Origin of the sequence: Chitinophaga skermanii (assembly GCF_003259335.1) — a bacterium.
In the GTDB taxonomy this organism is placed as follows: Bacteria; Bacteroidota; Bacteroidia; order Chitinophagales; family Chitinophagaceae; genus Chitinophaga; species Chitinophaga skermanii.
The window spans coordinates 816,570-874,240 of the sequence record NZ_QLLL01000002.1; the positions used below are offsets into that span (position 1 = coordinate 816,570).

Consider the following 57,671-nt stretch of genomic DNA (forward strand, 5'->3'; position numbering starts at 1 on the left):
GCATTACATATATAGAATCTTTCCATTCAAATAAACCATCTTTCACAGCGCTTCTATTCGAGAAAAATGTTGCCTCTGCGGCTACTTCATCACCCATTATCATGGGCTCGTGCCAACCACCGGTATAATTATAGAAGTAATAACCGGGATCATTCATTAACTTATCATAATCGTCGGTTGTAGTAGCCACTAATTGGCCAAGGGGTACAATTTCCAACCAGCTTTTTTTACATGCAGCTAGGCTGAAAAGAAGTATGCTAGATAAAAGAATTTTCTTCATTGTTCAAAATTACCGGTTGATTAAAAGTTTACGTTTACACCCAATGCATAGCCATGCTTTCCTTGTCCAATTCTTAGATCGGGATCTATTTTACCATTTGCCGTCCATATGAGGAAATTAGAAGCTTGGCAGTAAATACTGAGTGATTGTAGTTTTAAAAATTGTACTGCTGTAGCCGGTAATGTATAAGAAAGTGTTACATCGCGCAGCTTTAAGTAATCGGCTTTTACAACATTCACATCACCCCTAATAAAATAATCTACATCTCTACGCGTATAGGATAGACTTTCGTTGGTAACAAAAGCTGGAATATTGGTGATTTGTTCGTCGCCTGGCTTCTTCCAGCGATCTAAAAAGTATACGGGGTAATTGGCGTTTTGAAAATTTGGTCGCGATGCTAACACGCCTGTATAAAATGTGTTGGTTGGCATTCGCATAACGTTACCGCCGCTAAACACGAAGTTTGTCATTAAGCTCAATCCTTTGTAAGCTACATTACTACTAATGCTACCCGTGTATTTGGGTTGTGTAGTGCCCATGTATATTACATCGTTTATTTTAGCAACGCTACGTTGTTTTGTGATGGTTGATTTATCGTTCACATAAATTTGAGGATCGCCCATATTGTCTAAGCCAGCGTATTGGTATGCAAATAATGGCTTCATGGTGTACCCCGCTAAAATGTTACCACCGAGTCGATAACTGGCTGTATTCAGTATGGGATTCATAGCCGTGAACGACACTAGCTTATTGTTATTGTAGCTAAAGATAAAGGCGGTTGACCATTGTACTTTTTCAGTTTGTATATTCACCGTTCTAAGGCTCAATTCAATACCCCTATTGGTCATTTTACCGATATTACCAGTAGCGCTACTTAAACCAGTAAAAGGATTCACCGGAATAGTACCAATCATATCGGTAGTTGTACGGCTGTACCAGTTTGCGCTACCACCTATTCTTCCTTTTAACAGTAAGAAATCGGCCCCGATATTTAGGTTGGTGGTGTTTTCCCACGTTAGCTTACCATTTGCAGGGGAGTTTAGTGTATAGGCATCCCCGGCAATCATACTTCCTTGTGTAGCGCCACTGGTGGAAGCGGAGATGATTTGCAATTTATCCACCGTAGTTGCAGCACCTAAATAAGGCGAGTTACCGGTTATACCATAGGTTGCACGTAGCCCCAAATCGTTTAGCCATTTAATTGACTTCATAAATTCTTCGCGGCCCAATTGCCACTTGGCACCTACACTCCAAATAGGCTTGTTTTGGGTAGATACATCGTTCCCAAATTGGTTGCTTTGATCACGGCGCCAGCTTGCGTCGACACTATACTTCTGATCAAAAGTATAACTAGCTAAAGCAAAAGAGGATTTAAAACGAGCAGTAGTACTTTGGATAGAAAGTGGGCTTGAAAACAAGTATCCATAACCGGTTACTGTACCTGGTATCCCATTTTGCAAAGCAGCATAATCCAGTACTGCATAGGTGCCCATTTTTTCATTATATCCCAATACTGTTGTGCTGCTCGAATAATTGTATTGTTCATTAGCTTCTAAGCCAAACTGTACAGCCAAATTATCCTTTCCTTGTCGTGGTTTTGCTTCGTAAATAAGTTGATTACGAACCGTCCAGCTGCGCTGTTCGTTATTTGCCGTTGTATAAGCACCACCCGTTGTAGGATAATAATATTTGGGAATATCTGCAGTAGTAGGTGCTACTGTTAAACCCACAATTGATTTGCGAATATCAATCGTTTTATTATCGGAATAGCTTTTAACAGTGCCTGGGCTTTTTTGATATCCATACGATCCAGCAAAGCTTAACCCTTTCCAGATTTTCAAAGAAGCATTTGCTGTGATGTTAATATGCATGAGGTTGGAAGTACCATGTCCATAATTAAATTCATCTAAAGGCACGTAATCCAGGTTGATTTTACTACGAGAAGCATAGTCGTTCCGAATAGAATCGGTATAGCCGGTTAGATAGTTCATGGAAAGGTTATTCCCTTCTGCATCACGAAACAATTGGTAGGGTAAAAAATCGTTGCCGATTGTAATGGCATTTTTGCGGGAGGAAACGGTATTTATGAGTGAAGTATTTAAACTAATTCTTAAACGCTGGCCAATGTTGGCATTTTGCGAGAAATTGAGTTTATATGAATTATTGGTTTCGCCGGGAATGGCGCTAGTTACGCCTGTGTACCCCAGTGAGCCATAGAATGAATACGCATTATTGCCGCCGGAAATAGAAGCAGTATGATTTGTTGTATATGCTCCACGCATCCAAAGATCGCGTATTTGTCCTTCGTTGTTAATAGACGCTAGGCTATCGAGACTTCTTGTTGCTTGATCGTGGGTAATCTTACCTAAATATTCGTCGTATAATATTTGGTCATGCGGTGCAATGGTTCCCCAAATTCTGCTTGCATATGATTGAGAAATGGGATCAAATATTTCTTTGGCAGATTGGATATATTCGGCACTATTCATCATGCGTACGGGACCATAATAAGGTTTACCTGCATAATTTATGAAGCCGCTATAACTTACACTTAACCGTTGGTTTTTATTGCCCGATTTAGTGGTTACCACAATTACACCGTTCGCTGCACGTGCACCCCAAATAGCAGCGGCGGCGGCGTCTTTCAACACAGTAATATCTTCTATATCATCAGGATTAATGGAAGCGAAATCGGTTACAATAACACCATTCACTACGTATAAAGGGTCTGAAGTAAGGTTTACAGAACCAATACCCCGGATAACGCTTTTTTGTGTAGATACGCCATTCCCGTTACGGTTAGTAGAAGTTTGCCCACCTTGGATTTGAATACCTGGCACTAAACCTTCCAAGCGCGTAATAATATCCATGGTGGCTGTTCTTTTCTTTACAACTTCCATATCTGGTTTACCAAAAGCACCCGTGGCCCTTTCTTTTGACAGCACTTGGTAACCTGTATTGTAGTTGCCGATTACTACAGCACTTAATTGCTGCACTTTCACTTTAAGTGCCACTGTATTCAAAGCTACGCCGGGGTTAAAACGCAACTCTTGCGATTCGAAACCAATGGCAGAAAAAACGAGCGTAACCTCTTCGCTTTTACTGGGAATGTTAAAATAGCCCGCCTCGTTTGTTATTGCAATCGCTGTAGTTCCTTTTACATTCACGGTTACACCTGGAATAGCCGCTCCTTTTTCGTCGAGCACGCGGCCGGGTAATAGCACACCGGGAGTCGAAACCGGTGTAACATTTGTGGTGGTGATGGGCTTTTTAGCAATGAAAATATTCTTATTGCTTATTTCCCAAGTAAGTGGTTGGTCGCGAAATATAAGCTCAAGAAAGCTTCTCAGCCCCATATTTTTCACATCTACCGTAATAGGCTTCGCCATTTTTAATACATCCTTGTTACCGGCAATGTGATAACCGGTTTGCTTTTTTACGGATGCAAATACTTGTTCAATAGATAAGTTAGCACCTTTTAAGGTAACTGTTTGCGTGATGCTTTGTGCATTCATTTGCAAGCATAGCAAGAGCATCCATAAAACTAGTGTTGTTCGTTGCCTGAACTGCTTGGTTGGTAGAGAGAAGCCTCGTCGAAATCGGCTTTTACAAATAGCATTTGTTTGCATACATTTGCAATGATTTGGTTGATTAATATGTAGTCTTAGCGGACCTACGTTTATGTCGTAACCGAATTGATACCGGGAATGGTTCGAAGCAGTCCCGGTTTTTTTATGTGGTTACTTGAACAATCTTTATATGTTGGCGATTCAACTGTATGTGTTTATATTTTAAAATACTGTCAATTCTTTCCGCTGTGCATCGAGTTTGAATTTTACCCCTGATTTTTCGAGAAAATGTAATAGTTCTTGCAAGCTTACTTCGCGGCCTAATTCGCCGAAGAATTCAATATTCGGAATACTGTTAGCATATTTTACATCGATATCATACCACCGGCTTACTTGTTTCATAATTTGTTCGAGTGATTGGTTTTCGAAATTGAAAATGCCGTTTTTCCAAGCCATAATTTGGTGGATTTTCTCCTCGCTAACTGTTACTACGTTTAACGAATGGGCTTGTAGGATCGCTTGTTGATTTGGTAATAACAAGGTCGAATTTCCACCTCCTTTCACCCTTACTTTACCCTCTAAAAGGGTTGTTTGAATAGTTGGTTCATCTTTATAGGCATTGATATTGAAATGTGTTCCCAACACTTCCACTTCACCCAAGGTATTGGCATTTACTATAAAAGGCATAGTAGCATTCTTAGCCACTTCGAAGTACACTTCACCTGTAACTTTTACCCTTCGCTCTTTTCCTGCAAAAGCAGTAGGATAGGTAATAGAACTCGCGGCATTTAACCAAGCTTGTGATCCATCAGGCAATTGCACACGAAATTGCCCTCCTCGTGGCGTTGATAAGGTATTGAAGGCGATACTCGAAGCATCTGCTTGTGAATTATATGCTAATTGGCCTCCCTGTTGTTGAATGGTGGTATTGCCTTGTTTTAATTGGCGATTCCCATTACTATCTAATTCTATTGTAGAGCCATCGGCCAAAGTGAGCGTGGCTTTGTTAGTTGCAGGGTGAATACCTGTTGTTACTATTGATGGTGAAGTGCTTGTTCTTTCTTGTAGTAATAGCAGGCTTGGTATCGACAATACGAGAACAATTGCGGCCGCCACTATCCACTTGTATTTCTTCAAGTAAACAACTTTACCTGTTTGTTTCTTATGCTGTTGAATTCTTTCAAATACCCGTTCACGAGCGTTTTCGGCCACAAAACCAGCACGCATACCTTCTTGTAGGTGATGTTGTTCAATCACTTCATCGAATAATTGCTTATGTAAGGGATCAGCCGCCTGCCATTCGGCAAGTTCTTCTAGCTCAGATTCGCTTATTTCTTCATTTAAAAAGCGGTATACTAATTCAGTGATCCTATTTGAAACATCTATCATCCACCTAAAAGTTGTGCGTATATTATATAAACACGAAACATGTACGAGCGTACAAGTCGATTTTAAAAATTATTTTGAAAAATGCGACATAAAGGTCGACACTAGCCCTGTAAACAGCCACAGTTCTTCATCTTTAAAGGTTTTGCGTAAAACTTTCAAAGCTGTTACTTTTTGGTTTTTAACGGCTTGTACAGAAATATTTAACTGTTGGGCGATGTCGGCATTGCTCATTTCCTCTACGAAAAACAACTTGAGAATAGTTTGTTGTTGTTTCGGCATTTTTTCTATTTCTTGGATTATACGGGTGTGGAGGTTGGCGTAGAGGTGAGCTGTTGAGAATTGGTAATCGATCGCTTCGTCACTTAAATAAAGCAGTTCTTGTTGCCGTTCGGAAGCATTTTTATCTTGCCGGATGTGGTTTAGGCAAGCATTGCGTAGCGTAATCCGTAGCCATTGATGGAGTTGCCCAAGGCTTTGGAACTCGTTTTTAGTTTGCCAGAGCTTTATAAATGTTTCTGCTATAATATCTTCTGCCGTGGTACTTTCTACGAAACGCAAAGCAAAGACCATCAAACCCTTATAAAACCGTTGATAAATCACGGAAAAGGCTTGCTCATCTCCTGCTGCAAAAGATTGCAAAAGTGCTGATTCTTCCTGTAAATTATTATGCATTTCTTAGTTCACTGACTCCCGATACTTGGCATTCGGCGTGATGGGGTAAAGATATAAAAATGTTTTATAAAAGTTATTGGGGTAAGATTTGGCAGAAATTTCAACTAAACTATCCGAAGGATTGTTTCCTACTACATTATCAACTTCATTCAATGCATACACTCAACAATCGTTCAGTCCAAGATACCCTACAGCGCTTGCACCAGCTTTTCCGTGAGCAATTTGAAAAGCGTAGCAAAGAGTCATCTACAAATTTAGATGCGTATACGTCGGTGAGTGAAGATGAAGGCAAACTCTTGTACTTTTTGGCTGATTATGCGCAAGCCCAAAATATTGTAGAGTTTGGAGGATCATTTGGGATTTCTACAATTTATTTAGCGGCGGCGGCACAGAATAATGGAGGTATGGTAACTACTACCGAGATGGAGCCTAATAAAGTAGCTGCAGCGCAAGGCAACCTAATGGATGCCGGTTTATTAGAGTATGTTAATATCCTAATGGGCGATGCGTTGAATACGCTCCATTCCGCAAAAAGTCCTATTGACTTCGTTTTCCTCGATGGAGCCAAGGAACTTTATATGCCTGTATTTAATATCCTACGTAAGAAACTCTCCCATCGAGCTGTTATCACGGCCTATAATGCAGATGCTGAATTCTCTGGCTATTTCATGAATGCGAAAGACAATTTCACCGCTGTAAAGCTTATGGAAGGAAGGTTGCTGGTAGCATATTATTATGAATAATTTGAGCCCATTTTCAAACTAGCTCCACAATTTCTTTCTCCATACCATTATGTCGCGTAAATAATTATGATGGGTTGTAAAAACAAAAAACCTGCGCATTGCGCAGGTTTTGTTCCTAATTGCATGCCTACTCTCGAAGCATTCTACTGTGATTTATTGTTTATTCTTCTACGGTATAAACACTTATTAAAAGTAAATCGCTAACAAGCCTCCCGCAACATTACTACGACACACTCCTTGTTAGCGATTCGTACTATCCAACTTACTCGTTTCTCTGCACGGGTTCCAAATTCTTCAGTTCATCTTCTGTAAAAAGCCGGTAATGCACTTTAAATGTTTTGCCTAAAGGCGTTTCCAATGAAAAGCCGCCGGGTCCGAAGCCCTCCAGTACATCCAACGTAAAATGCGAATATTGCCAATACTCGAACAAATCCCTATCCACCCAAAACTCGAAACCACGGATGGTGCCTATGCAAGCATCGTTTGTTCTTGGAAAGAACCCGCCTTTTTCGAAGCATTGGGGCTGTGTACCTTCACAACAACCACCGGCTTGGTAAAACATTAAATCACCGTGCTCCGTCAATAGCTGGTCGATTACCGCTAACGCAGCTTCTGTGGCATCCAATCTTTTTACAGCTATCATTATTATCAATTAATACCTTCTATAAAACTATCCTTTCTTATAAGTAAAAAACCGCAAAATTCCAGGATACCTGCATTATCAATACATCATCTGTGGGTTTGCGGTTAATACGTTTACAACTAGAAAAATCCTAGCTTTTGTTTGCTATAAGAAATGAGCATGTTTTTCGTTTGACGATAATGTCCTAACATCATTTTATGGTTCTCTCTACCAATACCAGATTGTTTATAACCACCAAATGGCGCACCGGCAGGATAAGCATGGTAATTATTTACCCAAACCCTTCCCGCTTGTACAGCACGTGGTACACGGTATAATTCATGGGCATCCCTCGTCCATACACCGGCACCTAAACCATACATGGTATCATTGGCAATTTCAATAGCTTCCTCTACTGTTTTGAAAGTGGTAACGGCTACCACGGGGCCAAATATTTCCTCTTGGAAAATGCGCATCTTGTTATGTCCTTTAAACAAGGTAGGTTGGATATAATACCCTGATTCCAGGTCACCACCAAGATGGTTTTCGTCTCCTCCTATCAATACTTCTGCACCTTCTTCTTTACCCAGTTTCAAGTACGACATGATCTTATCTTTCTGAATTTTGGAAGCTTGCGCCCCCATCATTACAGTTGGATCAAGCGGGTTACCGGTTTTAATTTTCTTCACACGGTCGATCACGCGGGCAATAAACTTATCGTAGATGTCTTCTTGGATCAATAAACGGGAAGGACAAGTACAAATTTCGCCTTGGTTAAGGGCAAAAAGTACGGCCCCTTCAATGGCCTTATCTAAATACTCATCATCCGCATCCATTACAGAATTGAAAAATATGTTTGGTGATTTACCTCCTAATTCTAAGGTAACTGGGATGATATTCTCCGTAGCGTATTGCATTACTAAGCGACCGGTAGCTGTAGAACCTGTAAAGGCAGCCTTTGCCACTTTAGGGTTGGTAACTAGTGGTCGGCCTACTTCGGCACCAAAACCATTGACAATGTTAATTACGCCAGCCGGGATCAAATCTTCAATCAATTCCATCAGCACCATTATCGATACCGGGGTACTTTCAGCAGGCTTCAACACCACCGTGTTCCCGGCTGCCAAAGCAGGTGCTAGTTTCCAAACGGCCATGAGAATCGGGAAGTTCCACGGTATAATTTGCGCTACCACGCCCAGGGGCTCTTGTATAATCAAGGAAACAGTGTCTTGATCCAACTCGGTTGCAGCACCTTCTTCTGCCCTAATTACGCCTGCGAAATAGCGGAAATGGTCGATTGCCAATGGCAAATCGGCATTCAGCGTTTCGCGGATGGCTTTACCATTATCGATTGTTTCTACGGTAGCAAGCTTTTCTAAGTTTTGTTCTAACCTATCTGCTATTTTATTTGATATGATACTTCTTTCTGTGGCGGAAGTATTTTTCCATGTTTTAAAGGCCGCTTCAGCTGCATCTACTGCCAAGTTGATATCATCTTTGTTAGAATGAGCCACTTGGGTGAAAACTTGTCCATCAATTGGAGAAATAACATCAAAATACTTCCCTCCTACCGGCTTCGTCCATTTACCTCCAATGTAATTTTCATACCTATCTTTGAAAGACGGGCGTACAAAACCATCATTTTTGGCTTCTATTTTGTCCCTTTTTTCGGAACCTGTTGCTATTTCTGCCATAATTTTATGTTTTATTTCACATAAAGCTATCGTAAATTAGAATGGTGGAATAGCAGAATAGTGTAGAAAAATAGCAGAATAATCTCATTTAAATTGGTCACATTTGCTTATTGCAATCCAGCTTTTTATATTAGTTCTACGTTAGGATAGGCCTCCAGTTAAAAGCAGCGTAATACAGTACATGATGCAAAAGCAGGAACCACGCAACATTCCACACTCACCAAAACATGATTAACTTTAAATAGGTGGTTATGAAAAGAAAATCTCTCTTAGATCCTTTGAAACTTAGAACGATCAAGGATTTAAATTCATTGGTTGAAAATAAAAAGAGCTATACATATAATAATTGCGAACTGGACATCTATGAAACACATACGTCCGTGGAAAACGTATCGTTAAAGTTCGACAATTTTGCCTTTACGGGTATGATTCGTGGCAAGAAGGAATTAAGGATTGCTAACAAAACAGATAAATTCGAATATCTGCCCGGCGAAAGCCTCATTATGCTACCAGGCGAAGAAATGATTATCGATTTCCCAGAAGCGGATACAAGTCCTTCCCAATGTATCGCCCTTTCCATTGATAATGATTTCATTAAAAGTACGGTCGATTACTTGAATGGCAACTTCCCGAAAATAGACGCCGAATCGCAATGGAAGTTTTCCGGGGAATGTTTCTATTTATTTAATAGCCAATCACTTTCTGCGGCTACGAATAATATTATGCGTATTGCGATTGAAAATAATAGCGCCAAGGATTTTATGACAGACCTTGCGCTAAAAGAGTTGTTGATTCGTATCATGCAAACCCAAGCAAGGCAATACTTCGAAACAAACTTCGCTCATCTCAAAAGTGCCAACCGTTTTGCAGCTATTGTAGATTATATCAAAAACAATATCCGGGAAAAGATTTCCATAGATGGGCTGGCAAAGCTGGCTTATATGAGTAAATCCACCTTCTTCCGTGCCTTTAAGCAGGAATTTGGCATTTCTCCCAATCACTTTATCCTCCAAGAACGAATCGGGCAGGCTAAATCGCTTTTAAAGCACCAATTACCTGTTGCAGAAGCGGCTTACCAAACCGGGTTCTCAGATGCCAATTACTTCATTAAAGCTTTTAAAGAGGTGGAAGGTGTTACACCCAAGAACTTCCAAAAAGAGCTATTAGCAAAAGAGAATTAAGTACTTTGCTTATATATAAAAAAACACCGGCATGATACCGGTGTTTTTTTTATGTTATTACTGTATGTCAGCAAATGCTTTCCACAACTGCTTTTTCATATAGCACTTTCCCTGTTCGCATTACACAATTTGCAAAGGAGTATCGCTGGTTGCGATCTGCCTGTACTTCTGCGGGTGTAAAAACATGTGCATCTATTTTTACATAGTAATGCTGTAACATCGGCAGTATTTGCATGGTGCGTTGCCTCATCGGTACGCGCGTTTGTTGAATGATATAAAGATCCAAGTCGCTCGTAGCTTTTGCTGTACCTTTTGCATACGAGCCAAATACAATGATCTTTTCTGGGTTCAATTCCTCCACTAAACGGGCCACTATTTTTTCGATGTCTATGGTTGATAACATGGTTAAGCAATTGAATAGTTAATGATTAAGTATACATCCATGACTGCATCTGCCGGCAAGCTTGTAAAATCACTGGCATTGGCTTCTTTTATCTTCATGGTCCAATCGTTGATGTTTATGGCTGTGCCTTGCGGTAAAGTTTTGCTGGCAAAATGAAGTCCTCCATAGCTTTCCGTTGGTGCCATGGTTAAGAAGTCGGCTTCCTGCGTACCCAATGGCGATAAACATACTTGGTAATTCTTACTGCTGTTTTTCATCCTAGCGACAACCGTTATTTGCGAGGCTTTCTTCTGGTTGAATGCCCGGGTGAAATAAGGTAAACGGGTAGCTAACTGGCTTAATTGTAGGGTTTGTTCACCTCCATTTGCCGGGAGTATAAACTGTGACCATGCAGTTGAAAATTCTTGCTTGATGTCGAACACGCGGAACAATCCTTTTTTATTGGCTGCTAGTACTTGTTCATTCAATTGTTGTTTCAGTTCTGCATTTACTTTGGCGGCCAGTGCCTCGCCTCCTTCCCTTGCAGTATAACTGAGGTGTAACACTACATCAGCTATACTGTCGAAATCAAACTGCCTGATTTGCTTATTGAGTTTCAGATGCCATGTGCTAATTGCTCCTGCGCCTTCAAATGGTAAATAACGTTCATCACCGAAGTTCAACTCAAATAAACCATTGTCATTTTGCGCACTGCTCGTAGCAATTGATTGAATACCGGCAATTTCATCTCTAAAACGGGGATCGTCTATATTGTAATCGCGTGCATACTTACCATTGCTGGTAAACGTGGCATCCTTCCGTAACTTATTACTGGTGAGTGTTAAGGTACAAGCGATCGTTGTGTATGGACCGGCAATACAAGGAATAGTAAGCCCTACCGTTTTCAGCCTTCTAAAATAATGCCCCGGGTAATCCATGTCGAATAGCGACTCTGGTATATCAATAAAGCATTCGCCGTTGGTTTTTAATTGTAATAAAGCCACCGGGTCGAGTAAAGATAGGGACACGTGTTTTGTTAATTCGTAAGTACGGCGGTGTTGTTCGTAATAGGCCGACTCCAATCTTCTCAAATCCTGGTACAGTTTCTCACCGCACAATAATCCTTTCTTCAAGCTATCCCAATACCCAAACTGGATGTAATTCGATGTACTAATGCCCATCTCGTAGCGGAAACATTTCTCGGCACGTTTTGCCAAATCAAAAGCGTGTTGGTAGCATTGGAAATAAACGGTGGCAAGTTGACTGCTCATCCAATCGTACAATTCGCGGTTTGTGAATTTCGATTGCATATATTCGAACTCTTTTGCGAGGTTATCCACTTGTTTATCGTGCTGTTGCAAATCTTTATTGGCAATACTTTGACGAATTTCCGCGGCCAAAATTTGAAGATCGACTTGCGGGATTTCCTTCTCTGCCAACTTTTGTTGAAATGCCCACTCTTCCTTCCTACGTTCATAGTTGGCGGCTGTTAAAGCCACGCCAGCTTGTTTATCCAAAGCCGCAGCAATACTCTTCAATGTTGCTACTGCCAGCTCTGCACTTCCACCCAATTGATCACCACCCAACGAAGCATTTACGGTAGGACTACCACCCACACCCGCTACACCGGCTAAGAAATCGGGGATCAACTTCACACCGGCAGCCAAAGTATAGCCTAAAGCAATCGCATTCTCAATCTCTGAAGAAGCGCGTGACTTATCACCGGCTTTCTTCTCCCCGGCACTCAAGCCATTTGCACCTAACTTTTTATAGTACTCTAGGCGTTCTTGGATAATCTTCTTCGCTTCCAATAAACCTTCGTAGGATCGTTTTGCCTCTTCAATTTGCAGTCCTTTAATACTCCGCATATTTGCCAGCAAATTCATTTCCTGCGTGGCACGGAGTTGGGCAAAGGCTTCGCCATCTTTTCTTTCTAATACACTTAATAATAAATTCCCCAACGATTTCACCTCGTTACAAAGCTCTATCGCTCTTTGTATGGTAAAGCGGAACCTGTATAAAGGCAATGGTGCATTTACATCGGCTAGTACGCTGCCAATATTTAGGCCACCTGCAGCAGCTTTTACTAAAGCAGCAGGATCAATAGGAGGATCGAATAACGGCAATTGCTGGGTTACACCATCGATGTTCATACTGTGCCTGATTTTAAACAAGCGATCGGCTACGGTATCCCACAAGGTGAGCAACTTTTCGTTGTTCGGTATACCAAAGCACAAAGTATCTAACCGTGGTAAAGCAGGCTGTGAAATAGTGCCTCCACTAGATGTAGGAATACCCGGTAAGATATTTTCAACATCTACCAAAGCATTACCGAAAGCATCTATGCCTTCTTGTACAATTTGTAAGAAATTACGAACAGGCACACCTGTATTACGTTGCACACTTTGCGGCCTTTGACCTAGTACACTATCTGCTAACACATATAATTGGGTCGCTTCATTAATCGACTCGGTTGTATTCTGGCGGAATAATTGGTCGCCCCAAGCGATAATGGTTTGAATATACTTGATGAGTACATTCTTTTGGTAAGCCACTGTACGCATACGGGCAATCAAATGCGGGTTAAATGGATTATCACGCCATTCCTTTACTTGTTCTACATAGGCCGCTTCATTTTTGGCGATAGCCGTCATTAGGCTGTCGATTCTTGATTTATAGTAATCGGCTTTGGTGGTTTCGAAGAAAGGTTTGGTAATCCAATATTTCTGCTGCGGTGTATTTTGATCAGTATACGCGGTATCGGTGCTCGTTGGGTTGAAAATATAGTGATACCAATTTAATGCTTCTTCAAAACGTTGGTTGGTCGCTAATTTATTAGCGATGTAAAATGGTACATGGAAGAATAGCTCCCAGTTATAACTACTATATGCCCCGGTGTAAGAGAAATCGATATCTTCTGTTGGAAATGCCAAATTCCCATTCTTATCTTTATAAATAGGCTTTACATAATCGGAAGGTGAATAAGATGCGAAGTTGAACCGATTATACCCGTTAAATTGTTCTGGGAATAGCTGTATTCTTCTATTCAATACACCTTTCACACCTTTATTAGTAGCTTCTTTGACAAATACGCCAGCGTATGGATGATAGTGGATATAGAAATTGATGGTGGCATTTTGATAATATACCCATTGACGACTATAATAATCGTAATCGCGGTAATTTTCACCTATAAAGTCGACATTATAATTATGCAATGCATCCCAATAAAAGTAAGAGGTTGCATAGGGAAAGTTCGATGCGGAGGCATCAATAACAGAATGACTTTTGGCTTGCGTGTTATTCAACACTTTAAAACGATTTTGCAGCACTTGGGGATACAGGTTTACCGGTGCATCGCCTAACACGGCAGCATAATAGAACTCGCAGTATTGTGTAAAGTGTTGAATTAGGTTATTTTTAAAGCCGGTATTATTACTGCTTAACATAAACTCTCCCTGTACAGGCGTTACCGTCATTTGCTTACCATACTTTCTAAACGACATATCGCCATACTGTGCTTGGTAGTCTACTCCTCTAAACACCTTCATATCGAAGTTACTACCAATGCGCGCTCTAAAATTGATGTTACTTGGATCTTCTCCTACAGTAGCAAAAGGTATTTGTAGGTTAGTATTCGTAACTGTTTTAGCCGTCCACTTACCATCGATCAATTCGCTCCAGCACATCGATATTTCCCAATACTTTTGGGGGCGTGCGAGGGTAATGTTTGAACCTGCTGAAGGAATGTTCATCACAGTAGGATCGTATGCTTTTTCGATAAATTGTGGCCACATGATAGATACACGTTCATTATAGACCGCTATTTGCAAGTGGTTACTATTGATATCAAGCGGAATTTTTGTCCATGGCGTCCAACGCCCTTTATTAATACGTTTCCGGTAATAATAGGAAGGAGCGGCGCTACCACGGGTACGGGCTAATACGTGTAGAATGTTTTGCGAGCCATTGACTTCGTTGAAAATCGCACGGGTTTCTAGGTTGGCAATATCTTCCAGTTTATCTACAAAATTGATGAATGCGCGGTTGGCCGATTCATTCGTCATTTCGTGTTGCATTAACTCATCTTCTAACTCTGTAAAAATGGACGACTTCTCATCGCGAAGTTCTGGTTCAATCCAGTTCTCTGGATATAAGAATACTTTGCGGTTAGCTTCCCATACACGGTAATACTTCATCCAATCCCATTGGTTCCATTTCGCATCGTAAGCGGCATTCACTACTACCATAGGTTCTAGGTTCAAAAAGCAGCGTTGCACAAATAATTGTGTACTGGCAATGGCCTGTTTGAGTCTTGAGGTAAGCATCATCGGGCTCATTTCCACATCGATTAAGAAATAATTGTACACGCCATTTACATCTGTCCATTGTTGGGTTGAACCATTCGGATTGTGTAGTAGGTAACTCAATAATGCATCACGCTTTTGCACGCGGAATTTATCTTGAATGGGTTGTAAGATGACCTGCCATTGACTCCAATCGTATTTCGCTTTAATAGCTTGCTTAATGTTTTCAACGATTTCGAATGTAGGAATATGCTTAGCCCATGTAATAACACGTTGTGCACTTACCCCAATTTGCTGCACGGTTTCCATGCATTGAGTAAGTCGCAATAAGTTACCCGCGGTTTTGAAGGCGGTGCGTGGCAACCATGTGAATGCCGTAATACACGACATCATATCCTGTTCGTTCCAACCGGTTAAAGTGGCTAATGCCTTCACAATACCAGGATCGGAGCTTGCCGGGTTGTTTAACATGTTCAACCATTCAGTAATACTGATCGTCGATTTTGGTAAGCGGCTGCGCCATTTGAAATGATCTACCAAGTTAATCCATGTGCTCATCTGCACCGTTGAGGTAGCATCTATCGGTATTTTATTGGCCAACATCCAGCCAATCGATTGGGCATTACTTTCCACCAACCACCATTGCAATTCTTCCGACTGTATTTTCAACTTTGTAATAATCAATGCCAGTTTATCGAGTAAGCGTAGGCTATTATAAATAGCTGGAAAATTGGTTTCAACAATGTCGAACTTAAAGCTGCCATTGGTGATTTTTTCTAATAACCGGGTATCAACAAAGTTTTGAACAAGGGGAATATTGGTGTTATTTAACTTCAATTCACTTAGTAATAGGTTGGTGAGTACCCCGTCGACTTGTAATATCTCGGATAAGCATTGTTTAACGAATGCTTGCTGTTGCGTATTGAGCAACCAAGCTTGTAAGGCCGGTTGGAAATAAGCCAGTCTTTCTGCTTTGGGTAAGCCTTCCGGTGTAGCAGCGAGCTTGGTTTTGGCGTCGGCAATCGTTAATACGCCGGTGAAATAGTTGTCAATTAAAGTGCTGGCTTTTTCGGTTTCCGTATCGTTCCAAGTACCCGTAACAATAGCAAAGGCTTTGCTTAGATCGGCATCGGTTTTTAGATTGGGTAACAAGCCAAGCTTTGACTGTATATAGGCCTCCAGGCTTTCGCCTGTTTTAAGTGCTACATCATCCGCGATTTTAACCAGGCCATCGCGCAATAATTGGATATTTTGGGTAATGACTTTATTATCTAAACCTACTCCTTCATTTAACGATAATTGATTCGCCAATAAGTAGTTTACCTCGGCAATAGAAAACGCGTTTCCTTTCACCTTATCGATCAATTCCACAAAAGCCAGTGTATTAGCAGGCGACTCGAAAGGATTCTTACCCCAAAGCTGCTTCAACCTCATCACATCACGCGGTTGTAAATCGAGCCATTTAGCTAGTACTACATGGCGGTAAATGTTACTTAACATGCCATAATCCATGGTTGCATTCACGCTCAATCCAAGATCGCCTATAACAGACAATAACGATTGTTCACTAATACCCATGCCTGCGTGCATAACGGGTAAATAGTAAGAAATAGGGCGGTTTATTTCTTTGGGATTGGCCGGGAAGATTAAAGGTACACCTACCTTCTTATTACGGAACAGTGTTTCGTACAAGGTAGTTACCGGCGTGCTTTCCGTATTGTTATAATCCAGGTAAGCAGTATGATCAATATTGTTGTGCAACACCAGTACTTCTGGCCAAGACAAGCCAAACCTTTCTTTTATACTATATACTTTCGATAATGACAATAATACTGATTCATTTAACAGCTTACCTGCCGAAGGATTTGCTACATCTACATATGGTAAAGCCATATCCAGTTCATACATTTTCCCTCCTAAGCGACGCCACAAACGAACAAATCTATGTATGCGGCTTAGTACATCTGCCGTTAAACCTACCACGGTAAACAAATTCACATCGCAATTGGCCGTATTGGTAGTATCTGGGATATCATTGATATATACGGTACCCGTTGGATTTACAAAGGGCAATTGAAGTACCTGTAATAATTCTTTATACGCTAATCCAGTTCTGTTTAGTAAGATGGGAACTTTCGACAATACAGCCAGCCAAGTACCTTTAATATTGGTGGTAGTATCGTTAGGAGAAGCTGGATGGAAAAGGTTGTTATCATTTTCGCGTAAGCCCCAAAACTCCCACGCTTTCTTAGCTGGGTAATTATTGGCAATAATTTGAGCTTCTATTTCTGTCATGCCCAAGATCGACAAGCCAATATTGTATTCTACGGGGCTGAATACTTCCACATTGTTGACAACATTCCTTTGTTGAAAAAGCTGTAAGAAAGCAGGTTGCGTAGTACCCATTTGTTCGAAATACACACGTGCTTGTTGGAAAGGCAAGCTAAATGGCATCGTAAAGGGGAAAACTTGTGACTCTAGTTTTGTATATGCTGCTCGGTTTGTGTATGCTGGTGTAACCAGTAATTCTTCTTTCGTTAACTTGGTTTGTTTTGTTTCCCAAACCAGCAGGTACGTACCCGAGATATAAGCACGCAAAGAAGTATTCTTATCGCGAATTGTCCACATACCAATTTTATCCGGTGGGGCTACTTCGGCTTTATCACTGATAATAAAGTTATTCGATAAAGCAGTATACATGGCCGTACTAATTCTACCGGCGGCAATGGGCAAATTATTGTACGACATAGACGGTGCATTACTCACTGCTTCTTCCAATACCTCGTTCACTAAATCGATATAAGGCATGGGAGTATTCGTGTTCTCGCATGTAAGTTCCATGTATCCGAGGTCGGGGCGACGGTTATTGAGCACATCAAATACTTTACCATAGTTGGCATTACGTTCCAATAAAAAACGGTTCATATCTACGAAATAGGCAGCTGCACTATATACAGAACGGCAGGCTTTGCATTCGCAATAATCTTGTGAGCCAAACAAACTTTTCAGATTCGGTAAAGCAGCGGCAATACCCATTGTAGCTGCTAATGATTTTTCATTAGCCGGTTGTTGCTCACCAGTTACCTGTGCGGGAACCGCGGCAGGTAATGAACCATTCATAGCGGCATTAAAAGTACCGAATAGCGATAACACCATAGCATAAGTATTCTCGGCACGGTGGTATATTTTACGGCATTCTACACTACTAAGTCCTGCATCTTCCATTTCGGCCGCGAACTGTTCGCTACCCATGAAATATATTTGCTGAGCAGAGGAGATATCCTTGTTCAACATGGCGTCTACTGCTTGGAAAGTAGGTTGTAGTTTGAACCCACGTTGAATTGTTTTCACCGCTTTCACTGTAGCTTCGGCATCTACGATATTATCAAGTGCACCAGGTGTTTCTGCTATGTATGCATCTACACGATGTTCATCTAGGAAGAAGCCGGGGTTTTGATCGAGGAAGGTACTTACATCAGCAGTTTCTGGTATTAGTTTATGAATGGGGCTTTCCGTAGCAACGAGTGATTTACGGAGCTGCTTGGTTTTCTTAAATCGGCTACTGAAGGCAGCTGTTGGATAGTTTCGTTCGAACATTTTATCCAAAATCGTAGCGTATTGTTCCAACTTTTCTGCTGCTGTTTCACCATCCATATTAGCAGGTGCGCCAATTACTTTTCCATCAGGACCATTACTTTTCAAAATAGCGATCCAATCTTCCACATCATAAGCGGCAAGTTCTTGCTTTTTTGTGATCTCGCCTTTCATGATCTTATCACGTAAGGCAGCTACCAAAGGCAAATAATTGCGTGTTAGCATACCTATTTCCATGCTTAGCTTCACGCCTTTAATATCTTCATCATCGAACAGCTTTTCATCCTTCAACTTCACCCATAAATCATCTAAAGAACCAACATGGTCTACCAGCGCTGCCATAAATTCCGATTGCTTATTGGCTACGTTCGGTGTTAATGCAATTAGTTCACCTACTGTTCCCTTACCACCGCCTTTACCAATTTCATTGGCTGCATAATACAGTTTCATGTTATTGAATGTGTTGGCGATACTGTCGATATTAATTTTCAGTTTGGCGGGAACAAGGTTGTTATTGATAGCCGTGTTGATAATATTGGTATGTTCTTCGTTTGGAATATTACTACAATCTTTCAATAATTTATTGGCCACCACGCTTACCTTTTGGGTATCTAATAAATCGCGTAACAAATCGTTCGTTACAAACCCGGGCAAGCCTTGTTTTACATAAGCGAAAAAAGTGACCGCATCTAGTGGGAAGCCAATGCTTTTAGCTACTTCTTCCAAGTGGTAAGCGGCTATCCATGAGAGTATAAGCTCAATAGATTGTTGTGTTTCTCCTTCTAAGAAGGAAATGTCCTGGTATTGCTCATTTTCTTTCAAATCCAATACTGCCAAACCGTCTAACAAAGGCGTAAATATTACTTCACAGGTTTCAAAACTCGTTAAGCCTTGGTAGTTATTATCCTCGATATTGATCACCACATCCAATTGTTGCGGTGCATTAAAGTGAATGGACGTGTTATGTATCACCATGTTATTCTTTCCATACACGCGCAGTACTAGGTCGGCACTTAACTTCTCCGCTTTTGTAAACTGTTCTCTTTTATAGGCAATGGAAAAAATACCGTTCTTAATAGTAGCAGTACCCAGTAACTGTTCGGCACGCAAGTCGCGATCGAAGGCTTCAATTTTAACTGCATCCAGCAGTTCTCCGAATTCGTTGCGTACAATACCTGCTACTGTGTAAATGTTTTCGTCGCCTGCTTTAATTTGAATTGTTAGTTTAATATCTACTACTTCGAGTTTATTCGGGTTGCATTTACAAGTGGCGGTGTGTATTAATGTATTGCCATTGAAAATTGACAAGGTAAAATCGCCTTCATCGCTTCTTACAAATGCTTGTTGAAAATCATTTGCATCGAAGGAAAAAGAATACATACCGTTGTTATCGGTAAGGGCAATACTTCCATTGGGTACACTGAGTAAACTAGGTGCTGGGGCGGCTGCATTGCCGGCTAACTGTACTGTTAGGCCTGGATAAGGCTGGTTAGCAAGGTCCGTTATACGGCCAGTAATGCCGTATTGTTTGATGGAGGGTAACATGTTTTATTAAATTAATTGGGGTATAAAATGATGATTTTTAATTCTCTCCTTTGATAAATCTCAATAAGGTGTTAGGTTTCTGTTGATCTGGACGTAAAAAGTATGGACTATTTTTTTGTGGATCGAAGTACTTTTTATCATAAACATCTACCTGCTTGGGAAATTCAGCCGACTTCGCCTTTGTTCCTTCTAAGTCACTTAAAATATCTAAAGCATCATCCTCACTAATAAATTTGCCTTTGTATTTGTATGTTGGCCTAGGTTTACCACTTACTTCTAAATGGACTGCGTGGCGTACAGTATCATCTTGTGTAAAAATTGCCATGTATGAACCAGGTTCGGGCTCAACACAAGAATCCAACTCTAACCTAAGGTTATTTTTCAACCGCCCGCTTTTATTCAATTTTTCTAATCCTTTTTCAGCAATTTCCACCACTTCGCCAACCGTTTCTATTGGACTATCAACAATACTCACTTTACGTTCGGCTAATTCTAAGAATTCAGTATTGGTTAGTTCCTTTTCTCCTGGCTTTAAATGTTTATTTACCTCGTGGCAAATAGTATCAGCCACGCAAAGATTTTTGTTACCAGAAGGATTTACAGGATTGCCTGACTTGGGTTTTATTGGACCTTCTGCACTACCAATAGGTAGTTCAAGTTTCGCTGTTCTGCTGGCCAGTTTGGCTTCCATTTTTGCGGCACGTGCAGCTTTTAATTCCATCATCCAAGGACCAACATCTAAAGCAAGTTCAATCAATGCCATGGTCCGACTTGTTTCTTGCCCAGTTACGGTAACACCTGAAGCTAAGCGTTCTGCTGGATCAAGGATAGGTACTAATCCTGCTCCCATTTCCATACCCATTAAACTAGCCATAGAAGCATCCTTTTCAATGGGCACTAATCTAAACGTAGCAGTACGTACAATGCCTCCTACAGCGCCACCAACCCCGCCCTTCGGCGCTTCTGCACTAACCCTATTCGCCGCTATATTCACCTGCGCTTTACCGCCAAACACCGATTCCCACATAGCACCTAACTCTTGGCCCATTCGTTCTTGCATGAGGGTAAAACCCCAATCTTGCGCACTCATACCTTGACAACCGCCGGGATCGATCATCGTTAAGGGGGCATTATTACAATATGCATAACTATTAATACCACCGCGTGTACCAATGGGATCGCTACTAAGCCATCGCCCTAACCAAGGCATGTAATACCTTGCAGTATGGTATGATAATCCCGATTCCTCGTCGCGCTCCATACCAGAAAAACGGTATTGTTTCGTGGCGGTTTTAATCGTTTTATTAACAGCTTGGTAAGCAGTGGTTCCAAAAGGGTGATACTCTTCATACGACAATATATTCCCGGTATGATCTAACTCTAAACAAGCAGCACCTAAGTGGTTAGTAAATTGATAGCGCGCAATGTGTTGTAATGTACCGTCGTTTACTTCGTTGCGCGTTTCTATTCGAACAAAACGGTGGTCGCCATCTACCAGGCTTAAACTTTCTCGTTGCAAGCCGGCATTACTGCCTGAATGTTGAATGTACAATTCATAACCAGCCACGTAAACCCGTTCTTCTTTCTTCGTTGGGGTATGACCGGGGGCAGCGGTATTCAATGTAATTTTCCTTATTCTTCTACCGCTACTATCGTATTGGTAATAGGTTGTTTCAGGAACACCGCCATCTACTCTTCGCTGGCGTGATGTTTTGCATACGCGATCTTGGCAATCGTAAACGATAGTTTGGAGGTGAGGTAAATCGGTGATATGTCCACGCGAGGTATTGTAACCGTATTGATAGGTTTGTGTGCCTACTTGGGTTTGCAATAACCTGTTATTCGATTGATGATAGGTATAACCGCGTACCCAGTTATTCCCAGTAGCTTGGTGTTTCATTTGGGTAATATTGCCTACTTCGTCGTATGCAAATTGCTGAACGTAGTTGCGCATCATCATGGGATCGGCGGGGTTTAATTGTACAAGGAAAGGGGCGTCTTGCCAATTATCATCCAGTCCGTAAGTAAGTGCCGCGTTGTTCTCCCTACCTGTGGCTTCCACAATGCGGTATAATGCATCGTAGGTAAATGTATTGGTAGCGGTTACGGGTTGATTTTGCGCGAAGGTGGTAGGCACAGCATGATCAGTTATATGGGTGATATTCCCTACGGGGTCGTAGGTATAACGCCAATCTTGCAAAATGTCTCCATCTTGTCGGGCTGTTACAATGCGAGATATTAAGAAGGTTGTTTCATCATAGAAAAGACGCGTACTAGTATTGTTTCCGTATAATATTTTACTTCGGCGACCCTTTTCATTATAGGTAACTTGTTGTACATAATTGCGTGTAACAGCAGGTTGTAAGTGGGTGGCAGATTCGCTGGTTAATAAACCTCCTTCATCATAAACTGGCGTTATGATGGTTCCACAAGGTGCGAGCTGTTCTGTAATTCTACCGAGTGCATCATATTGTGTGGCAAAAGTGTACACATTCGGTTCAAGTAGTTGTTCATTCTCCTCCACATCATCATGCCAATTTACCATCTCTTCAAATTTGCTATATAAGCGGCGATGCGTAGCAAGTGGATTGCCTAGGAAACTATAAGCATCGGTATAAGTTACTCCGGCAGTATCGAAATGTTGGTAAATTTGGCCACGCATATTCCTTTGGGCAGCATTGATCAATCCTTCACCATATACCCAAGCATCAAACACATGATGTAAAGCAGTTTCACCATCACCTCCCATTACAGTTGATTTAAGGGGGCGATGGAGGGTATCATACGTAAACAAGAAAGTAAAGTTACGATCATCCCAAGTAGTGATTAATTGGCCATTCACATTAAAAAAGGACCATTTCTCGCCTGTATCCACATGATCTACATGCACGCATGTACCCAGTAAGTTATACGTATAATTCACCACGGTATTATTCCGTGCATCGATCGTGCGCAGCAAATTACTGTTACTATCAAAATAATTCGTTGTGTGTAATTTCTCGATACCTTTTGTACCTACTACTTGCGCTTCCGATACCACTGTTCTGCCTAGTGTATCAACATACTGAATATTCGGGGTATGGGCATGTAAAGCGGCTTTCATAGCAGCAGATTGCTCCTGCGCGGGATCTTTCCCGGCAGCAATTAATTCGGTATCTATAAGACGGTTAACCCGCTTATTGTACCATGCTGATTCAAGTACAGTATCATTAGGGTCGAACGTTTCGGATTGCCATGGTGAATAATTTGTGTAGCTGAATGTTTGGTTAGGTAGTATTGTTTTAACTACCCTTCCTTGTGCATCGTAATAAAACAAAGGCGTAACACCTACTTCTACTAATTCCGTATGCGCTTCATATGCGAAAGAAGTGGCGTAATAGGGTTCATATTTCTTCACCATATTCCCCTTATTATTCATCACCAATCGCCCGTCGCCAATCCATCTTAATTGCGTAGGTGTTTGTAATGAAGTATCAACAGTTGTTATTAGTACTTCACCATCTTCAATACTCACATGCTTGGCAATACCCGGGGCAGCTTGCGATTTCTGCATAATAATATAGCCTAAGCCAGACATATATTCAAAGGCCATTTTTACCGGCGATTGAGGGTTTGCATGATAATACTGTTCTCGCGTAATACCTGCTACTACAGCAGGTTGCCCCGCCACCATGTAACGGTTAAAATCATATACATACCGCATGCTGGCATGATGCAATAAACTACTTGCATGTATTTGTAATGTGCGACTATCATTTGCTGTGAAGAAGGCGTTTATTTGATCATACTCGGCGGGCAACGTGTGACCGAATAAACCGTTAAGGTCATCGGCTTCATTGCCTTTCCCTAAGCGGGCCACTGCTTTTACAAGTCCTAATTCATCAAATAGCACTTGTGAAATATTATCGTTGATATCGCTAATTCCATTAGGCAGTAATGTATAATAATCAATCCCTGTTACACTTGTTCGGTTGCCAATGGCATCTTCTGTATACATTAGCCACAATTGGTATGACTCATCATAGTGGGTAATCGTAGTAGCTCCCATAGCATCCGTAAAGGCATACGGGCGGTAAAACCGCTGTTGCATACTACTGAGCGATTCGTCTTCTGCAATAAAGTGCATTCTACCGGAGGGCGACCACCAATGTTGGTCTTGCTCGCTGTGTACATAATTAGCCGCTAGCCATTGGGTATCGTTTACTTTATTGCCATAAAGCTGTGTTGCCATCGCTGATGTGAAAGTAAGTTGATAGGTTTCATAAGGCATTCCTTTTGGAGCAAGACTATGCAGGGGTAATATCGTTCTACCATCATCGCCGCGGAAAAGTTGACGTTGGTGATGGGTTAGGCGTTTCGTTACTACACCATTTGGCGGTATATTCTCGGAATCGAGAAAATCAATTTCTTGTGCTATAGCGAGTAGGGTAAAATCTGTTGGTGTGTAATAAGTGCCTGCTTTGGGTAATCCTTTGATATCGTAGCCTTTCGATTCGCTTACTACGCGGAGTCTAAAATCGTGTGCCGTATCTATATCTTGCGTGAAATGCTGTTCGTTGTATTGTATGATCGTAGCGGCTTGTGCTGCTTGTACAGCCAGCGGTAACGATGTATCAACTACACGCCGTGGATACGCAATAGAGGCGGTGGATAATACATTCCCCCTATCATCGAAAGCCAGGTTGAGCTGGTGCATGATACGGGGGGCGGTTATGTGTTGTTCGTATTGATATTGTATCGTTTCTAAGTCGCGCATTCTAAAAACGGCGAAAGTATTTTGCCCTTTTGGTTGTATTAGTTCCACTGCGCTATGGTTCATAGATACGCTGTATGGCTTTGCATCTTGTTGCAATTGTGTTAGCGTGGCGCCAGTAGTGGGTGCTGTGGGGGCAAATATTTCTGTACGCACAGCATGCCCTTTAAAGGCACGGTGTGCTTGTTGCCATTCTTCGGGCGACAATTGTTGTAGCTGCGTATTGGGAATACCCGTGCCGGCAACAATTTGGCAGGTGGGGAACTTGTATTCATCAATAGGTACGTCTATGCCTAATTTGGATAATACAGCGGGCCAATAGCTGTTTTCGTATTGTTGTAATATGGTTTCTTGTTGAAGAGATGCGCCGTGGTGAATCCAAGTTTTCGTTAATACCGGCGCTTGGTGTAATCTTTCGTCGTGTAATTGATGTGCTGGATTCTTCACCCAATGTTCATAAGTTTCTCCATCAATTTGTTCAACCATACCAAAGCCCCTAAACTCGCGTTCTGCATGATCGAAAAAGCCATGGTGGTAGCGATAGTATGTTGTAAACTCGGCCCCTGTAATACGATCTTTCTTCGTGGTATGATCTAAGCAAGGTACAACAAATGGCAACTTTGTAAGCCAAGGTTCCCCGGCCTTTAGATCTGCGAGGTAATACTTTGTGGAGGGCTCGTATGAAAGGTGTAGTTCTTTCCCAAAATTGTTATTCACTTGGCGCAACAAGTAGGGGAATTTACTTTGCATTAGATTGATATATTGAATAGGCTGTAACACGTCGGACGGTAAATTACTCGACCATACCAAGCAGGGTAAGCCAGTGCCTAGTAGATCAACTATATTCACATGTACACCCAAGTTTGTTTTAGGGGTAGGTGCAATAACAACCGGTGTTGTATCGAATTCGTTGCCACTATTGTTCAACCAAATTTTCACTGTTTGTGCAGTACTGTATAAAATATCCATAGTGCCTGATCCGTTAAAGTCGGCTAGTTGGATAAATTTGGGTTGAAAAGAAGATGGATCATCGAAAGTGGGTGCATGTGCCATTACTACTTTGGCGCCGAATTTACCATGACCTACATTTGGCCAATAACATACTTCTCCATTCCTGATACGCACGATATCTGTTAATCCATCGCCGTTCATATCTGCTAAGAAAATCGTTTGAACTGTTTCTGCTGATACCAGTTGTGGCTTCCTCTCTTCCTCCATCGATTGAAATACGCTGCGCACCGCTTCAAAACCCTGTTTACCGGCAGAAGGATACCATGTAATCGCATCTTCTTCAGTGATACAGATATCGGCCTTACCATCACCATTTAAATCAATCATACGCACATTGGGTGCCGACAAATCGATATTTGGGCATTGTTCAAATGTTTGAAAGCGTTGCCATACTTGCTGGTCGTTCAACTCAAAAAATCCACGGGTGTTGCCTTGGAATTGTGCGAGTTGTTTATTGCCATCGGCATCTAAATCGGTTAATTGCAGTTGAGCACCTAGCCCTGTAAAGTTGGGTTTATTTGATACCAATACGGAGGGCGAGAATTGACCGCCGCCTAGGTTTTGTTTATAGTACCAGCCTTGTCCCCGTTCTGTTAGAATACCGGGTAGGCCTTCATTGTATAAATCGGTGAAAAGATGGAAGGAGTCGTTAATGCCGAATAGTGGCGGTGCTTGGGATTCGTTTTCGATTGTGCGAATAGTGGTATCCCATGCTTGTTGTTCGTATATAAACGCTGTTGGTGGCATAGCCTTGCTTGTGTATGTACCATTAGCTTGTTTAATGTACCCGCATGTTGTGAGTGTGGAAAGCAAGGAAATACCATTGTGTGCGCCACTTTCATAAGCAATATCTAACGACTTTGTAACGGCGCTTCCACCGGGTAATTCCGCGAAATGGTGTACTTGTAGAATACGCTTGCATAAACGTGTTGTTCGTACCTCAAAACCTGGCTTGTAGGTAGAAAAAGCATCGATTCGGAAGTGCCAAGCATGTAATGGATCGAATGGTGGTTCGGAGTTGTATTCACCATAATCGAAAATGGTTTCAAAGCAGTAATCATTTGCAGGGGGGAATGATGTTTGGCTTTGCAAGTAAGGCGTTTTATTGCCGTATAGTAGTTTTGAAAGATAGGAATTGGTGTATTGAATTTGACCTTGTACATGCCGGTGTAGATGTTGTGGCAAACCGGCATCGAAGCCTGCATTGTCTTCTTTTTTATAGATGTATTGTGCGCAGTTTCCTTTATCGTCGTACATGAAAGAGGGTAACCATTCATATACGTGTAGTGGGTTTTCTGGGTCTGCAATACGTTCATTGGCTGTATAACCAAATAAGGTGGTTACGTTATTCGAAGAAATCATTCGCCAATACGTTTCCTGCGTTATTACATGTGTCCATCGTTCTATTCGGGAAGCCGTTTGTTCTACACGCGGGCGGTAATAGCGGATGATGTATTGTTGGTCTGCCGAGGGGTGTTCTTTGATTACATAATGACCATTACCGGCTGCGATGAAATTACCTTCGGCATCTTGTTGAAATACGGGCACTAGGTCTTCAGCTCCAGTTAGTAAAAAGGTATCGCTATCATTGGCATCATCGTACAAGGGCAAGCCTTTATCTGTTTTTCTTTTGATAGATGATATACTGAGATCCCAGCCTAATCCGAAAATACTGTTCTTATTGCCGGAATTATAGCTTAACTGAAGGGCCGGTACTGCGCCGCGGGCTTGTGCAATGGGTATTGGGTAGCTAATCGCTGCCGTACCATTCGCTGGGTTAACGGAGAACTTTTCGTCGATGCCTTTTATGGGCCCTCCCCCTTGTGGCAATTGCAAAGTGGGGATGTCTAAGCCCTTGGACATATTGTTTGTTGACATAGGCGAATGTTGGGCATTACGAGGGATTGTAGTATGCCTATTCTGCTTGGGGGTATCCATAATTGGGGTATTAAATGTGTACAATGGTTATACGAAAGTAAATTGAACCCTGAATCAAAAACTAAGTAATAACCCTTAATTATGGAATCCAGTAATATTTACGGTTCGTATTAAGTATTGTGTTGAGTAGGTGGGGCCATGTAAATTACTGCGGCTAATAGCAGTTTACATGATGGGGTATAGATGACATATTGCCGATTGTTACTCCAAAGTATGGTAACGTTATTACATTGAAAAATATCAAGATAATTGGGTATCGATTTCATAACTATCAGTAAATGAATAGTTCCAATGAAAAGTCAAATTCAAGCCTACATCTAAATAAGTGATAATCAATCCTAAGTGTATTGAATAACTATGTCCAATCCACTACGACCAATTGTAATACAAGGTAATTGCCATGTAACTATAAGGTGTAATCGATAGAATAACGACTGAATATCGATGGTGACACGATGAGATTACATGGATTTACATGGGATTTACATGGAAATCACATGGAATTTACTTGGAACCTACTTAGAAGTCACTTGAAAGCTACCCACTTATTAGCATAAGAACATACAGGACATACATGTATACAGTACCCTCATTAGTAGTATTGATTGTATATAGGATAATAGCATTATGGGGAGTAAGTATAATCAACCTTACATGTACAGTATACCCTTATAAAGAACGATAGAAACAATACTGAGGTCATAGGCCTAGAGCAGTAAAACGTACGTTTAAAGCTTATTGATATAATGAAGGTATTGTGTTAACCAAATTACACTATATCATAGCTTCAATAATTGTTAAGTAATTCGCTCTAAAAAAAGCGTCTTTATTAGATGCATTTCTTTCCATTTCGCCAAGTATGTATTGCCTTACATTTTGCTGGTGTTTAAACAGGCTTAATGCATAAATAGCAGCCCTTTTAGTCATAAAGCCATCCGTGGTATGATGTAGATAATGCAAAATGGGTTCCACAATTATTTCATTATTAAAACTATTTAAAAGATCGGCTCCAATATGACGAAGATAAGGGTTCGTACTTTCCAATAATGCCAGGAGCATTTTGATTGTTTTTATTTCTTGTCTTGCTATAATTTCTTGTTCTATTTTATGCCGAATACCATTGTATCGACCACTAAGATCGACCTCCCAAATAAACGGGATATATGAAAATAATTGTTCTGTTGTAAGTGATGTAACGTGATATGTTACAACAAGATGAAGGGCATACGTTTTTATTGAACGATTGCTTGTGGTGTGAAGGATATCATTTAATCTATTCAACTGATAAGCTGACATATAAGGTTTTGTGTATTAATTGCATCAAGATAGTAATAATATGATCGGTATGCTGGCAATAACTATAATTACTTAAGATTAGGCAATCCAACATCAAAGTGTTGAATAATCAATATCCGAATTAATTGATCTATTCTGTAGGCCACATTGCGAAATGATAAATTGGAATGTAATCAGATACTTGATTAAACTTGCGTATAATAAAAAGCCCGCGCAATGCGCAGGTCTTTTATTTTTTCTGTTATCCCCCTGGGACTATATGAAAAGTGTAACTAACAACATCAAGGATTTTAAAAATTACTGCAGCCGAATTTGTAGCCTTTTATATTAGCGGAATCCAGGTATACCTACAAAGCTCATTCACAGTAATCATATCACCTTGTTATATAAAATCCGTCTATGTTAAAGCAGAAGCAGTGATCCATGGATAGTCCTCAACCATTATCATTGCATGTATATTATAGATTACTCCCAAGCTGCAATACTGTCGAATCCATTTTCAAGCGCGGCTTCTAGCCCCACAACTGCTTGGCCTTCTGCCCTGAAAACGCCGGCCACTTTAATTCCGATCACAGAAAGGAAAGCGCGAATAAAGGGTTCTACAAAGTCATAGTCTTTGAGGTCTCCTTCGGAATAAACGCTTCCTGAGCTGGTAACGATGTATGCTTCCTTATTCGTCAGCAAACCTTCGGGTAACAGGCCCCCTCCCCTAATTTTAATCGTCATACCTGCCCTGATAATATGGTCGAAGTATGCTTTCAAGGTAGAGGTAATAGTAAAGTTATACATAGGCGCTTCTATTACTATGATATCGGCATTCAGTAATTCTGTTACTGCTTCTTCCGAATACCTGATAGCATCTAACTGCTCTGCAGTTCTACTGTCTGCAGGAGTAAAAAAGGAAACAATGTGTACTTCATCCAGGTGCGGTGCCGGATCTTTCGCCAAATCCCGCACTATGACTGCGCTACCGGGATATTTTGCCATTAATTTTTCCAAGGTGGCATTACCTAATTTCCGGCTGGCTGAGTGAGCTATTCTAGGGCTTGAAATGATGTGCAATATTTTTTTCATTCTTTTTGCTTTTGATGACTCAAAATTAGGTACATTGGCTAATAAAAGGTTAGTACTAAACTAAAGGTTAGTGCTAACCTAGAGGTTATTTAACCCGATTAAACAGATGGAAAGACTAGCATTAGAAGAAGTTAAATGTGCTGCCCAGTTGTTGGCAGTGGAAGATGCCTTGTATGTAATTGGAGGCAAATGGAAACTCCGCATCGTTATTGCAATAATGACTGGATATAACCGGTTTAACGAATTGCAAAGGGCCATTAAAGGCATCTCTGCAAGAGTGTTGTCAGCAGAGTTAAAATCTCTCGAGTTGAACGGATTGGTAAAAAGAGAGGTAAAGGCAGACTCAACACCGGTGATTGTGGAATACTTGCCCACAGAATATGCACGGACCTTGAGGCCAATGATAACAGTGTTAAGCGAATGGGGATTGATCCATAAAGGTAGAATTACGGGAAAGGTGAAAAGTGGAAGTTAATAAGTTTAAATGGATTGAAACCGTAAGGTGTGCGACATGTTAATTAACTTACATGATATTGGCAATATGCAAAGGCTATCCAATTTCATTTGATTGAATGTTTTCATAGCCTATTTTATAAATTGAACCCAGGTCATATCCGCACATATAACATTAATTTTCAAGAGAGCTTTATGCTTGTATCAAGCAAGAAGCAAGCGGAGAATTATTTACTACAAAGATTGCCGGCAACGTTATTAATGCTCGAATAATCGGCATCAAAATCTACATCAGTTCACGAACGATTTCTGATAAAAATCCCATTTAATGTATCCTTTTTAGTAGCCTTCCAGATGATTCGTTTACTATGATTTACCTTTTAATGGCATAACAAAAAAGCCGCTTAAATCTTGTGATTTAAGCGGCTTTAATAACCTTTGAATTTTCTTGTGATCCCGCTGGGACTCGAACCCAGGGCCCATACATTAAAAGTGTATTGCTCTACCAACTGAGCTACGGAATCATCCTTTTTTGTGTCCATTTCAACAGTGTGACTGTTTCGATGGGAGTGCAAAGATAGAAATTATTTCATTCGCGCCAAATAATGTTTGAAAAAAATTTAAAAAAATCTTCTTCAAACATTATTTGAATACGACAGAAGTCTTTACTGTAGCCTATTTAGAAGGAATAAAATTAATTTTAAATTTCATATCCGGTTGTGTCGATTGACGGGCATCAATCACCAATAGTTGATTATACCTACCATCTACCCAATCATTCACACTATTATCGTAGTACTTGCTACCAGGGTTGCCACTTTGTCCACCCGGGTAAATCCCGAATGCTTCGGTTTTCTCGCCTAATTGCACTACCATCTTCCAAGAAGGACCATGTGTTTGTTTTGTAGCATTGACAATATTTGCACCACCACCTGTATTTAAATGCATCCTACTGAAGGCGGGTAAAGCACGTGTAAGGTGACGAATATCTGTTCCCCTGAATCGGCCCCAAGCAAGCCCATTACCTGTATCAACTTTTTGTGCAATAGCTACGGTACTATCGAATGCTTGTTGCAATAGTTTTGATAAGGTTTCTTTTTCCGGCGTGAACTTGTTATCAACAAACTTCATCTCCGGCTCTTTTAATAACCAAAGCAGCGTTGTTTTTGATTGTGGGCGTTTTAACACGGTATCTTTTCTATTCAAATCATCATCCCAAATTGCATCTTCCAGTTTATCCCATGTTAACTGGAACAGAGTGCTACCTGTACTTTCAGCTGTGTTATATTGATCCCAAGCGCTCAATTGTTGCCAGTATTTCAATTGTGTAGCCGAAAACTTTGTTGTATCTAAATATTTCTTGATCAACGGCATGGCTGTTGTAGCAAACAAGTTCTTATTATCATTTTGCAGTTGCATCATATCCTCGATCGTAATATGATCCATACCGGCTAATTGTTGATTAATGCGCATACCACGGAATAAATCGTAGTCGGCGATCATATGATATGGATACGTTGCATCGGTGGGATGTTGATTCGCAGAACTAACAAAACCGCGTGCTGGGTTCTTAATGTGTGGCACTTCTTCCCTAGGAATATAACCTTGCCACGCATAGGTACTATCTGAGCCCGGCATAATATACTTTCCTTGGTTCTGCCAGCGTAATGGGTATTGACCATTATGCCAAATAGCTATATCACCATCTTTCCCTGCGTAGATAAAGTTTTGTGCAGGGCAGGAATATACTTTCAAGGCATTCAAATAGTCATCGTAATTCTTCGCATGGTTCAAACGGTTAAAGGTTAATAACTCGTTCGATTGGTCATGTGCTTTCCAGCGCATGGCTATATAGCCTTGCTTAGCGATATTATCGGGGAATGTATTATCGAAAATAACCGGTCCCCATACTGAGTAAGAAACAGTATCGTAATATGTAGGCTTTCCTTTGATTTTAATGGGTTCAATACGCAAAGTTGCTTCACGGTATGCACCGTTAAATTTATACGAACGTGTACCTTCTTTAAACTCTAAACGGTAGTAATCTTTCACATCTTCCATACCATTCGTAACAGCCCAACCCATGTGATCGTTAAAACCTATGATAACGCCAGGTGCACCTGGCAATGATACTCCATATACATTCATATCCTTCGTAGTGATCTGCACTTCATACCACAACGAAGGTAAACTCAATCCTAAATGCGGATCATTACAAATAATTGGCGCTCCCGATTTTGTTTTACTACCACTAACGGCCCAGTTATTACTACCATTGTCGGGATCGGGTCGCTCCTCTTTAAAATGCATCGCAACAGCATTTTGCTTTAACACGCTATCTGGCGGAGCGATAGCATTTGCTGTGGCTTTCGCATATGCTGTGCCTTTGGGAATAATGGGATCTAATGTATCTGTAAAGTCGGGATACATTTTATTGAAATCATCCCAATTGAATATTTGTAAGGCATTCGTATACTCTAAATCGAATGCAGTACCGGCTAAATCGGCACTCATATATTTGAGCAACAAAGCTGTTTTTAAATTTGTCCAAGGTTCTGGTTGATACCCCAATAATTTATATTCTACCGGGTAATCGCGGGGAGATAAGTTTTGCAGATACTCGTTAAAGCCTGCCGTATACGCATCCAATTCGCTTTTCATAGCAGGATCACGCTCCATTTCAAGCAAGGATTGTTCTGCGGCGTAAATCATCCCTTCCCTACGTTTCATACGGTCGTAGTTCAACATTCTATCTCCTAGCACTTCTGACAATCTACCGGCGGATGCAAAGGCTTGTAATTCCATTTGCCACATACGGTCGCGGGCATGCATATAGCCTTGTACATAATAGGCATCGCGTTCTACATCTGCGTAAATATGTGGTACCATACGATCATCTAACCATACAGTAGCTTTGCCTTGTAAACCTTTTAAGGGAATATCGATGTTTTGGTCTTCCTCTTGGTTAACAGCATTTTGCCAGAAACCATGTTGAGGACTAAAAAAGCGGCCAATTGCCGGCACACTGCCCCAACTCCTATTGAGTGCATAAACGAGGGCTAGGGTTAGGATAGCGGATATAATAACGGGAACTAATCTCATATAAGAAAGTTATTATTTTTTCATGATATTATCAACTTGTTGGTGCTTGTTGAAGGGCTGCTACTAGTTGAGCCACTTCTTCGGTTGAATTAAAGCTGTGCAATACTATACGCAGCCTTTCTTCGCCTTTTGGCACTGTAGGATGCAAGATGGGCCTTACATCAAATCCTGCGGCTTGTAAATACGCAGCTGTTGTGCGAGCAACTGCATTCCCCGGGGTTTTAACGATTTGTATGGGCGTAGCGCTTTCTAACAACCTGTCTTTCGCAATATGCTTGCTTAAATAGGCAATATGGGATTGCAATTGTTGCCGCTGTTCATGCATACCGGGAAATAGCTCGTAACTGGCTAAAATAGCTGCTATTGACATGGGCGGAATCGCTGTTGTATAAATAAATGATCGTGCAAAATTGATCAAGTAATGCCGTAGGGGGGTAGCACCAACTACAATAGCGCCATGGCATCCTACAGCTTTCCCAAATGTGTAAACACGGGCAAAACACTTGCCTTCCAAACCCAAAGCTTGCGCCAACCCTTCTCCATTTTCACCTATCACACCCGTAGCATGTGCCTCGTCGACGATCAAATGAGCATCGAATTTCTCACATATTCCCACGATATCTGCCAAGGGCGGCTGGTCGCCATCCATTGAATAAACTGATTCAACCGCTACGAATACTTGGCCGGTGGCTACGCTTCTTGCATGATCAAGTTTTTTTTGTAAATCGGCTAGATTATTATGGTTGAACGAATAGGTAGTGGCAGTAGAAAGCCGCATACCATCGCGTATTGATGCATGGATTAGGCTATCATATACGATCACATCTCCTTTTTTAGGAACAGAAGAGAAGAGGCCAACATTGGCATCATATCCAGAATTAAAGATGAGCCCGCTTTCTGCTTGGTGAAAGGCTGCTATAGATTTTTCTGCCAATTCAACCAGTTCATAATTCCCAGCTAATAAGCGGGAACCACCGCTACCATGTAGTTGTGGTATTTGCTTTGAAAGCAGGTGAATTTGTTCTTGCATAATCTCGCTGCGTGCCAATCCCAAGTAATCATTGGAACAAAAATCCACTTTATCACCGGCTAATCTCAGTGTTCTATAAGCATGTTCCGCCTCCCGTTTGTCGAGGGCAGATTGTAAAAAATCTAGTCCCATATTCTATCCTAATTATCTTCTTTATAACTTTGCTCCTGTTAAATATCTTGGTATGAGTAGTAAAGTTTCCATTTTAGGGCTCAAATTGCCCACTGATCCACGTTGGGTTGACCTCGCTTCTATTTCCTTAGAGTTCATTCTCAGTGATCATGCTTTCTGTGAACAAAAGGCTGCAACGTCGTGCATTTCCTTAATTCAAGCATACCCTGAAAGAGAAGAACTGGTGTTTGCCCTTGCTCCTATTGTTACAGAAGAGTGGGGCCATTTTAGGCAAGTATTGGCCGAAATGAAGAAACGTGGATTCCAACTCGGCCGTCAACGTAAAGATATTTATGTAAATGAACTTCTCAAGCATCGCATCAAAGGCGGGCACCGGGAAGATTTTTTACTCGATCAATTACTCATTTTCGCCCTCATTGAAGCCCGTAGCTGCGAACGTTTCCGTTTATTGAGTGAAGGTTTAGAAGATGAATATTTACGCGAATTCTACCGCAAATTCATGATATCCGAAGCTGGTCACTACCGCCTGTTTATCGATCTTGCTAACAAATATTTACCAGGAGATAAAGTGCGTGATCGCTGGCAATACTGGTTAAAAGTAGAAGCCGAAATCCTCAACAGTATGGAAATTCGTGGCGACCGTATGCACTAAAATTGAAATCCAATATTGATATACCCTTTAAAAATACCGGATTTATCCCCGTACATCAAGGTAGCTTCTAAAGGTCCAAAACGCGACGAGTAACCAACCGACATGCCATAACCACTTAAAAATTTATAGTTTGTGTTTTGGTTATTCGTCGTGAAATCATACACTGCCACTCCAACACGCGGTGTTAAAAATAAATTATTCACTACCTCGTATTGTAAAGCTAACTGGGTAGTAGCAGCACTTGATGATATCACTTCTCCATCTACATAACCCACTAATGGTAATTGCGTTCTTGTATTCTGCGTGATCCCACCCAGCCAATAATTATTGATAATCGATTCACTATAATTAAAGTTCATCCCAATCCCGGCATTCCAAATGGTGGTTAGTTTGCGGTTCAAAGGCAAATAATAAGTAAATCGGGAAAGCAATCGTTGGTAATTCTCATAATTTAAACCCACGCTATCAGAACTAATAACCGTACCTCCTGAACGAATCGTTAAATCGGCTCGCTGATCAAATATTTGGCCTGCTTCAACGGTAAAACTCATTCCCTTGGTAGGAAACATTACGCGATTTGTTGTATTGTAATTCATTTGGAGGTATGAATTCAACTGGGTAACATGTCCATTCAATTCCAAATGCTGCGAGATTTTGGGTTTTGCTCGTACATATTCATAACGTGTACCTAATGAAAACGACAAATTCCGCGATGGCATAAATTGAAAATGACCATCTGCAGCGCCGTACATGTATTTATACTCTTGTTGCGACCTAAAATCGTTATAAATCGTCAACGGGTTGTCTTCATAATGAATACCTAAGGCTATTCCCAAATTGCGCTTACGCCCTAAATATTTAAAATATTCGGCCGTGAGCCTAGGGTTTTCACTAATAGCCAACGTTACATATGCACGGCTATTCGGCACAATAAAGTTTCTTTGGGTAATATTTACGATCGCTGCAAAATCGGTGAAAGTATTATAGTTAAAGGCAAACTTTACATAGGTCAGGGGATTTTCATCTACCGTAATATCCATCCTATTTTGACCGGCACCGTCATGTACAAGGTTATAGGTGATTTGCTTATAGAAGCGAGTAGAATACACGTTCTGCACAGCTAGCCTTAGCTGGTCGGGTGTATAACAGCCCCCTTCCTTCAACCCCAACCTACTTCTAAAGAACTTTTCATTAGAGTGACGAAGACCCGTAATGCGAATAGATGTAATTTCTAAGTCCGCCGCCCACGGTAAACGGTTCTCTACGAATTGATAGGTAGGATCTAATGCTTTCAGGGAGTCTGCTAAATGTTTAAATACGGGGTACATTTGCCGGCCTTCTTCTTTTCCTGCTTCAATAATCTCCTCTACACTTCCAAAACTGGCAGCGGAATAGGCTTTTAGGGGCATATGAATATAGATATTGGTCAGTTTTCTCGCTTCGGTAAAATCATCGGCATCTTTATAAAATCCCAATTGGTAAATAATATCAATCGGCGTCACTAATTCATTCTCCGGCCGCAAACCGTTCGATACGTTGGAACCAATAATAATATCAGCCCCCATATCTTTTACCGTTTTAGTTGGGAAATTACGGACAACCCCACCGTCGACTAACTTCTTATTCCCTATCCGAACAGCCGTAAATACCGATGGTATGGCCATACTAGCCCGTATACTGGTTACAAGTTCCCCAGAGTCTAAAACCACGGCATTCCCCGTTGCAATATCCGTAGCCACGCATTTAAATGGTATGCTAAATTTTGAGAAGTCTTTTTGATCTTTCACCGGGTAAGCTAAGCGAGCTAATTCTAGCCACAATTGCTGCCCTACTATTACACCAGAGGCCAATTTGGGGCGACCGTATTCAAAAGGTAATTCTATTAAGTACTTACCGAATTCGCTTTTTTCTTCGATGGAGATTTCCGTTTTCAACGGCTGGCTGGAAAACAAGTTCGCCCAATCCATTTGGCGGGCAATCTGCTCTATACTATCACCACGGTAACCAATGGCATACATGGCACCTACAATGCTACCCATGCTTGTTCCCGTAATATAATCGATTTTTAACCCGGCGCTGTCAATCGCTTCCAATATCCCAATATGCGCCAATCCCTTCGCCCCACCACCACTCAAAGTAAGTCCAATCTTTGGCCTTGTATGGTGCTGCTGCGCATGCATTGGTTGATAAAACACGAACGCCAGGATGATGAGCAATAATTGTTTACGCATATCTAGTGGTTAACCACGAACAACAAAAAATGTTTATCTGTTTAAAGTTAATTGAATATTTAATCGAACGCTTTTAGAAAAGGCAAAAACTTTGTGAATCTGCTGAAAGAGCCTGTAGATGCGAAAAGAAAATTGTAATTCTTTTTTATTATCTTGATTGGCATCAATTCGCACCTATGCAAAATTCCACTTCGAAAAACATTTGGCAAGTCATTTTTGCCTCTTCCGCCGGTACCCTCATCGAATGGTACGATTTCTATATTTTCGGGAGCCTTTCATATATCATTGCTGAAAAGTTCTTCCCAAGCTCTAATCCAACACTGGCTTACATTGCCACGCTCGCTACTTTCGCAGTTGGCTTTATTGTACGCCCCTTTGGTTCTATCGTATTCGGTCGCCTAGGTGATATTGTTGGTCGTAAATACACGTTCCTATTAACGCTCCTGCTCATGGGTGGCTCTACATTCGCCATTGGCCTTGTTCCCAGTTATGCCACAATTGGGTACCTAGCACCTATACTGGTGCTTATACTCCGCCTACTTCAAGGCTTAGCTTTAGGGGGTGAATATGGCGGGGCCGCTACTTATGTGGCAGAACATGCTCCTACTGAACGCCGGGGGTATTTCACCAGTTTTATTCAAACGACGGCTACGTTGGGGTTGTTCCTCTCCTTGGGTGTTATTTTGATCACGAATCTTAGTATGCGACCAGAGAATTTTTATGAATGGGGTTGGCGTATTCCTTTCCTAGTATCGGTTTTTCTTGTTATTACATCGTATTACATTCGTATTAAACTGGAAGAATCGCCACTATTCAAAGAGTTAAAAGCGGCCGGTAAAACGTCTAAAAATCCTTTAAAAGAAAGCTTTGGAAAGAAGGAAAACCTTCGCATGGTGCTCTTGGCACTTTTTGGTGCTACTATGGGGCAAGGCGTTGTTTGGTATACAGGCCAATTCTACGCCCTTTCTTTTTTACAGAATACGATGCATATCAGCTTATCCCAATCTAGTATTATCATTGCGATAGCACTATTCATGGCCACTCCTTTATTCATATATTTTGGTCATTTATCCGACAAAATTGGGCGAAAAAAGATCATCCTCAGCGGTATGATTCTCGCCGCCCTGGCCTATTACCCAATTTATAAGGCGATGGATAAAACGGTCGATTTATCGAATAAAACAGAGATTACCGAGGCCTATGTTGTTGAACGTACACAAAGTAAAAACAGTGATGGCATTACTTTGGAGCGGGTGGCACATCAACATACTTACAATGATGGCACCAAGCAGAAAGATATTTTCATCACGCATAAAACAGGTGATGTGCAGGAGAAAACAGAGAAGAAGGTAGAGTTCACCGTGCCTCCTAAAACAGCGGCATGGCTAATTTTCCTTGTTTTTATTCAAGTAGTTTTTGTAACAATGGCCTATGGGCCGATCTGTGCTTTCTTGGTGGAAATGTTCCCAACGCGTATTAGGTATACTTCTATGTCGCTACCCTACCACATCGGGAATGGCGTTTTCGGCGGCCTCATGCCTATTATTGCCGTATCACTCGTTAGCAAGTATGGCAACCATTATGTAGGCTTGATTTACCCAATTGCTATCGCCATCATTTGCGCGGTGATTGGTGCTTTGTTTATAAAAGAAAAGCCTGTAAAAGATTTGAGTATTGATGAATGATGCGTGCTTAGCAACATTTAGAAGATAACAAACCCCTTCCCCATTTATACCGTGGAAGGGGTTTGTTATTTAACGACCTTCAAAATAGGCCAATTCTTGTGCTAATGGCAAGTTGGGATGTTCTTGTTGTAAAATACGCACTTTTTGTGCATACTGTTGTAAGAACTGTTGATGCCCGGGCGATTGAGGATTAAATGGGCGGTGATGATAAGCGCGAACAATATCGGCTATTTTGGATTGCAGTGCTTGGGAAGCCGGTGAAATACAAGCTTCGCTGAACTTTTCCCATACGTATTTGATGGCTAGCTCGTTGGGATGTACTAAGTCTTCTTTATAAAACCTATAATCACGCAAATCGTCTATCACAAGTTCATATGCCGGGAAATAATGCAAGCGGTTGAATTTATTAACCAAATGATGTACTGCTTGCAATAAAATAGCTTTACTCAAATTGTTTTCAGCTACGCCATCGCGGATATAACGAACAGGACTTACCGTAAATAATATATTCACTTTCTTATTCAAGAAAAATAAACGGTGCATCATATTATCAAGCCCAGTCACCACTTCTTCCAACGTTAATAACCGTTTGTAGAAGTGTTGATTACTTACTTTATGACAGTTGCCAACAATTTTGTTATTCTCCTTTAATGCATACACATAAGCCGAACCCAAGGTAATAACCAACCAATCGATGTGCTTTAATCGATCAATGGCGGCATTTTGAGATGCATTGATTTGGGCGAGTACTTGTGCTTGGTCGGTTCCAGAAAAGCGGCTATGGTGTTGCCAGCTATGGTAAATATCTTCATGCAAAAACAAATCCGTTTCGGTGTATTGTTTGTTGTCCATATAACTGTTCATCGCCTCTACAATAGAAGTTGGATTGAACAAGATACCATGAGGGTTTTGCAATACATCGTATTTGTGCTGCGCTAACATTTGCCCCATTTCTTCTGCAAAGCACGAGCCGAGCAGCAAAATTTGATCGCTATGCTGGAACGCTGGAGAAAGCGTATCCAGGGGGAAAGTCATCCTAAAATTCATAATTATCAATCTTTCCGCTTACACAAAAATTTGCGCTGCAAGCAATGCCGATGCCGAAAATGCTTGCTCATCGATTAATAACGGCACTTGCTTTTCTTTACTATAGAATAACAAGTTTTCCGTGGCAATATTACCAACAAGCTCATCCTTCGCCATTGGGCAGCCGCCAAAACCTTTGATAGTACTATCAAAACGGCGACAACCTTCTGCATAAGCTGCATCAATCTTCTCATACCACGCACTTGGCGTGGAATGGAAATGCGCGCCAAATTCTACGTTTTTGTAAGCGGGAATAAGGTGAGAAAAGAGATAGTGTATATCCTTGGGTTGCGCAACACCCACAGTATCTGCCAATGAAATAACTTGTATATCCAACTTTACCAGTTCATCTACCCACTTCATAGCGATAGCAGCATCGTATGGATCGCCATACGGGTTACCAAATCCCATGGATATATACACTACAAGCTGTTTTCTATTTTTTAAGCACAGCTCTTGTATAGCGGCTACTTCTTCCAAAGAAGCAGCGATCGTTTTATTGGTGTTACGTAATTGAAATGTTTCTGAAATAGAAAACGGGAATCCTAAGTAGCTAATTTCCTCGAACTCCACCGCGCTTAACGCACCGCGTAAATTCGCTACGATAGCCAGTAACTTACTGCCGCCCGCCGGTATTTCTAATCCTTTCAATACGTCTACCGTATCTGCCATTTGCGGAATCGCTTTCGGGGAAACGAAACTGCCAAAATCAATCGTATCAAAACCAACACGCAATAAGCTGTTGATATACGCAATCTTATCTGCTGTACTAATAGCATGGTGCCAGCCTTGCATGGCATCACGCGGACATTCGACGAGTTTAAGCATAGCCAATTTATTTTGCCTGTATATGGATGAATTATGCAAATAGCCGATCTTCCTTACGCTCCTAATTCTCTATGTTTCATTGCTTCGTACAAAATAATACCCGCAGCAACGGATACATTCAACGATTCGAAACTATTCTTCATCGGGATATTGAAATGTACATCCGCTGCCTTTAATAAAGCCGGGAATACACCTTTATCTTCAGAACCCATAATAATCGCTACCGGTTCTTTCCAATCGCATTCGAATATTTTTGTTTTAGCTTCCATTTCACTCGCGTACACCTTAATACCATTCAAATGCAAGGTATCGATCGCTTTTAACAAGCTATTTACGCGGCAAATAGAGATTTTCTCTAAAGCACCTGCTGAAGATTTCAATGCTTCTTCGTTCAATGCTGCGATTCCTTTATCCGGGATAATGATGGCCTGGGCACCGCAACATACGGCACTTCTAGCAATTGCACCAATATTACGAACATCGGTAATACCATCTAAAATGAGGAACAACGGCGTTTCGCCGGCATCTACAACGTGGGAAATCACGTCTTGTAATTCCAAGTAGGCTACTTTAGCCGTAACAGCTACCACGCCTTGGTGGTTAGCTTGGGTAAGACTATTCAATTTTTCCACGGGAACTAAATTCACCGGGATTTTATGATCGTGTGCGAGTTGTTTTACTTGGGCAATAATATCGCCGGTGGCGGTACGTTGCAAGAAAATTCTTTCAATCGCTTTTCCTCCTTTGATAGCCTCAATAAGCGGTTGACGGCCGATAATAAGGGCCGATTGCTTCGGCTTTGGAGGCGATTGCTTGAAAGACGATTGCTTGAAATTCCTGTTAGGTTTAAAATGCTGATTCATTGCTGCAAAGATAACCGATCCTTCCGTAGCAACCAGCGATTAGGACAGAATCGTTCAAATGCAATACCAGCTTATATTACAACTCGTTTTCGAGCTGCATTAAACGGATTTTTAAAATAGCTGCCACCGACATAGAATCGGTGATTTGATGATTTTTCACCATTTCATAGGCCGTTTCAAAGGGTACTTTTTTTGTATATAATTGCTCCGTTTCTTCTGGCTCGGCTTCGTGCTGACTGAGATTTTGGGCTAGGTAAACAATGGAGGCTTCGTCGGAAACGGAATTAGAAAGATGCATGTGTATAATTGGGCGCCAGCTTTGTGCTACCAGTCCTGTTTCCTCTAAAAGCTCTCGTTTTGCACCTTCCAAAGGATCTTCCCCTATTGCACCGCCTCCCTCAGGAATTTCCCAGCTAAACTGTTCCAGTGGGAATCGAAATTGTCCAACTAAATAAGTATTCATCTGTTCGTCTAATGCAATAACGCCAATCGCCAAGTTCTTGAAATGAACAGTTCCGTAGATACCGTTACCTCCACTAGGATTTATAACCTGGTGTTCTGTTACTTTAATCCACTTGTTATCGTACTTAATATCGCTGGATAATACCTGCCATGGGTTTTGTTCATGCTGTTCCATGTCACAAATTTAGTTAGCCGCGTAATAGGGAAAGATTTATTTTTTTATGCTTCTTTTTTGATGGTGTGGAAATAGGTAAAACAATGATCCTTTTCAAAATCATTATCCTCGTATAGCTTTTGAGCTGTTGTATTGGTTGTGTCGGTTTGAAGCATAATCCATTTAGCTTGCTGTTCCGCACCCAATGCTTTCGCCATGTCTAATAATGCCTTTCCTACACCACGTTTTCTACAATCAGCATCAACATATAAATCGTTCAACAACCAAGCCTTTCCCATACTTACAGAAGAAAAAATAGGGTACAACTGTGTGAAACCAGCTGCTTTTCCATCGATAAACGCTAGGTATATTTTACTATCTCCATTTTGCAAACGCTCGCGGACAAAGGCTTCCGCACCGGTTATATCGCTAGGTTGTTTGTAGAATACACGGTACGCATTGAATAATGGAACAATGTGCTGCAAATCATTGATATCAGCTAGTTTGATGTTCATGTATGGCAAATATTTGTCGTAAATGATGTTGTAAATGATCCAAATAATCCGTAGCTACAAAAGATAAACTTACGGCAGGGTAACTACCAATTACTACTTGGTGTTCGAGAGCTTTGGTGGGAATAGATTGAATGGCGCGCGCCACTTTCTTATTCACTAACACCCAAGTATCTACCAGCTCTTGCCAATCTTGTGCTTGGTATTGTTGGTTTTCCACCCAAAAATTTTGGTCGTATGCCGCCACTTCCACTTTCTCATGTACCTGCCCGCGAATAAATCTTGGCAAATTGTTCATGGCAGAATCTGTGAGATGACCGATTAACTCTTTGCTACTCCATTTATTGGGAGCCGGTTTGCGAGCTGCCTGTTCTTCAGAGAGCTGGCTTAATTGGATGGCGGCTGCTTGTACAACTTGCAAAAGCGCATCGGCTGTATGTTGCAGCGGCATGGGCTGAAGATTTAGTTCCATTTTTATATTACTTCTTTCATAATGATTATTCCCTAAAGGCACCGATTTAAACCCCAATTTCTCATACATCCTAATCGCCGGTGCCAATACGGTATTTGAAAATAACGACATTTTCTTATATCCAGCCTTCCTGGCTATGTCAATTACGGATACAGCCAACATCTTCCCTATTCTCTGTCCTTGGTACGCCTCATCCATCGCTAATTTCGACATCTTTACCTCTTCTTCGTTCTCCACCAATAATGATACCGTGCCCACAATTTGATCGTCTAAAGCAGCAAAGAATATTTTGCCACCTTGGCCAATTACATATTGACCGGGATTATTGAACACCTCTATATCCATTGCTTCTAAGTAAAAATACTTCTCTATCCATGCCTTGTTCAACCGGGCAAAATGGGATGCATATTGCGGGTGATAGGGCAGTAATCGTACATTATTCGGCCAATTGTCCATATTGCTTATTCTTTTTGTATGCATTATTCACGAGGTAAACGCCCACTAATGTGACTAAGCACGAAATGGCAACTACCATATTCAATTTCTCTTGCAAGATTATAAACCCTAGCAATACGGCAACAATAGGATTTACATAGGCGTAAATCGCTACTTGCGATGGTGGCAAGCTATTTAAAGCGTAGATATATGCTGAATAAGACAACAACGAGCCTACAAATATCAAGTATAATATACTACCCACCAATCGTGGCTCTTGCAAATGGCTCCATTGCAACGTTTCGCCCATACAAAACGAAATAATCAACATCACAACCCCACTGAAAAACATCTGGAAGCCCGCTCCATATAATGGATTAATGCCTAATGCCCACTTCGCCGTTAACACGCTACCAAAGGCCCAAAACATAGAACCCATAATTAGCAAAAGGATGCCGAAACGAAATTCTGGTTTCATTAAATCCACTAAATAATCGTAGAAAATACCGCCTACTCCTATAAATCCAATCAACATACCAATAATAACCTGCGCAGTAATCTTCGATTTGCTAACTATAAAATAGCTGAATATTGTTATCCAAATAGGCACTGTTGCCGCGATTATAGCACCTAAGCCACTAGGGACGTATTTCATGGCCCAAGTCATTAAGCCATTACTACCGCACAACATAATCACGCCAATAATAAACAGCTTCGATAACATCGCGCGGGGCGGAATTTTTTGTCCTTTAATAAAAAAGAACCCGGTTAATAATACACCTGCCATTGATTGACGTAAACCTGCCAACAATAAGCCATGCATGTATTCTACACCGATATGAGAAGCTAAATAAGTGGTTCCCCAAAAGAAACTCACAACAATTAATGCCACGTAGGCATTTACACTAGGTTTTTTCATGTAGTTAAAAGCAAAAATCGTGATGATAAATTATAGGTTCTTCAGCATGTGGAAGCCGAGGATCACAAATCCCTCGCGGAAATAGAACCTATGTGCGTCTTTGTTAACAACGTAAGCGTCTAACATGATGCACTTACAGGATTCGGCCTTGGCCTTTTCTTCCATCCAATGACAAAGTATTTTACCAATGCCTTGCGATCGGTATGATGGTAACACGATTACGTTATCCATTTCTAAATACTTGCCCGAATAGATTTTCGTGCCAATCCAATAGCCACTCAAACCAATGATTTCCTTTCGTTCGTTGAGCACGGCCACCTGTTTATAATCGTGCTGTAGCATGTGCACGAGCATTTCTTCATAATCCGCTTGCGAGAGGTGCGGATTCAACAATTGTAATAACGGGTAATTTGCTGCCAGTTCTTCGAAAGTGACCAATTCTTTCAAAGTAAATACCGGCGCGGTAGTTAGGCTCATCTGTATATGTTTTAATGCGTATTCGAAATAGATCGGCCACGAGTAGATACCCATCGCGTTTACCTAATATCAACCTTGACGCATGTACAGAAATACATGATCAACTAGTTTTTGCATACACTTCATGCAAAGCATGCATCACGATATCTAGATCTTGCTGGGTGGTTCGCCAATTGACGAAAGCTGCCCGCATAGCAGGTTTACCTGCAAATTCTGTAGCTGTAATGAATACCTTACCTTCTTTATTAAGTGTTTGCAAGAATATCTTGACGGTTTTCGAAAGCTCGCCGCGTGTATTTTTAAGGGTAAAACACACCGTGTTGAGATGTACCGGCGATAACAATTCGAACTGTTCGCTTTCTTGGATCTGTTTGCCCATGGCTTTTGCCAAATCAACATTATTCTCCACGATATGCGCATAGCCACTTTTGCCGTATGCCATTAACGAAAACCAGGCCGGTAAAGCGCGTAAACGTCGCGAGTTCTCTGGTCCGTAGTTCGTATAGCTGAATTGTTTCGACGGGTCGCCCAAATAAGCGGCGCCAATATTTTTGAAGATTTGTAGTTGTAAAGAAGGGTGTTTGGAAAAGATCAATGCACTATCATATGGTACATTCATCCATTTATGCGCATCAACGGTAATACTATCCACCGATTCCCAGCCTTTTAATAAGTGCTTGAAACGATCGCTACAGGCAGCAAAGCCACCGAAAGCTGCATCCAGGTGTATATAAATATTATGATGCTTTTTCAATGCTACAAGCGCTTGAATATCATCAAAATCGGCCGTATTTACAGTAGCAGCACTAGCCGCAATAATGTAAGCTTTAGCCGGATGTTGTTGAATATATTCCGAAAGGGCTTGTACATCGATGGCTTCACGGTTCGGAAGCGTTGGGATTTGAACAAAGGAGTTACGTCCTAAGCCCAACATCGACAAAGATTTCACAGCACTACTATGCGGCTTGCAACTAATTATTTTAACCGGGGGCGCACTGTGTAAACCATCATCACTAATGTTTACACCATGTTGTTCTCCCCACCATTCGCGTGCCACAGCTAACCCTGTAAAATTTGCCATGGTAGCTCCACTAACAAAAGCACCTGTAAATGCCGGTGGCAACCCGAATAATTCTTGCAAAAACGATATAGTTTGCTGTTCAATCGACATAGATGGTGCTTCCATAGAAGAACCATTCATATCTATAACACTCGTTAACCAGTCGCCCATTAAAGCGGCAGGCGTGGTACCTCCCGTAACGAACCCCAAGTAGCGAGCACCCGCATTCCCACTAATATAAGCGCCGTATTGCTGTAAAAATGCTTCGAATACCTTCGCCGCACCGGCTCCTTCTACCGGCAAATGCATTCCTTTCTCTACGGGCATAGCAATATGCACCGGCAAAGATTCAAGCTTTTGCAAGTATTGGGCACACCAGTTCTTTGTAACTGTTAATAATTCGTCGAATTGATCATGATCGTGCTGGAGGGTCGTATTCATTTTCTTGGCGATTTGGGTGATTGAGGTACAAATCTCAACATATTTCGCACAAAAAAACAGATGCAGTTTTAACTATTTTGACCATATCAGATGGCAACTGCTTTGTAAATGTTATAACATTATTTGCTAGAACAATAATTGTTGACCATACTTGATTTTCTTCTCATGTTCCAATAACCATTGCTTCCTCCATACGCCACCAGCGAAGCCCACTAACTGCCCACTGGCACCAATTACACGGTGGCAAGGCACTACAATAGCAATCGTATTTCTACCATTGGCCGTACCTACTGCGCGGATGCTTTTAGGATTACCAAGGTTAAGAGCTTCTTGCATATAAGTGATTGTTCTGCCGTAAGGGATTTTCCTTAACTCTTCCCAAACAGACAGCTGGAATGGTGTACCCGATTGTTCGAGCGGTACCGTAAATGTTTGCAAGGTGCCTTCAAAATAGTGCCCCAATTCAGCTATCATAGCTTGCAGAATTGGATGGGTGGTAGTAGTAGGTTGTAATGCAGGATCATCTTCAAATTGAAGTGTTGTAACGGCGCGATCATTCGCCCAAATCGACAAAATGCCAACCGGTGATTGAACATACACATGAGCTAAATCGGCTTCCATCTATTGTTGTACTAATTTATTGTTGGGGTGATGTAATAACTTAAACATCGTAAAGATATGATGCGACTCGTGCAAAATAAACAACTCTGTCCATTCCAACAACGACATCGACCCATATACATGATGTGTACCCATTCTTTCTCCTTCCGAAGGCGACAGCGAAGCCACCAAGTCAATTACCTGCTCGCGTTCCTTCATTAAAATGGGTAACAAGCGTTCTAATGGGTAATGACAATATTCTAAGAAATTCTTATCTGTATCGCCACTCCATGGTTTGAAAGTGGGATTGGGTTGCATCAAAATTTGTTGCATCCTCTCCAAGTAAACGGGTTGATAGCTGACGAGATGGGCAAAGTTTTCATAAACAGACCATTTATTGGGATCGACACGGTTTTGTAATAGTTCCGCTGGGTATTTATATAAGCGATCCTGTAAAATGAGATGTTGGGTTTGTAACCTTGATTGAAAAGAATAATGAAGCATAGTAAACGGGTTTAGCTTAGAATATCAAAAAAGCATCGTTCAAGAACGAAAGTAAATTTTTCTCTGAGCCTGAACAAACAGATTATAAAATACTATCTTTATACCAGTACAGATGGATAAATGCATGCGCATCCATAAAATTACAGGAAGCCTACCTACACCAGGTTTCAGTGAAAAACTAAACTTAGCATCGCTCGTTTTGCTAGGTTATTCACTATAAGCGGGTTTCAATATCTTAAAAATATTAATACAATGGCCGAACACCTTTATATACAAGTTGCAGAACGGATTGAACAGTTAATAGAGAAAGAAGTGATCAAAATTGGCGCTAAGCTTCCTTCCGTACGCACACTCAGCAAAGAAAACGGCATTAGTATTAGCACTGCCTTCCAAGCATATTACCACCTAGAGAATAAAGGCCTTATTGAACCACGCCCTAAATCGGGCTACTATGTGAAGTTTTCAAGTAAACGCTTGCTTGACGTGCCTAAACCTTGCAAGCCGATGAAAAAGGCGAGCGAAGTCAGTACCAGTGAAATGATCGTAGAGGTATTTCATAACATGACCTCAGAAGACATTGTGCGTTTCTCCGTAGCCGCACCGCCAGATATATTGCTACCGGGCGCAAAGCTAACCAAAGCTATGATGCACGCGATGCGTACCACTCCTAATGCAGGTGCCAACTACGAAAGCCTTCAAGGCAACCACAATCTCCGTTTGCAAATTGCACGGCAATCGATTAACTGGGGTGGCGCCATTTCTGAGGATGATATCATTATTACCTCAGGATGTATGGATGCCCTTACTTTATGCTTATCGGCTACTACCCAACCCGGCGATGTAATCGCTTTGGAAAGCCCTGCCTACTGTGGTGCTTTCCAGCTTGCAGAAAGCTTAGGGTTGAAAGTACTCGAAATCCCCACCCACCCAAAGCACGGGGTTGACATAGAGTACCTCGACAAAGCAATTCCCAAATTCAAAATCAAAGCCTGCATTTTCGTACCCAACTTCAATAATCCCCTCGGCGCACAAATGCCCGATGAAAATAAAAAAGCGCTCGTAGACATTATCAACAAATACGACATAGCACTTATTGAAGACGATATTTACGGCGATCTCTACTTTGGGAAACACAGGCCCATTAACTGTAAAAGTTTCGATAAAAACGGCAATGTATTACTCTGTAACTCCTTTTCGAAATCCATTGCGCCCGGTTACCGTGTCGGATGGACTGTTCCCGGGAAGTATTATGATAAAGTACTCAGGTTAAAACTTAACCATAGCATTGCTACGGCTACTTTACCACAAGCTGCTATCGGCTATTTCTTGGAAAATGGAAGGTACGAACACCATTTGCGCAATATGCGTAAAGCTTTGCACACGCAATGTTTACGCTACCAACAAGCGATTTATGAATATTTTCCGGAAGACACTTGTATTACGCGTCCTGCCGGGGGCTTCGTTTTATGGGCTGAACTTAACCCCGCGGTGAATACATTCGAACTATATGAAGCGGCTCTAAAACGTAAAATCAGTTTGGCGCCAGGTAGAATATTCAGTTTACAAGACCGGTATAACAACTGTATGCGCTTAAGTTTCGGGCAGCCGTTTAACAAACGCATCAACGATTCGTTAAAAACTTTAGGCAAACTTATCCAGCAATCACTTTAAACTGTTTTCCGGTAATTTAATACGGCTACGGTGTTCATGGCTATTGCAAATAATACCATTACACCAAAGAACCACTGCACCTGCGCCCAGCCACTTCCTTTTAGTAATACCATTCTAATTACTTTCACGAAGTACATAAGCGGGTTAAAAAGCGTCATCTTTTGCGCCCAACCCGGCATGCTTTCAATCGGTGTAAAAAGCCCGCTCATCAATATAAAAATCACCATGAAAAACCATGATATAAACATGGCTTGTTGCTGTGTTTCTGTGAAGGTGGAAATAAGTAAGCCCAAACCCAACATCACCCATAAGTAAATGCCCGAAAACAAGAACAGCAAGCCTATACTTCCCAAGAAAGGAATATCAAACACGATCTTTCCTACCATCAATCCTACCGCCATTTCTAATAACCCAATTAACCAAAAGGGCAATAACTTACCAATAATGAAGTGTGATTTACGAATGGGCGTTACATTCAATTGTTCAATTGTTCCTATTTCTTTCTCTTTCACAATGTTCATCCCTGAAAGGAAAGCTCCGATCATGGTCACAAGCACTACCAACAAACCCGGCACCATAAAAATGCGGTAGTTCATGCCTTGGTTATACCAATTGCTGAAGGTAATCTCAAAATGCGCAGGTCCATCCTTAGGATCTAAAGCAAACCATTCTGTGCGTATTTCATTGTTGAATTGTTGTATGATCACATTCGCATATCCATTCGCTAATCCAGCTTTTGTACCATTAATGGCGTTTACAAGTAATTGGATACTCGATTCATCATGTTTAATCAAATCGCGTTCGAAATGACGGGGAATTACCATCACAAGGTCGGCCCTATCCGATGCCAGTTCTTCATAAGCTTCATCAGCATTCATGCTTTGGTAAGCCAAGCGAAAATAACCGGAAGCCACCATCTTTTGTGATAAACGTTTTGAATAGGGCGACAAATCCTGGTCAACAATCGCAATATTCATGTTCTTAATCTCGTAGTTAGCAGCAAAGGAAAGGATCAGCAATTGCACAATAGGCATCACCGTAATAATGGGCAACATCGCCTTGTTACGGAATATTTGGAGGAACTCCTTTTGCAATAAGTAAAGTATCGTGCGCATTAGCTCAACCGTATTTTAAACTTACGAATACTAATCACTTGTAAAACCAAGGTCATGCCCAATAATATCACCGTTGGCTTCCAAACATCCATTAGCCCACCACCTTTGAGCATAATCGTTTTTAGGATGATGATAAACCATTTAGCTGGTAATATATTCGCGATGATTTGTAATGGCAAAGGCATACTTTCAATAGGAAACACAAAGCCCGATAACAACATGGTTGGCATCATTAATCCCACCATGGAAATCATCATCGCAGTTTGCTGCGATTCCGTGATGCTAGATATTAAGATCCCAATCGATAAAGCCGTTAAAACGAACAAGCCACATTCTGCCAACAACAAAAAGAGGTTACCTTTAATAGGCATATCGAATATGAATACCCCCATGACCAATATGATGATAGCATTGATAAACGCCAACATGATATAAGGCACTACTTTCCCAACAATGATTAATCCCGGTTTTAGTGGCGACACTAATAATATTTCCATCGTACCCAACTCCTTTTCACGGGTAATCGCAATGGAAGTCATCATGGCGGATACTAGCATGAGAATTAAAGTCATTACCCCCGGCACAAACATATACACGCTTTTTAAAGCCGGGTTGTATTGTAACCGGTAATCGGTACTGATGGTAAGTGGTAGTTTTTCTTCCTTGGTAATATCTTTTTGGTATTGATTGATGATGCTAGACGCGTAATTCTCTAGGGTAGTAGCCGTATTGGGATCAGTTGCGTCGGCCAATAATTGAATAGTAGATTTTCTTTCGTGGAAGAAAGTTTTACCAAATTGTGGCGGAATCACAATCACTATTTTCACGTCGCCTTCTTCGAAGGTTTTTGCTATTTCGTTGGGAGATTGTAAGTTTTTAACGCGGTGAAAGTATGCGGAATGATCGAAGCGTTGAAGTAAACGGGTGCTATAATAATCGTTCGATTGATCAAGTACAGCGAACTTTGCTTCGTGGATTTCGTTGGTGATAGCAAACCCAAAAAGGATAATTTGCACGATTGGCATACCGAATAATATCAACAACGTACGCCTGTCGCGGAAAATGTGGTAAAACTCTTTCTTCAAAAACTGTAGGAACTGTTTCATATCCCAATTGTTCGTTTTTTACGTTAACTACTGGTTCGCCTCTCTTGCTAATTTCAAAAACACATCATTCATAGTGGCCGCGCCAAAGGTAGTTTTCAAGGCGGCAGGGGTATCCAATGCTTTGATTTTCCCATCCACCATAATCGATACCCGGTCGCAATACTCCGCTTCATCCATATAATGCGTAGTAACAAACACCGTCACGCCCGCATGCGCAGCCTCGTATATCAAATCCCAAAATTGGCGACGAGTAATTGGATCAACGCCTCCTGTAGGCTCGTCTAAAAACACGATGGCTGGGTTGTGAATAATGGCAATAGAAAAGGACAATTTCTGCTTCCACCCCAATGGTAACGAACCAACAAGGCTCTTCGCTTCTTTCTCTAATGCCAACTTTGCTAACAACTCGGCAGTAGCAGTTTTAATGGCCGACCTTGTTAACCCATAAATGCCGCCATAAAAGCGGATATTCTCCGATACGGTTAAATCTTCATACAAAGAAAACCGCTGGCTCATGTAGCCTATATTTAGTTTAATCGACTCGGTTTGTGTATACACATCATAACCCGCTACCGTAGCCTTTCCACTACTGGGTTTCAACAAACCACATAACATGCGCATAGCCGTTGTTTTACCGGCGCCGTTTGCGCCTAAAAACCCAAATATCTCGCCTTTCTTCACTTGGAAGGTGATATTATTCGTAGCTATGAAATCGCCGAATTTCTTTGTTAATCCATCTGTTGTAATCGCGTAAGCTGCTTCCATTGCCTTAATTTTTCATTAAGTACATAAAACAATCTTCAATCCCGGGCTGAATACGTTCCATAGTAAGACCAGGATTTTTTTCTTTCAAATAAGTAGCTAAAGCTTCTTCTTGCGCAGTTCCATTCGTTAAGGTAATATGCAAACTATCACCGAATGCATAGCACGACTGGGTATCTTCAAATGCCCGCGCTGTACTGATTAATTGGTACATATTATCGGCACGAATGGCCCACATCGGTTGCGCAAATGAATCTACGACGCCTTTGGGGGTGTTGATCTGCAATAATTGTCCATTCTGCATTAAAGCCACCTGGTCGCACAAGTTTGCTTCATCCATGTAAGGTGTGCTAACCAATATAGCAATGCCCTTACTTTTCAAGCGTTGTAACATCTCCCAAAACTCCTTCCGGGAAACAGGATCTACCCCGGTAGTAGGTTCATCTAAAAACAGTACCTCCGGTTTATGTACCAAGGCGCAACACAGGGCTAGCTTTTGCTTCATACCACCCGATAACTTACCAGCCGGTCGTTTTTTAAATGGTTCAATTTGCACGTATATATCGCGTATGAGATCGTAGTTTTCTTTTATGGAAGTGTTGAAGATAGTGGCAAAGAATTTTAAATTCTCTTCCACCGTTAAATCCTGGTACAGCGAAAATCGGCCGGGCATATACCCCACTTCTCTACGAATCAACTTATAATCCTTCACCACATCACGCCCATTCACAAAAGCCTTCCCCGTATCTGCCAATAACAAGGTAGTTAATACACGGAACAGGGTAGTTTTACCCGCTCCATCTGGCCCAATCAATCCAAACAGCTCTCCAGCTTTCACTTCAAAAGAAATATCTTTTAAAGCTTCAACAGATTTATACTGCTTGGAAATATGTTGCACTACAATCGGGTTCATATGCACTATTTAAAAATGATTTCACCCGGCATGCCGAGTTTCAATTGGCCCTCCTTGTTCTCCACACTCACTTTCATGGCGTATACCAATTGCGTTCTTTCTTCCACGGTTTGAATAACCTTTGGCGTGAACTCGGCTTCCGAAGCAATCCAAGTAATAGTACCTGGCAGTTCTATAAAGCTTCCTTTCGTAGTACCGTCTATTCTTACCGTTACTTGTTGCCCAATTTTCACGCTAGGTAACTGCCTTGCCGAGATATACACACGCAACAACATCTTCTGCAAATCGGCAATTTTATACAAGGCCTTTCCATAATTCACCACTTCACCTTTTTCCGCGTATTTTACTAACACAGTTCCACGGGCAGGATTGACAATACGCGATTGCGATAATTGGTCGTTAACCTGCGCTACTTGCGCTTCAATTGGTTGTGTTTCATTTTGCAAGCCGGAAATTTGCGTATTCAACGTTGACTGTAACGAAGCATATTGCTTTTGCAACACCGCTACAGCCGCGTTTATATCATCCATTTGCTTTTGAGTAGCCGCATTTGCTTTAAACATGGATGCAATACGTGCCTGTTCCTTTTGCTGGGCTAATATTTGCTGGCGTACAACTTCTAATTGCGGGTTCGCTTCCGGTTGCTTACTTAGCACTGCTTTGATATTTGCGCGGAGCTGGGTTTTCTTGAGCGACAATTGCGTAGAATCAATACCCCCTACTACAACACCCTCTTTCAATTGATCACCTTCTTCTACATCCAGCTGCATAATTTTCCCTGTAGCCTCTGCCGATACTACTATTTCCGTAGCCTCGAAATTGCCATAGGCAGCTACCTCGGTATTTTTCTGCTTGCATGCCGCGAGTAGCAACAGTCCCAGTAGTATTTTATTGGTATGCATAGATTAATTGCCTTTTGTGATTTGGTAATTGATTTGCGCGTAAATCCACTGTATTTCGTGGGTTTTATATTGAATTTTCGCTTGTGTTTCGTTGTATAAATCTGTTAGGTAGTCGTGCACAGTTATGGCACCATTATCGAGTTGATTAGCACTTACATTCTTTACTTTCGTTCGTAACGAAACAATCGATGCATCACGTTGAATGGCAGCTGCGTAGTTATTAATCTCCGCTTGTTGTTGTAGTAATTGGCTACGCGTTGTTAATTCGAATGTTTCGGTTTGTTTCTGCACATTTTTCTCTTGCAATGCAATCACTTGCCGATCGTTCCTTTGTGCATGCCAATTCCAAAAGTTCCAATTCAGTCGTAAGCCGGTGAAGTAAAACATCTTAAACTCATTATCCAACATATTCAATCCCGGTCTGCCTACACCACCTTGAAAAAAAGCACTCAGCTTTGGCATATTCCGTGTAGCCGTTAACTTATCTTGTACCTGCAATGCTTCGGTTTGTAATGAAAACAAGCGCATTTCCGGGCGGTTGTTTACCACTAAATCTTCGGAAACTTGCGGCGAGGGTTTCTCTAAACGCACCCCTTCACTAATTTCCATACCTGTTAGTAACCGTAATATTTTAATAGCAGTGGATTTACCTGTATTCGCTTCAAACAATTGCTGTTCCGATTTCAATAACTCTGCCTTCAGTAAATCGACATTACTTTCCAGTATAGCCCCGTTTTGCACACCTACACTCATCTTCTCGATCCGCTGCTTCATCTCGGCTACCAGTTGTTCGCTGGCTTGTATATGCTCGCTCCATAGCAAGGCATTAAAGTAAGTTTGGGTAACTTGTTGCTTTACTTGTAACTGGTTTAATTCCAACTTCTGCTGCTCTACCAATTGTTGTGCTTGCTGCACCTTTTGGGTTTGCTTATTGGTGCCACCATCGTAAATCAATTGCTTTACATCTATCGTGGCGCGGTATTGGTCTTTTGGAATGAGGCCGAAAGTGAAATTGGGAAGTTCGATGGGAATGCGCGTTACCTCGCTTTGGTAAGTGGCCTGTGCATTCAATTCTAGTTGGGGGAGATAGCTGTTCCGGGTATTCTTCAATTGCAAAGCAGTTATGCTTTCAATAATTTGTTGCTGCTGCAAATACGGAAAATGCTCCCGGGCCTGCTGCTGGCAAGCTTGTAAAGTAAGCGTAGAATCCCTTTGTGCATGCAGCTGCCCATAACAAAGCAACAACAAGCAGAAGATGTTCTTCATCGTTAACTGTTTTATTTAACTATTTGGTTAATTCACTGCCAAAAAATTTTAAATCGCTAGGGCCGCATTAATAAACTTCACTACAGAACGCTTTCTTTCCTCTAACAATACCTTGTATGCTACATCATCCTTTCTTAACACACCTTGTATTAAAGGCTTAGCCACAAAGGGGAATACACACATGGCCAACACGTTAATTAACAACTGCTCCGGTTCTATTTTCGCGATTTTCTTTTGTTTAATTTCCTTATTGACTTCGTCGAGGAACAATTGGATATTAGGGAAATTGGGCTTCGCCATGAACCGCTTCACAATCCTGTCGGAATGCTGCGACATCTCATGTAATACAAATAAAGGCAGATAAGGGTTGTCGCTCAATGTAGTAATATACATATCTACAATCACGGCAATCTTGTCTGTAATAGATCCTTGCGCCTCGAATACCGTATTAATACGCAACATAAGCTTGTCTACCGCCTCGTCGAATATAATGTCGAATAGTTTATCCTTACTACGGTAGTAGTAATGCAACATGGCCTTATTTATCCCCGCCTCGTCAGCAATTTCTTGCATCCGCGCACCATTATAGCCGCGCGTTGTAAACACTTTTCTTGCCGCGTTAATAATTAGTTCTTCTGTTGAAACCTCTTCTTTCATTATTAACTATTAAATTTAACCATTTGGTTAACGATACAAATGTAGGACCTCCATTTCATTTCAACAAGAAAAAATTCTCCTGTTAGAAACAAACACTTCATGGTCAATAAAAAACATTTTTTACATCAAAGGAGAGAGTAATCGCGCCAAGGCTTCCAAGATACGGTTCCAACGGCTCCGTTTGCTCCATTCAGCATAGGTTAGCTCGGTACTATGGAGCATATCCACTAAAAATGCATCTGTTAACTGCTGATTCACCTGGGTATCATACACAAAGGCATTCACTTCGAAGTTCAAATCAAAACTACGTACATCAATATTCGCTGTGCCAACAATTGACAAGTTATTGTCTACAATCATCGATTTTGCATGTACAAACCCGTCCTGGTAACGGAAAATACGCACACCACAATACAGCAATTCCTCGAAGTAAGATTCCGCTGCCTTATTCACCACCTTCGAATCACTCAATCCCGGCACCATCAATCGCACATCTTTTCCCGCTAAAGCCGCCTCCATCATAGCATTATAAATCGATTCGTTGGGAATAAAATACGGTGTTGTAATAAACACGCTCTTCTCCGATTGGTTAATGGCCGCCAAGTTCGACAGCATGATCGACGACCGCTTACTATCCGGCCCACTGGCCGCAATTTGCACCAAGGCCTCGCCCTTGCACTCCGGGATATCTGCAAAATACTGGTGTGTAATTGGCAAATCGTAATCTGCACAGAAATTCCAATCCGCCATAAATATAAATTGCAACGTATGCACACTCAGCCCGTGTACATACAAATGCGTATCTCGCCAAAATGGCCACGATTGCTTGGCTGTTCCTTCACGGTACTTATCTGCATTAATGTACCTGTCCGACACGTTAATACCCCCGACAAAACCCTTATTACCATCCACCACCACAATCTTGCGGTGATTCCTATAATTTAAACGGTTAGCCAAAAACCGGATACGGTAAAAAGGATACACCTCTACCCCTGCCTTGCGCATCTCCCGCAGAAACCGGCGGTTAATATCCCCGCTGCCAAAATCATCATAAATAAACCGTACCTCTATACCATCCCGGGCTTTCTGCTTCAACACTTCCATAATCTCACGCCCAATCACGTCCTCCTC

Annotated in this window: 39 protein-coding genes and 1 tRNA gene (2 of these 40 cut by a window edge); 6 read left to right on the forward strand and 34 right to left on the reverse strand. The window is 41.4% G+C overall.

From position 1 onward, the window contains the following. The 4 genes from LX64_RS07480 to LX64_RS07495 all read right to left on the reverse strand — a co-directional run. Positions 1 to 280, reverse strand: the 5' portion of a protein-coding gene (locus LX64_RS07480) for a RagB/SusD family nutrient uptake outer membrane protein (protein ID WP_111596973.1). 1,169 nt of this gene lie to the left of the window's left edge; only the first 280 of its 1,449 coding nucleotides appear in the window; the start codon lies at positions 278 to 280; its stop codon lies off the left edge, out of view. Between the two features lie 20 nt (positions 281 to 300). Beyond that, complete coding sequence (locus LX64_RS07485) at positions 301 to 3,909, reverse strand: SusC/RagA family TonB-linked outer membrane protein (RefSeq protein WP_111596974.1); 3,609 nt, start codon at positions 3,907 to 3,909, stop codon at positions 301 to 303. Positions 3,910 to 4,071: 162 nt separating this feature from the next. After that, entirely contained in the window at positions 4,072 to 5,238 is a 1,167-nt protein-coding gene (locus tag LX64_RS07490) for a FecR family protein (RefSeq protein ID WP_111596975.1), read from the reverse strand. A 69-nt stretch (positions 5,239 to 5,307) separates the two neighbouring features. Next, positions 5,308 to 5,910 (reverse strand): RNA polymerase sigma factor, encoded by a 603-nt coding sequence (locus LX64_RS07495; RefSeq protein WP_111596976.1) that lies wholly within the window; start codon positions 5,908 to 5,910, stop codon positions 5,308 to 5,310. Positions 5,911 to 6,062: 152 nt separating this feature from the next. Between LX64_RS07495 and LX64_RS07500 the strand changes: the two genes are divergently transcribed. Next, complete coding sequence (locus tag LX64_RS07500; RefSeq protein WP_158538569.1) at positions 6,063 to 6,653, forward strand: O-methyltransferase; 591 nt, start codon at positions 6,063 to 6,065, stop codon at positions 6,651 to 6,653. A 262-nt stretch (positions 6,654 to 6,915) separates the two neighbouring features. Here the strand turns inward: LX64_RS07500 and LX64_RS07505 are convergent, their stop codons facing one another. Next, entirely contained in the window at positions 6,916 to 7,296 is a 381-nt protein-coding gene (locus tag LX64_RS07505; protein WP_111596978.1) for a DUF779 domain-containing protein, read from the reverse strand. 119 nt (positions 7,297 to 7,415) lie between these two features. Further along, positions 7,416 to 8,969 (reverse strand): aldehyde dehydrogenase family protein, encoded by a 1,554-nt coding sequence (locus LX64_RS07510; RefSeq protein ID WP_111596979.1) that lies wholly within the window; start codon positions 8,967 to 8,969, stop codon positions 7,416 to 7,418. A 251-nt stretch (positions 8,970 to 9,220) separates the two neighbouring features. Here LX64_RS07510 and LX64_RS07515 point away from each other — a divergent pair, with 251 nt between their 5' ends. Then, positions 9,221 to 10,150: a helix-turn-helix domain-containing protein gene (locus LX64_RS07515; RefSeq protein WP_111596980.1), complete on the forward strand. Its 930-nt coding sequence runs from the start codon at positions 9,221 to 9,223 to the stop codon at positions 10,148 to 10,150. A 67-nt stretch (positions 10,151 to 10,217) separates the two neighbouring features. Here the strand turns inward: LX64_RS07515 and LX64_RS07520 are convergent, their stop codons facing one another. From LX64_RS07520 to LX64_RS07540, 5 genes are all read right to left on the reverse strand, one after another. After that, positions 10,218 to 10,553, reverse strand: a complete 336-nt coding sequence (locus LX64_RS07520; RefSeq protein ID WP_111596981.1) for a nucleotidyltransferase domain-containing protein — start codon at positions 10,551 to 10,553, stop codon at positions 10,218 to 10,220. A 2-nt stretch (positions 10,554 to 10,555) separates the two neighbouring features. Continuing rightward, entirely contained in the window at positions 10,556 to 19,978 is a 9,423-nt protein-coding gene (locus LX64_RS07525; RefSeq protein ID WP_111596982.1) for a Tc toxin subunit A-related protein, read from the reverse strand. 37 nt (positions 19,979 to 20,015) lie between these two features. Continuing rightward, the gene (locus LX64_RS07530) at positions 20,016 to 27,620 is read right to left on the reverse strand and encodes a SpvB/TcaC N-terminal domain-containing protein (protein ID WP_158538570.1); all 7,605 of its coding nucleotides are present in this window, start codon (positions 27,618 to 27,620) and stop codon (positions 20,016 to 20,018) included. Between the two features lie 834 nt (positions 27,621 to 28,454). Beyond that, positions 28,455 to 28,976, reverse strand: coding sequence for a hypothetical protein (locus tag LX64_RS07535; protein WP_111596984.1), 522 nt, complete (start codon positions 28,974 to 28,976; stop codon positions 28,455 to 28,457). Between the two features lie 465 nt (positions 28,977 to 29,441). Continuing rightward, positions 29,442 to 30,050 (reverse strand): FMN-dependent NADH-azoreductase, encoded by a 609-nt coding sequence (locus tag LX64_RS07540; protein WP_111596985.1) that lies wholly within the window; start codon positions 30,048 to 30,050, stop codon positions 29,442 to 29,444. Between the two features lie 106 nt (positions 30,051 to 30,156). Between LX64_RS07540 and LX64_RS07545 the strand changes: the two genes are divergently transcribed. Next, positions 30,157 to 30,525, forward strand: a complete 369-nt coding sequence (locus LX64_RS07545; protein ID WP_111596986.1) for a winged helix-turn-helix transcriptional regulator — start codon at positions 30,157 to 30,159, stop codon at positions 30,523 to 30,525. Positions 30,526 to 30,954: 429 nt separating this feature from the next. Here the strand turns inward: LX64_RS07545 and LX64_RS07550 are convergent. The 3 genes from LX64_RS07550 to LX64_RS07560 all read right to left on the reverse strand — a co-directional run bounded on the left by LX64_RS07550 (position 30,955) and on the right by LX64_RS07560 (position 34,767). Further along, positions 30,955 to 31,027, reverse strand: a tRNA-Lys gene (locus tag LX64_RS07550). 151 nt (positions 31,028 to 31,178) lie between these two features. Beyond that, the gene (locus tag LX64_RS07555) at positions 31,179 to 33,605 is read right to left on the reverse strand and encodes a penicillin acylase family protein (RefSeq protein ID WP_111596987.1); all 2,427 of its coding nucleotides are present in this window, start codon (positions 33,603 to 33,605) and stop codon (positions 31,179 to 31,181) included. Between the two features lie 31 nt (positions 33,606 to 33,636). Then, positions 33,637 to 34,767, reverse strand: a complete 1,131-nt coding sequence (locus LX64_RS07560) for an aminotransferase class I/II-fold pyridoxal phosphate-dependent enzyme (protein ID WP_111596988.1) — start codon at positions 34,765 to 34,767, stop codon at positions 33,637 to 33,639. Between the two features lie 52 nt (positions 34,768 to 34,819). Here LX64_RS07560 and miaE point away from each other — a divergent pair, with 52 nt between their 5' ends. Then, positions 34,820 to 35,419 carry a tRNA-(ms[2]io[6]A)-hydroxylase gene (gene miaE / locus LX64_RS07565; RefSeq protein ID WP_111596989.1) on the forward strand — a complete coding sequence of 200 codons (600 nt, stop codon included), beginning with the start codon at positions 34,820 to 34,822 and terminating at the stop codon, positions 35,417 to 35,419. Here miaE and LX64_RS07570 read toward each other — a convergent pair. Continuing rightward, positions 35,416 to 37,650, reverse strand: coding sequence for a patatin-like phospholipase family protein (locus LX64_RS07570; RefSeq protein ID WP_111596990.1), 2,235 nt, complete (start codon positions 37,648 to 37,650; stop codon positions 35,416 to 35,418). The genes miaE and LX64_RS07570 overlap by 4 nt on opposite strands. A gap of 176 nt (positions 37,651 to 37,826) precedes the next feature. Between LX64_RS07570 and LX64_RS07575 the strand changes: the two genes are divergently transcribed. After that, on the forward strand, positions 37,827 to 39,335 hold the full coding sequence (locus tag LX64_RS07575; RefSeq protein ID WP_111596991.1) for an MFS transporter: 1,509 nt from the start codon (positions 37,827 to 37,829) through the stop codon (positions 39,333 to 39,335). Positions 39,336 to 39,404: 69 nt separating this feature from the next. On the opposite strand, the gene LX64_RS07580 is transcribed toward LX64_RS07575, so the two are convergent. From LX64_RS07580 to LX64_RS07630, 11 genes are all read right to left on the reverse strand, one after another. Further along, positions 39,405 to 40,382 (reverse strand): GSCFA domain-containing protein, encoded by a 978-nt coding sequence (locus LX64_RS07580; RefSeq protein ID WP_245952584.1) that lies wholly within the window; start codon positions 40,380 to 40,382, stop codon positions 39,405 to 39,407. Positions 40,383 to 40,400: 18 nt separating this feature from the next. Continuing rightward, the gene (locus LX64_RS07585) at positions 40,401 to 41,249 is read right to left on the reverse strand and encodes a hydroxymethylglutaryl-CoA lyase (RefSeq protein WP_111596992.1); all 849 of its coding nucleotides are present in this window, start codon (positions 41,247 to 41,249) and stop codon (positions 40,401 to 40,403) included. A gap of 53 nt (positions 41,250 to 41,302) precedes the next feature. Then, positions 41,303 to 42,112, reverse strand: a complete 810-nt coding sequence (rlmB, locus tag LX64_RS07590; RefSeq protein WP_111596993.1) for a 23S rRNA (guanosine(2251)-2'-O)-methyltransferase RlmB — start codon at positions 42,110 to 42,112, stop codon at positions 41,303 to 41,305. A 76-nt stretch (positions 42,113 to 42,188) separates the two neighbouring features. Beyond that, positions 42,189 to 42,749: an NUDIX domain-containing protein gene (locus tag LX64_RS07595; RefSeq protein ID WP_111596994.1), complete on the reverse strand. Its 561-nt coding sequence runs from the start codon at positions 42,747 to 42,749 to the stop codon at positions 42,189 to 42,191. Positions 42,750 to 42,793: 44 nt separating this feature from the next. Then, positions 42,794 to 43,243, reverse strand: coding sequence for a GNAT family N-acetyltransferase (locus LX64_RS07600; RefSeq protein ID WP_111596995.1), 450 nt, complete (start codon positions 43,241 to 43,243; stop codon positions 42,794 to 42,796). Beyond that, complete coding sequence (locus tag LX64_RS07605) at positions 43,224 to 44,168, reverse strand: GNAT family N-acetyltransferase (protein ID WP_158538571.1); 945 nt, start codon at positions 44,166 to 44,168, stop codon at positions 43,224 to 43,226. Before LX64_RS07605 ends, LX64_RS07600 begins: the two co-directional genes overlap by 20 nt. Beyond that, a complete protein-coding gene (locus LX64_RS07610) occupies positions 44,149 to 45,066 on the reverse strand; it encodes an EamA family transporter (protein WP_111596997.1) in 918 nt (305 codons plus the stop codon). Before LX64_RS07610 ends, LX64_RS07605 begins: the two co-directional genes overlap by 20 nt. 30 nt (positions 45,067 to 45,096) lie before the next feature. Continuing rightward, positions 45,097 to 45,543, reverse strand: coding sequence for a GNAT family N-acetyltransferase (locus LX64_RS07615; RefSeq protein ID WP_158538572.1), 447 nt, complete (start codon positions 45,541 to 45,543; stop codon positions 45,097 to 45,099). Positions 45,544 to 45,643: 100 nt separating this feature from the next. Continuing rightward, the gene (locus LX64_RS07620; protein WP_111596999.1) at positions 45,644 to 47,044 is read right to left on the reverse strand and encodes a pyridoxal phosphate-dependent decarboxylase family protein; all 1,401 of its coding nucleotides are present in this window, start codon (positions 47,042 to 47,044) and stop codon (positions 45,644 to 45,646) included. A gap of 126 nt (positions 47,045 to 47,170) precedes the next feature. After that, on the reverse strand, positions 47,171 to 47,665 hold the full coding sequence (locus tag LX64_RS07625; protein ID WP_111597000.1) for a methylated-DNA--[protein]-cysteine S-methyltransferase: 495 nt from the start codon (positions 47,663 to 47,665) through the stop codon (positions 47,171 to 47,173). Next, positions 47,666 to 48,148 carry a DinB family protein gene (locus LX64_RS07630; RefSeq protein WP_111597001.1) on the reverse strand — a complete coding sequence of 161 codons (483 nt, stop codon included), beginning with the start codon at positions 48,146 to 48,148 and terminating at the stop codon, positions 47,666 to 47,668. A gap of 252 nt (positions 48,149 to 48,400) precedes the next feature. On the opposite strand from LX64_RS07630, the gene LX64_RS07635 reads away from it, so the two are divergent. Then, complete coding sequence (locus tag LX64_RS07635; RefSeq protein WP_170132809.1) at positions 48,401 to 49,819, forward strand: aminotransferase-like domain-containing protein; 1,419 nt, start codon at positions 48,401 to 48,403, stop codon at positions 49,817 to 49,819. Here the strand turns inward: LX64_RS07635 and LX64_RS07640 are convergent. The 8 genes from LX64_RS07640 to cls form a co-directional block, all read right to left on the reverse strand. Then, a complete protein-coding gene (locus tag LX64_RS07640) occupies positions 49,816 to 50,934 on the reverse strand; it encodes an ABC transporter permease (protein ID WP_111597003.1) in 1,119 nt (372 codons plus the stop codon). The two genes, LX64_RS07635 and LX64_RS07640, sit on opposite strands and share 4 nt — an antisense overlap. Then, complete coding sequence (locus LX64_RS07645; RefSeq protein WP_111597004.1) at positions 50,934 to 52,040, reverse strand: ABC transporter permease; 1,107 nt, start codon at positions 52,038 to 52,040, stop codon at positions 50,934 to 50,936. Before LX64_RS07645 ends, LX64_RS07640 begins: the two co-directional genes overlap by 1 nt. 27 nt (positions 52,041 to 52,067) lie before the next feature. Continuing rightward, the gene (locus tag LX64_RS07650) at positions 52,068 to 52,805 is read right to left on the reverse strand and encodes an ABC transporter ATP-binding protein (protein WP_111597005.1); all 738 of its coding nucleotides are present in this window, start codon (positions 52,803 to 52,805) and stop codon (positions 52,068 to 52,070) included. 4 nt (positions 52,806 to 52,809) lie between these two features. Continuing rightward, the gene (locus tag LX64_RS07655; RefSeq protein WP_111597006.1) at positions 52,810 to 53,715 is read right to left on the reverse strand and encodes an ABC transporter ATP-binding protein; all 906 of its coding nucleotides are present in this window, start codon (positions 53,713 to 53,715) and stop codon (positions 52,810 to 52,812) included. Positions 53,716 to 53,720: 5 nt separating this feature from the next. Further along, positions 53,721 to 54,617, reverse strand: a complete 897-nt coding sequence (locus LX64_RS07660; protein WP_111597007.1) for an HlyD family secretion protein — start codon at positions 54,615 to 54,617, stop codon at positions 53,721 to 53,723. 3 nt (positions 54,618 to 54,620) lie between these two features. After that, positions 54,621 to 55,883: a TolC family protein gene (locus tag LX64_RS07665; RefSeq protein ID WP_111597008.1), complete on the reverse strand. Its 1,263-nt coding sequence runs from the start codon at positions 55,881 to 55,883 to the stop codon at positions 54,621 to 54,623. A gap of 48 nt (positions 55,884 to 55,931) precedes the next feature. Continuing rightward, complete coding sequence (locus tag LX64_RS07670; protein WP_111597009.1) at positions 55,932 to 56,540, reverse strand: TetR/AcrR family transcriptional regulator; 609 nt, start codon at positions 56,538 to 56,540, stop codon at positions 55,932 to 55,934. Positions 56,541 to 56,660: 120 nt separating this feature from the next. Next, on the reverse strand, positions 56,661 to 57,671 hold the 3' portion of the coding sequence (gene cls, locus LX64_RS07675) for a cardiolipin synthase (protein WP_111597010.1). Its footprint extends 489 nt past the window's final position; only the last 1,011 of its 1,500 coding nucleotides appear in the window; its start codon lies beyond the right edge, outside the window — the gene reads right to left on this strand; the stop codon is at positions 56,661 to 56,663.

Bases quoted from the DNA above. Each gene is read 5' to 3' on its own strand.
- LX64_RS07655 (WP_111597006.1), bottom strand. From the start codon at position 53,715: ATGAACCCGATTGTAGTGCAACATATTTCCAAGCAGTATAAATCTGTT.
- LX64_RS07495 (WP_111596976.1), bottom strand. From the start codon at position 5,910: ATGCATAATAATTTACAGGAAGAATCAGCACTTTTGCAATCTTTTGCA.
- LX64_RS07630 (WP_111597001.1), bottom strand. From the start codon at position 48,148: ATGCTTCATTATTCTTTTCAATCAAGGTTACAAACCCAACATCTCATT.
- LX64_RS07490 (WP_111596975.1), bottom strand. From the start codon at position 5,238: ATGATAGATGTTTCAAATAGGATCACTGAATTAGTATACCGCTTTTTA.
- LX64_RS07500 (WP_158538569.1), top strand. From the start codon at position 6,063: ATGCATACACTCAACAATCGTTCAGTCCAAGATACCCTACAGCGCTTG.
- rlmB (WP_111596993.1), bottom strand. From the start codon at position 42,112: ATGAATCAGCATTTTAAACCTAACAGGAATTTCAAGCAATCGTCTTTC.
- LX64_RS07640 (WP_111597003.1), bottom strand. From the start codon at position 50,934: ATGCGCACGATACTTTACTTATTGCAAAAGGAGTTCCTCCAAATATTC.
- LX64_RS07595 (WP_111596994.1), bottom strand. From the start codon at position 42,749: ATGGAACAGCATGAACAAAACCCATGGCAGGTATTATCCAGCGATATT.
- LX64_RS07605 (WP_158538571.1), bottom strand. From the start codon at position 44,168: ATGGACAATTGGCCGAATAATGTACGATTACTGCCCTATCACCCGCAA.
- LX64_RS07670 (WP_111597009.1), bottom strand. From the start codon at position 56,540: ATGAAAGAAGAGGTTTCAACAGAAGAACTAATTATTAACGCGGCAAGA.
- LX64_RS07625 (WP_111597000.1), bottom strand. From the start codon at position 47,665: ATGGAAGCCGATTTAGCTCATGTGTATGTTCAATCACCGGTTGGCATT.
- LX64_RS07515 (WP_111596980.1), top strand. From the start codon at position 9,221: ATGAAAAGAAAATCTCTCTTAGATCCTTTGAAACTTAGAACGATCAAG.
- LX64_RS07650 (WP_111597005.1), bottom strand. From the start codon at position 52,805: ATGGAAGCAGCTTACGCGATTACAACAGATGGATTAACAAAGAAATTC.
- LX64_RS07635 (WP_170132809.1), top strand. From the start codon at position 48,401: ATGGCCGAACACCTTTATATACAAGTTGCAGAACGGATTGAACAGTTA.
- LX64_RS07570 (WP_111596990.1), bottom strand. From the start codon at position 37,650: ATGCGTAAACAATTATTGCTCATCATCCTGGCGTTCGTGTTTTATCAA.
- LX64_RS07485 (WP_111596974.1), bottom strand. From the start codon at position 3,909: ATGCAAACAAATGCTATTTGTAAAAGCCGATTTCGACGAGGCTTCTCT.
- LX64_RS07585 (WP_111596992.1), bottom strand. From the start codon at position 41,249: ATGCTTAAACTCGTCGAATGTCCGCGTGATGCCATGCAAGGCTGGCAC.
- LX64_RS07660 (WP_111597007.1), bottom strand. From the start codon at position 54,617: ATGCATACCAATAAAATACTACTGGGACTGTTGCTACTCGCGGCATGC.
- LX64_RS07620 (WP_111596999.1), bottom strand. From the start codon at position 47,044: ATGAATACGACCCTCCAGCACGATCATGATCAATTCGACGAATTATTA.
- LX64_RS07600 (WP_111596995.1), bottom strand. From the start codon at position 43,243: ATGAACATCAAACTAGCTGATATCAATGATTTGCAGCACATTGTTCCA.
- LX64_RS07530 (WP_158538570.1), bottom strand. From the start codon at position 27,620: ATGTCAACAAACAATATGTCCAAGGGCTTAGACATCCCCACTTTGCAA.
- LX64_RS07520 (WP_111596981.1), bottom strand. From the start codon at position 10,553: ATGTTATCAACCATAGACATCGAAAAAATAGTGGCCCGTTTAGTGGAG.
- LX64_RS07580 (WP_245952584.1), bottom strand. From the start codon at position 40,382: ATGAATTTTAGGATGACTTTCCCCCTGGATACGCTTTCTCCAGCGTTC.
- LX64_RS07545 (WP_111596986.1), top strand. From the start codon at position 30,157: ATGGAAAGACTAGCATTAGAAGAAGTTAAATGTGCTGCCCAGTTGTTG.
- LX64_RS07610 (WP_111596997.1), bottom strand. From the start codon at position 45,066: ATGAAAAAACCTAGTGTAAATGCCTACGTGGCATTAATTGTTGTGAGT.
- LX64_RS07665 (WP_111597008.1), bottom strand. From the start codon at position 55,883: ATGAAGAACATCTTCTGCTTGTTGTTGCTTTGTTATGGGCAGCTGCAT.
- LX64_RS07645 (WP_111597004.1), bottom strand. From the start codon at position 52,040: ATGAAACAGTTCCTACAGTTTTTGAAGAAAGAGTTTTACCACATTTTC.
- LX64_RS07575 (WP_111596991.1), top strand. From the start codon at position 37,827: ATGCAAAATTCCACTTCGAAAAACATTTGGCAAGTCATTTTTGCCTCT.
- LX64_RS07615 (WP_158538572.1), bottom strand. From the start codon at position 45,543: ATGAGCCTAACTACCGCGCCGGTATTTACTTTGAAAGAATTGGTCACT.
- LX64_RS07525 (WP_111596982.1), bottom strand. From the start codon at position 19,978: ATGTTACCCTCCATCAAACAATACGGCATTACTGGCCGTATAACGGAC.
- LX64_RS07505 (WP_111596978.1), bottom strand. From the start codon at position 7,296: ATGATAGCTGTAAAAAGATTGGATGCCACAGAAGCTGCGTTAGCGGTA.
- LX64_RS07560 (WP_111596988.1), bottom strand. From the start codon at position 34,767: ATGGGACTAGATTTTTTACAATCTGCCCTCGACAAACGGGAGGCGGAA.
- miaE (WP_111596989.1), top strand. From the start codon at position 34,820: ATGAGTAGTAAAGTTTCCATTTTAGGGCTCAAATTGCCCACTGATCCA.
- LX64_RS07510 (WP_111596979.1), bottom strand. From the start codon at position 8,969: ATGGCAGAAATAGCAACAGGTTCCGAAAAAAGGGACAAAATAGAAGCC.
- LX64_RS07540 (WP_111596985.1), bottom strand. From the start codon at position 30,050: ATGAAAAAAATATTGCACATCATTTCAAGCCCTAGAATAGCTCACTCA.
- LX64_RS07555 (WP_111596987.1), bottom strand. From the start codon at position 33,605: ATGAGATTAGTTCCCGTTATTATATCCGCTATCCTAACCCTAGCCCTC.
- LX64_RS07535 (WP_111596984.1), bottom strand. From the start codon at position 28,976: ATGTCAGCTTATCAGTTGAATAGATTAAATGATATCCTTCACACCACA.